The following is a 56,247-nucleotide window of genomic DNA, read 5'->3' on the forward strand; positions in this document are numbered from 1 at the left end:
GGAGGTTCTATGGCGGTCATAGTGATTACCGGCGGGACGGCGGGCGTGGGAAAAGCCACGGCGCTGCACTTTGCAAAGGCAGGTTAAAAGGTGGGGATTATCGCCCGCGATGAAGCCAGCCTGCACTCAACCCAGGAAGAGCTGTGCCGCTTTGGTGTTAATGCCCATGCGGTGCAGGCGGACGTCGCCGACAGCCAGGCGGTGGTGGATGCGGCTAATGAGATCGAGTATCGCCTCGGGGCGATTGATGTCTGGGTCAACAATGCGATGGGGGCCGTGCTGGCACCGTTTCGTACCCTGACGCCGGATGAGTTTCGTCGCGTGACGGATGTTACCTACCTCGGGTTTGTCAACGGCACCCGCGCCGCGCTGGAGCTGATGGTGCCTCGCGACAGGGGCGTGATTATTCAGGTGGGTTCCGCGCTGGCCTACCGTTCCATCCCTTTGCAGTCGGCCTACTGCGGAGCCAAAGCGGCGATCCGCGGGTTCACCGATGCGGTGCGAACCGAGCTAATGCACGAGAACAGCCGGGTACAGCTTTCGATGGTTCAAATGCCGGGCCTCAATACGCCGCAGTTCGAATGGGCGAGGAATAAGTTTGCCTGGGCTATGCGCCCGGTGCCGCCGGTCTTTGAGCCCGAAGTCGCCGCCAGGGCCATCTTTAAGGTTGCACAGAAACCGGTGCGCGAGCTGTGGGTGGGCAGCAGCACCATCCAGACCATCGTCGGGCAATTCTTCTTTCCGGGCTACCTTGACCGGCTAATGGTGAAAAAGGCCTGGGAAGGCCAGATGACCGACGATCTGAACGCAGCGGATCGCCGGGACTATCTCGACCAGCCGGTTAACGACCTGCACAAAATCCATGGGCGTTTTACGGACGAAGCAAAAGACCGCGCCCCGTCCGTCACCTCCGGTATGCCGGGTAAGGTGGCGCTGGGGGCGCTCGCGGTGGCGGGGATTATGCTGACCCGTCTGATCGCCCGGCGGAAACGCTAATCAGCGCAGCGCGCTGCGGTGCGTCCAGAACCATCGGTAGCCGTAGCCACTAATACTGAGCTCGACGGTTTTTCCGCAAACCAGCGCGTCGTCGTAGCGTTTGTCCTCAAGGCAGGCGGTCCAGGTGGCGTGGCGGATCCCCTTTGCGGTGAACTGAACGGGCTGGTCGCTGAAGTTAACGAAGGTCAGGATGCTGCGCTCGTCGGTCTCGTAATAGATCCCCAGCACCGCGTCATGATCGAGGGTGATGAGGCGAAAGGGCGCCACGGCAATTTCGGGGAACTCCGAGCGGGTATTGGCAATATCGATTATCCGGTGCAGGAGCGAGTTGCGGTGAAGCAGCGAATCGGCGACGTTGATTTTCTGATAGCGATAGGGTCCGTGGTCGATTATCGGCGCAATAAATTTTTCAGGATCGGCCGCCGAAAAACCGCCGCCCTGCGAACCTGCCCACTGCATCGGGGTGCGAACGGCGTAGCGTTCCTCCAGCTCCAGGTCATCACCCATGCCGATCTCATCTCCGTAGCGCATCACCGGCACGCCCGGCAGGGAGAAGAGCACCGCGTGGCAGAACGCCAGCCGCTTTTGATCGCCATTCAGCATCGGCGCCAGGCGTCTGCGGATCCCGCGCTGATAGACGTTCATCTCCTCGTCAGGGGCGAAGGTGTCGAGGACAAACTGTTTATCTTTCTGACTAATCCCTTCCAGATCCAGCTCGTCATGGTTGCGCAGCCAGTTGGCAAAGCAGCATGAGTCGGGCGGGACGATCATTTTCTTCACCGCGTTGCGCAGTGGGCGGGCGCTTTTCCTGGCCAGGCTGACGTAGAAATACTTGTTGAGCCAGAAATTAAGCACCAGATGCAGGCGGTCGTTATTGCCGAAGTAGTCTTTATAGGTCTCAACGTCCACGTCCACTTCACCGAGCAGGATGGCGTCCGGATTACGCTGCTCGATAAGACGGCGCATATGCTCCAGGATCCACAGGCCCTTCTTTTCGTCACCGTTTCCCGCCTGCGTGGTGAGGTGGGACGCGGCATCGAGGCGAAACCCGGACACCCCCAGCTTGAGCCAGAAGAGGATAATATTCTCAATTTCCTTAAGCACGGCGGGCGAGGTCAGGTTCAGATCCGGCTCGTGACGATAAAACATATGCCGGTAATACTGTCCCGCCTCGTCATCCCAGCTCCAGATGCTCTTTTCCACGCCGGGGAACATGGGTGGCGTGTCGTCGTCGCTATCCGACCAGATATAGTAGTCGCGATACGGCGAGTTGGGGCTGCGGCGAGCCTGCTGGAACCAGGGATGGGCGTCGGAGGTGTGCTGGATCAGCAGCTCAATAATGACCTGCATGCCCAGCTCCCGGGCTTGTTCGATAAAGGCGATAATATCGGCCAGTTTTCCGAAGCGGGGATCCACCTGCAGATGGTCGCTGACGTCGTAGCCTTCATCCAGAAAGGGCGTGAGGTAAAACGGGGTGATCCAGATAACCGTCGCCCCCATGCGGCGAATATAGCGCAGCTTGGCCGCTATCCCGGCGATATCCCCGCAGCCATCGCCGTTTATATCGTAAAAAAGCGCGGTATCAATCTGGTAGATAATGGCTCGTGTATGCCAGTCCGTCATAGCGTTCCTCAGTGATAGCCTTCAGTATCCGACACTTTTCCCCGGAAAACATAGTAGCTCCAGGCGGTGTACACCAGAATCACCGGAATGATCAGCAGGGTCCCGACCAGCATAAACAGCTGGCTGGCGGGGGGCGCCGCGGCTTCCCACAGAGTGATGCGCGGCGGAATAATGTTCGGCCACAGGCTGATACCGAGCCCGCTAAACCCGAGGAAAATCAGCCCCAGCGTAAGCAGGAAGGGACGCGAGTGGCTGGCCGGGTTGCGGGTCAGGCGCCAGATCAGCACGCTGAAAAGCCCGACCAGCAGCGGAACCGGCAGGAACCAGAAGAAGTTGGGCAGGGTAAACCAGCGGTCGGCTACGTACTGCCAGCCGAGCGGCGTCCAGACGCTGACGACCGCGATGACCACCACCAGGGCCAGCAGCACGCGGCGGGTCAGCTCGCGCATGCGATGCTGCAATGCGCCTTCACTTTTCATGATAAGCCAGGTGGTGCCCAGCAGCGTGTAGGCGACGACCAGTCCGATACCGCAGAAGAGGTTAAAGGGCGTCAGCCAGTCGAGCGGCGAGCCCACAAATCGTCTGCCCTCAACCTCAAAGCCGTTGATCACCGCCCCCACGACGATCCCCTGGCTGAAGGTGGCGAGCAGGGAGCCACCGGCGAAAGAGTAGTCCCAGAATTTGCGGTGCGAAGGCGTCGCTTTAAAGCGAAACTCAAAGGCTACCCCACGAAAGATGAGGCCGATCAGCATCGCGGTAAGGGGGATGGTGAGCGCATCAATAATGACCGCATAAGCCAGCGGGAACGCGCCGAACAGCCCGGCGCCGCCGAGCACCAGCCAGGTCTCGTTGCCGTCCCACACGGGTGCGACGCTGTTGACCATCACATCCCGCTCTTTCGCATCGCCCACGAAGTTAAACAGCAGGCCGATGCCCAAATCAAAGCCATCCATAATGATGTACATCAGCGTGGCAAAGACGATGATGGCAAACCAGATAACAGAGATATCGACGCCCATCAGTTTCTCTCCTGTTCCGGAACAGACTCCACGGCAGACAGCGGACGGGCGGGGGTGCCCGACGTGTTTGAGGTCAGCGTATCGACAGGCTGCGGGCCTTTCTTAATCAACCGGATGAGGTAAACATAGCCCACGCCAAACACCGACGAGTAGACAACGAAGAACGCCAGCAGGCTGATGCTCATCTGGAGGGTGCTGTGCAGGGAGACCGCGTCAATCGTGCGCAGATAACCGTAGACGACCCACGGCTGGCGGCCCACTTCGGTGGTTACCCAGCCGGCGAGTAGCGCCACCAGACCCGCGGGCCCCATGCAGAGGGCAAACCACTGGAACGGGCGCGAGTGATAGAGCCTGTGGCGATAGCGTAGCCAGAGGCTGACCAGGCCGAGGGTAATCATCAGCAGGCCCATCCCGACCATGATGCGGAACGACCAGAAGACGATGGTTGAGTTTGGGCGATCCTCTTTCGGGAAGTCTTTCAGCGCCGGCACCTGCTTATCCAGGCTGTGCGTCAGGATAAGGCTGCCGAGGGCGGGGATCTCCAGACCGTATTTGGTGCGCTCCTCGTCCATATCCGGCAGGCCAAACAGCAGCAGCGGCGTGGCCTCGCCGGGCGGATTTTCCCAGTGCCCCTCGATGGCGGCAATTTTGGCAGGCTGATGCTCAAGCGTATTCAGGCCGTGCATATCGCCCACCACGGCCTGGATGGGGGCGACCAGCAGCGCCATCCACATCGCCATGGAGAACATAGTGCGTATGGCAGGGGTATCATTTCCGCGCAGCAGGTGCCATGCGCCCGACGCGCCGACGAACAGCGCGCTGCTCAGAAACGCGGCGATGGCCATATGGATAAGGCGGTAAGGGAAGGAGGGGTTAAAGATAATCGCCAGCCAGTCCTGCGGAATAACCTGTCCGTTTTCGATAGTAAAACCCTGCGGGGTGTGCATCCAGCTGTTGGAGGCGAGGATCCAGAAGGTCGACATCAGCGTGCCGAGCGCCACCATGCAGGTTGAAAAGAAGTGCAGCCCGGGGCCGACCTTGTTCCAGCCGAACATCATAACGCCCAGGAAGCCGGCTTCCAGGAAGAAGGCGGTTAACACCTCGTAGGTCAGCAGGGGGCCGGTAATGCTGCCCGCGAACTGGGAGAACCCGCTCCAGTTGGTACCGAACTGATACGCCATGACCAGCCCGGAAACCACCCCCATCCCGAAGTTAACGGCAAATATCTTGAGCCAGAAGTGGTAAAGCGAACGCCAGACGTCGTTTTTGGTGCGCAGCCACATGCCCTCCAGCACGACAAGATAGCTGGCAAGACCAATGGTAATCGCCGGGAAAAGAATGTGAAACGAGACGGTAAAAGCGAACTGAATTCTGGCGAGATGGAATGCATCAAGTTCGAACATTGTCCGTACCTCTGAAGCGATGGGGCACGAGAATTACCGGTAGCGCAGGGCTACCGGCAAAACCGATTACGGTTTAGTCTTTCCGGCGCCCAGCTCGGCACCGGTCAGCGGGTCGGAATGTGGATCGGACTTCGTGCGGGCAGACATCGCCTTAACCAGGGTTGCCTGTTCGGTTGTGAGCGTCACACTGGCGCTGCCGTCACCGCCATCCACCGCAGGCTGGGGGGACTCAACGTAATCAAAGTGCTTATCGCTGTTCCAGCTTCCGCGAACCTCTCCACCTTCTGACATATTGTAGTACTTGTTGGTGAATTCCTCGATTGGCGGCAGTTTCCCCGGCGGGAAATTATTACGAATGGACTGTAACGCTTTTTCAAAGGAGAGCTGATGCGCCGCCTCACGCGTCATCAAAAACGCCAGCGCATCTTTTACTCCGGGATCGTCAGTGACGTTGATCAGCCGTTCGTAGATGATCTTCGCCCTGGCCTCTGCCGCCACGTTCGAGCGCAGATCTGCAGTTGGCTCGCCGATGGTATCGACGTAGGCCGCCGTCCAGGGCACGCCCGCCGAGTTAGTGAGCGGTGTGCCGCCGCCGTAGAGCAGGGAAGTGATGTGGCTGTCGTTCCCGTTTTCGGTCATGGACCGATAGAGCTCAGCCTCATTTTCCACCCCTTCCGCCAGCGCGCCTTTGGCACCTTTGTTCAGCATGCCGACCAACGTACCGATGATTTCGAGGTGGCTTAACTCCTCGGTTGCAATGTCCATCAGCATATCCTTACGGCCAGGATCGTCATCGCTCAACCCTTGCGTAAAGTAGCGGCAGGCGGCCGCCAGTTCGCCCTGCGGCCCGCCAAACTGTTCCAGGAGTAGATTGGCGAGACCCGGGTTCGGTTCAGCAACGCGAACCGTGTATTGCAGCTGTTTAACGTGTCGAAACATATAGACTCTCCTGAGTTATTTTTTCGCTTCGACACCCGATGCGTCTGAACGCAGCAGGAACTGTTCCGTCGTTTGCGGGATGTGGCGAATCAGCCAGTCGGCCATCTCGCGCTCTTCCGCCAGGATCGTCTCAATGGCGGGCACGGAGGCAGTATCGCCCGCTTTTTTTGCGGCGGCGAGCAGGGAGGTGTAGCAGGCGATTTCAAACTGTTCGAAAACATAGCCGCTGATTGAGCCCTTAACGATTTCATCAGACGGGAACATGCCGCCGATGGACTGACCCAGCGCCGCCATTTTGCTCATCGAGTCTTTTAAAACCGAACGAGAAATATCATTACGGTCGAGGATTTCCTCCAGCAATGTAATTTGCCGTTTTGTCTCATTAATATGCTGTTCAATTCTGGCGCGAACATCGGGATAATTATCGATGCGGCTGGCCATGGATTCCAGCATTGACTCGGCTTGCTTTTCCATCGCATGGGCATCGCGTAGCCAGTCATGGTAGTGTTCTACGTGATTCATCATTGTATCCTCATTAGGGGTTCGCTTATTTGGTCTCACTCTCAGCAGCCTGATCGGCACGCGCGGCACTGTAGCCAGATAAATGGCCAACAATATTGGCGTAAATACTGATGATAATGACCCATAGCACGCTGTTCTTCCACCATATTACGGAAGGGATAGCGAGAATGAACCATATTATAGCTGCCGTTAAATGGCACCGTTTAATTGTCCTGGGACTGATGCTCATTTTATTTAACCTGTGTTATTGCGTCATTTCTGAGCTTTTTGGTTAATATTTCCAACGGCCAGATCGGTGAGTTTAAGGTCGGTCTCTTTTTCTTCTTCCAGCGTTTCGGCAAGAAGCTTAACGGCTTTTTTATAGCCAAGTTGTTCTGCAAGCGTTGCTAGAGTACCGTAACTGGCAATTTCGTAATGCTCTACTTTTTGCGCAGCGGCAATTAGGGCAGCATCACGGACTTCATTTTTTTCCGTGCTTTCGATGACTTCGTTGGCTTCTTCAATTAAGCCTTCCATCGCCACGCATTTCATGCGTTTGAGTTTGATACCGTCTTCTTGTTCGACGATCTGGTCGATACGCTCGATCTGGCCCTGCGTCTCTTCAAGGTGTGCGGTAAAGGCCGCGCTCAGTTTCTCGCTGGATGCGGCGCGGGCAAGCTTACTCAGCGCGCGGGTAAGCTGTTTTTCCGCACTGTAGGTATCCGAGAGAAGATGAATAAATACATCCTCAACACTTTTCATATTCATAATTATTACGCTCCGGTAAAATAAGGAGAGGGTACTGCGAGCTTTTCAGCCCGCAGCATGCTCTCTGGTTTTATTAAAAGAGTACTAAATAAGATCAGGAGTTATCAGATTTACGGCCTCCGCCGTGACTGTTCTGTCCCCCTTTCTTACCCGCTTCAGATGCGCGTTGCGGATCGTTTTTAAAATTACCACCGCTGTGCTGGCCACCTTTACGTCCAGCTTCTGATGCTTTTTCACGGTCTTCAGCGAAATTACCGGAACCACCACGATGCTCTGCCATATTAAACCTCATATTCATATATTGGTTATGTCAGTACGATACGAAAATATTCCGTATCACTCGTCGTTCGATTAATAACTTTAGTCGCTATGGGGCATTCGTCAAATGCGTCTTGCTATTTGCGGTTGCGTTATTTTTGAATATTGAACGCTTTGCGCTTCGCCTGACGGGAAAATATTGAGAAGTGGGAGGGACTTGTAAACGCTAGCTAAGATTAGTCCTAAGTTTCGACTAAAAAGTTGAAAGGTGAAGATAAAATAAAGGGCGTGCCATGACTGATTATTTTGCAATCGGCACCGTGCGAAAAATTAATACTTTATAGCTAGAAAACTGAGCCATAAATAATTATAAGGAAAATCCTGGAAAAAGATGACGAGGCGAAAAGCGCGTTTCGGCAGGGAGCGTCAGCGACCGGTAGCACACGGTTTGACCACTGTCGTCTTAAGATCACAAATCAGAAATTCTTCCCCCCGGAAGGAACGGGTTTCTCTACACTCCAGGTAATATTCACTGGAGGCATGACATCATGGCGAACACCATCACGGCTGATGATATTCGGGAACATTTTTCGCAGGCTATGTCGGCGATGTACCAGCAGGAAGTTCCGCAGTACGGCACGTTGCTTGAACTGGTTGCGGACGTAAACCTGGCGGTTCTGGAAAATAACCCACTCTTACATGAACAACTGGCGAATGCCGACGAGCTGACGCGCCTTAACGTGGAGCGTCACGGGGCGATCCGCGTCGGGACGGCACAAGAGCTTTCCACCCTGCGCCGTATGTTTGCCATTATGGGCATGTATCCGGTCAGCTATTACGATCTCTCCCAGGCGGGGGTGCCGGTCCACTCGACGGCGTTTCGTCCGGTTGATGATGCGGCGCTGTGCCGCAATCCGTTTCGTATCTTTACCTCTCTGCTGCGCCTTGAGCTGATTGAAAACCTGGCGTTACGCGAGCGGGCGGCAGAAATTCTCTCTCACCGAAACATCTTTACGCCACGCTGTCTGGAACTTATTGATCTCCACGAGTTGGAAGGGGGCTTTACCGAAACGCAGGCGCACGAGTTTGTACAGGAAGCGTTAGAAACCTTCCGCTGGCACCGTCATGCAACGGTCGACCAGGAGACCTACCTGGCGTTGAATCACGAGCACCGTCTTATTGCCGACGTGGTCTGCTTCCCCGGGTGCCATATCAACCACCTCACGCCGCGCACGCTGGACATTGACCGTGTGCAGGAGCTGATGCCGAAGTATGGCATTGAGCCAAAAATTCTGATCGAAGGGCCGCCGCGTCGTGAAGTGCCGATCCTGCTGCGTCAGACCAGCTTCAAGGCGCTGGAAGAGCCGGTGCTTTTCGCCGGTGAACACAAAGGCACCCACACCGCGCGCTTCGGTGAAATTGAACAGCGCGGCGTGGCGCTGACTCCGAAAGGCCGGGAACTGTACGATAGCCTGCTGGCCCAGGCCGGAACCGGTAAAGATAACCTCACGCACCAGCTGCATTTGCAGGAGATTTTCAGCGCCTTCCCGGACAGCGAAATGTTCCTGCGCCGTCAGGAGCTTGCCTATTTTCGCTATCGCCTGACCCCGGCGGGAGAAGCCCATCGCCACGCGTTTCGTCCGGGAGACGATCCGCAACCGCTGATCGAGCGCGGGTGGGTGGTTGCTCAGCCGATCACCTACGAGGATTTCCTCCCGGTCAGCGCGGCGGGGATTTTCCAGTCTAATCTCGGGAACGAAACCCAGGCCCGCAGCCACGGTAATGCCAGCCGCAATGCGTTTGAAGCCGCGCTCGGCTGCCCGGTGTATGACGAGTTTACGCTCTACGAGGAGGCGGAAACGCGCAGCAAACAGCGTTGCGGTTTGCTCTGAAATCGTTACTCTTCAGGGGTGTGATGGAAAAAAATAAGGTTGTTATGCAATATCCTTCCGCCCCTGTGGTTGAAACGCGCCAGGGCGCACTGTCTGGTTTAACCGATGAAAACGTTCACCGCTGGTGCGGTATTCCCTATGCCGCACCGCCCGTTGGCGAGTGGCGCTGGCGCTCGCCGCGGCCTCCGGAACGCTGGGAAGGCGTGCGTGAAGCCACCGCCTTTTCGCCCTCAAGCTGGCAAAGCAGTGAATATTGTCAGGAGCTGGGCGGGGGCGATCCCGGCCAGTTTTCTGAAGACTGCCTCTATCTTAACGTCTGGTCCCCCGTTGACCGTACCGGGCCGCTCCCGGTCATGGTCTGGCTGCACGGGGGCGGGTTTACGATCGGCGCCGGTGGCCTGCCGCCGTACAACGGCAAAGCCCTGACATCACGCGGGGTGGTTGTCGTCACGATTAACTACCGTCTCGGCCATCTCGGCTTTTTCGCCCATCCCGCGCTGGAGGGGGAAGAAGAGCGGGTGGTGCATAATTTTGCCCTGCTGGACCAGATCGCCGCGCTCGAATGGGTGAGGGAGAATATCGCCGCGTTTGGCGGCGACCCCAATAACGTCACCCTGTTTGGCGAATCCGCCGGCGCGCGCAGCGTGCTTTCTCTGCTGGCCTCGCCGCTGGCAGCAGGATTGTTCCATAAGGCGATAGTGCAAAGCGGATACACCTTGCCGGACACGCCGCGCGAGCAGGCCCTGCAAAAAGGGGAAGCGCTGGCCGCCCATTTTGGTCTGGAGAACGCGACGGCAGAGCAGCTGCGCGCTATTCCGCCCGAGGCGTTCTGGCCGCTGACCGCGCCGCTGAACGTCGCCCCGGCGCCCATCGTCGGGGATTGCGTTCTGCCGGAGGCGATGCTGGACGTCTTTTTCGCCGCCCGCCAGCATCCCGTGCCGGTGATGATTGGCTCCAACAGCGATGAAGCCAGCGTGATGGCGGTGTTTGGGGTCGACCTCGCAGGGCAAATCCAGAAGCTTCGCCGGGAGCGCCGCTTCGGGCTGGGGCTCATCAAGCTGCTTTATCCGGGCGTGAAGGGCGATGAGGAGCTCGGCAGGCAGGTATGCCGCGACATGGCCTTCACCACCATGGGCTACGTGGTGATGCAGGCCCAGCAGCGCGTCGGCGGGCTTTGCTGGCGTTACTGGTTTGACTATGTGGCCGAAGCGGAACATGGCACGTATATCAACGGCGCCTGGCACGGCAACGAAGTTCCCTATGTCTTCGATACCCTCGGCCAGGTGGAGCCTTCACGTCAGTATGTCAATGAGCGGGATCTACAGTTTGCCGCCCAGGTGGCTGATTACTGGGTAAGCTTTGCGCGCGATGCCGGAACGCATGACTGCCTTCACGGGCCGACGCGCTGGCCAGCCTGCCGCAAAGGGCGGGACGTGCTGTTACGTATTGGCGTGAATAAATATGCGGGTTTCAGGCTTGAAAACCGCTTTATGCGCGCCCGCATGAGTCTCTTCAAACGCGTGATGAAGCACCATGTCAGCCTCGATTAAGCAAACAGGCGCGAAACGCTGACAGACCATTTTCCTGACAAGGCGTTTCGCGCAGCACCAGCCGGTAGCTCGCGCCGGTTTTTACACTTGCTTCATAGGGGCGCATCAGCCTTCCGGCGCGGACATCTTCTGCCACCAGCGTTTCGTCGGCGATGGCAACACCAAGCCCCTGAATGGCGGCGGTGATGGCGAGATCCATCGTATCGAAGTGTTGATTTTTGTGCATAGCAAAGCCCGGACCTTCCTGATTCGCCAGCCACAGTGACCAGTCTGTCTTATCCCTTGTCGGGTGCAGAAACGTCAGCGAACCCAGTGCGGCACCCGCCCTGACGGGGCTGAATACCGGGGTTAGCGCCTCTTCGAACAGCAGATCGCCTGCGCTCATGTGCGTGCCGAAGACGATGGCCGCATCGTAAGATTCGGTTTTGAAATTGACGTTATGATCGGTGGTGGTGGTGAGCGCGATCTGCAGGTCCGGCTGCTCGCGCTCTACCTCCAGCAGACGCGGCACCAGCCAGCGCATGGCGCAGGTAGGCGCCTTAAGCCGGATCACCGTGTGCAGGCTGCGAGCCTGGTCGGCTACGGTCAGCAGCTGCCCGAAAGCGGACTGCAGCTCAGGCAGCAGTGCGCTGCCATGGGGCGAGAGGCGCAGCCCGCGCGCGTGGCGCTCAAAGAGCGGAAAACCAAACCACGTCTCAAGAGAAGAAATCTTGCGGCTCACGGCCCCCTGCGTCAGACACAACTCTGCGGCGGCGTGGGTCAGATTCAGGTGACGCGCGGTGACTAAAAATGCGTCGATGGCATTGAGCGGGAGCGAACGGCGCGACATGAAAACACCTCAGCTATGAATTTTTCTCATGGTTATTATGACAACAATTCGATTGTCCCGGCAACGCACTTGTTGTTTGAATAGTTATGCAATGTCCATGAGAAGGGAAAGAGGATGACTTTACGTACGCCAGTGCAAACGCGCTCCAAGCTGCCAGACGTGGGAACCACCATTTTTACCGTTATTGGCCAGCTTTCGGCCCAGCATAATGCCATTAACCTTTCTCAGGGCGCGCCGAATTTTTCCTGCGACCCGAAGCTGATCGCCGGCGTCACCCGCGCGATGGAGGCAGGGCATAACCAGTATGCGGCAATGACCGGCTTGCAGCCGCTCAAGGAACGTATTGTTGATAAAATTGCCGCCCTCTACGGCACGCAGTATGACCCTGCCAGCGAGGTGCTGGTGACCGCCAGTGCCAGCGAAGGGCTCTATTCAGCGATAAGCGGGCTGGTGCACCCGGGCGATGAGGTGATCTACTTTGAGCCGTCGTTTGACAGCTATGCGCCCATTGTTCGCCTGCAGGGGGCAACGCCTGTCGCCATCAAGCTCACGGTCCCGGATTTTGCCGTCAACTGGGACGAGGTCCGTGCCGCCATCACCCCGCGCACGCGCATGATCATCATCAATACGCCGCACAACCCGAGCGGCCAGGTCTTCACGGCCAATGACCTGCAGCAGCTGGCGGCGCTGACGCGCAATACCGACATCATTATTTTGTCTGACGAAGTGTACGAACACGTCGTGTTCGATGGGGAACCGCACCACGGGATGGCCACGCACCCGCAGCTGGCGGAGCGCAGCGTGATTATTTCTTCTTTCGGAAAAACCTATCACGTCACCGGCTGGCGCGTGGGTTATTGTGTGGCACCCGCAGAGCTGATGGACGAGATATGTAAAGTCCATCAATTTTTGATGTTCTCTGCCGATACGCCAATGCAGCACGCGTTTGCAGAACACATGACCGATCCGCAAACCTGGCTGTCGCTGTCGGCGTTTTACCAGCGCAAGCGCGATCTGCTGCACGGCCTGCTGGCCGATTCGCCGTTTACCCTGCTGCCGAGCGCCGGATCGTTCTTTATGCTGGCGGACTACAGCCGGTTCAGCGACGAGCGGGACAGCGAGCTGGTGAAACGGCTGATCGTTGAGTACGGTGTTGCCACCATTCCGCTGTCGGCGTTTTATGCGGACGGCACGGATAATAAATTGATTCGTCTCTCTTTTGCGAAAGATGAGGCGACGTTACGGGCAGGTGCTCAAGCCCTGTGTCGGGTTAAACCACGCTGAGCCTATCCCATTAGGCTATTTTATTCGCCATTTTGGCACCGGGCAGTGCTCGAAATCCTCACGTACTACATGTACGTTCCGGTTTCTGTGCGCTGTCCGGTACCAAACTGTCTTCAACAATTACGCCTCCTGGGATAGGCTCTGAGGAGTTTGAAATGAAATTACGCGCGTTAGTTGTCGGCATGGGATTGCTGTGTACCTTTTCGTCCTTCGCGGCCACCGAGCTGCGCTACGGTCTGGAAGCGGAGTACCCGCCGTTTGAGAGCCGCAATGCCTCAGGCGAGCTGGAAGGGTTTGACGTTGAGCTGGGTAACGCCATCTGCAAAGCGGCAGCGATGAAGTGCAGTTGGGTGGAAACCTCGTTTGACGCGCTGATCTCGGGGCTGGTGGCGAAGAAGTTTGACGCCATCAACTCGGCGATGAATATCACCGAACAGCGCCGCAAGAGCATTGATTTCACCCAGCCGATCTACCGTATTCCGTCGCAGCTGGTCGGCAAGGCCGGGACGGCGGTTGAGGCGACGCCTGAAGGGCTGAAGGGGAAAACCATCGGCGTGCTGCAGGGCTCCATTCAGGAAACCTATGCCAAAGAGCACTGGGAAAAGCAGGGTGTCACCGTGGTGTCTTATAAAGATCAGAATATGGCCTGGGGCGATCTGCTGAATGGCCGTATCGACGCCTCGCTGGTCATGTCCGCGGCCGGGCAGGCAGGTTTCCTCAGCAAGCCGCAGGGGAAAGGGTTTGGCTTCATCGGCAAACCGGTGTCTGACGACACTATCCTCGGCAGTGGGATCGGTTTTGGGCTGCGTAAAGGGGACGAGGCCACCAAAAAGCAGCTTGATGCCGCGATTGATAAAGTACGTGCCGACGGCACGATCGCTAAACTCGCTGATAAGTACTTCCCGGGTATCGATGTCAGCGTAAAATAACCGCCTCATTTGCCCCGTCAGCTGATGTCCTGACGGGGCATTTTTATACACATTTTCCAGGCTTTCTTTACACCACTTTCGGGCCGTTCTGGTCGACAGAAAATATTTCTCACTTTGTTCAGATAATCACCGGCCAACAATTGGATTCTTAACCATTTTTGTTTAGGCTGTGCGTTCTTTCTTGCCGTCATTTCGCCGAGCGCGAAACACATTCACACGACCATAAGGACGTTTTTCCAGGCATGAATCGCAGACGTTTTCTAAAAGGCTCGCTGGCAGTGGCAGCCCTGAGCGGTACCTCTGGCCTTGCTTCCCTGTTTTCCAAAGCGGCATACGCGGCCGACTCTGACATTGCTGACGGCCAGAGCCGTCGTTTTGACTTCTCCGTACTGCAATCCATGGCGCATGACCTGGCGAAAACCCCGTGGGGGGGCGCGCCGCGTCCGCTGCCGGAGACGCTGGCGACCATGACGCCGCAGGCGTACAACGCCATCCGCTACGATGAAAAGCAGTCACTGTGGAACAACATTGAAGGGCGTCAGCTGGACGTGCAGTTCTTCCATATGGGAATGGGGTTCCGCCGCCGCGTGCGGATGTTCTCGCTGGACCAGTCGACCTCGATGGCGCGCGAGATCCACTTCCGTCCTGAGCTGTTCAGCTACGGCGAAACGGGTGTGGATACCAAACAGCTGGAAGGGCAAAGCGATCTCGGCTTTGCGGGCTTCCGCGCCTTTAAAGCACCAGAGCTGGCGCGTCGCGATATCGTCTCTTTCCTGGGGGCGAGCTATTTCCGCGCGGTGGATGACACCTACCAGTACGGCCTTTCCGCCCGCGGTCTGGCGGTAGATACCTTTACCGACACGCCGGAAGAGTTCCCGGACTTTACCTCTTTCTGGTTTGAAACCGTTAAGCCGGGTGACACCACCTTTACCGTCTACACGCTGCTGGACAGCCCGAGCATCACCGGTGCCTATAAATTCGTGATCCACTGCGAAAAAAGCCAGGTGATCATGGAGGTGGAAAACCATCTCTACGCGCGTAAGGACATCAAGCAGCTCGGCATCGCGCCAATGACCAGCATGTTCAGCTGCGGCAATAACGAACGCCGCATGTGCGACACCATTCACCCGCAAATCCACGACTCTGACCGCCTTGCCATGTGGCGCGGCAACGGGGAGTGGATCTGCCGTCCGCTCAATAACCCGCAGAAGCTGCAGTTCAATGCCTACCTCGACAAAAACCCGAAAGGGTTCGGGCTGCTGCAGCTCGATCGCGATTTCTCGCACTATCAGGACGTGATGGGCTGGTATAACAAGCGCCCGAGCCTGTGGGTTGAACCGCGCAACGACTGGGGTAAAGGATCCATCGCGCTGATGGAGATCCCGACCACCGGTGAAACGCTGGATAATGTGGTCTGCTTCTGGCAGCCGGAAAAACCGGTGAAAGCGGGCGCCGAGCTGGACTTCAAATATCGTCTGTACTGGAGCGCACAGCCGCCGGTGCGCTCCCCGCTGGCGAACGTCTACGCGACCCGCACCGGCATGGGCGGTTTCCCGGAAGGCTGGGCGCCGGGCGAAAATTACCCGAAAGTGTGGGCCCGTCGCTTTGCTATCGACTTCGTCGGCGGCGACCTGAAGGCCGCCGCACCGAAGGGCATCGAGCCGGTGATTACGCTCTCCAGTGGTGAAGCAAAGCAGGTTGAAATCCTTTACGTTGAACCGTTTGACGGCTATCGCATTCTGTTTGACTGGTACCCAACGTCGGATTCGACGGAGCCGGTGGATATGCGCCTGTTCCTGCGCTGCCAGGGCGATGCCATCAGCGAAACCTGGCTGTATCAGTATTTCCCGCCAGCGCCGGATAAACGTCATTACGTTGATGACCGGGTAATGCGTTAACGATCGATTCCCTCTCCCTCCGGGAGAGGGTTAGGGTGAGGGGCAATGACCGCAACACAATCCGAAACTATTCCCGTATCTGACGCTCTCGAGCTTCGCGCCGTCGAAGAGCGCTATACCACCGAACTGCATAACCTCGTCGTCAAAAACAGAGCCTTTCTGCAAACCGCTTTTGACTGGGCGCAGCACGTGGGCAGCGAGGACGATACCCGACGCAACGTGCAGAGTAACCAGATGCTGCACCAGCGCGGCTACGCCAAAATGTTTTTGATCTTCAGGGAGGATGCGCTGGTCGGCGTACTGTCGTTCAATGCGATTGAGCCAGCCAACAAAGCCGGGTACATCGGCTACTGGCTGGATGAAGCACATCAGGGGCAGGGGATCCTCTCGCAGTCGCTGCAGGCGTTTATGCGCTACTACGCTGAGCGCGGTGAGATCCGCCGTTTTGTGATCAAGTGTCGGGTGGCGAATCAGCAGAGCAACAGCGTGGCCCTGCGCAACGGTTTTACGCTGGAAGGGTGCCTGCGGGAAGCGGAATACCTGAATGGCGCCTATGACGATGTGAACGTCTACGGCAAAATTTATACCCTATAGCGCCCCCAGCAGCGGCGTACGGGTGATGCGCTGGTCGCCGTTGATCACCTTTTCACCGCGCAGGTGAATGCTCTCACCAGCAAAGGCTTCAATCACCGCATCGTCGGTGATTTCAACCCGATGCTCTATCAGCACGTCGCCGCTGATCCGCGCGCGTCCCTGAATCACCACTTTATCATCCAGCATGATTGGCCCGCCGCGCAGCCAGGCCTGGCCGCCGATCAGGACGTGGTGCTTGATGACACAGTTTCCTTCCACCACGGCGTTCTCCGCAATCTGCGAGCTGTAGCGCACCGTCGGGATGGCATCGTCATCAAAGCCGGCAATCACGCGGGCGTTGCCGTACACTTTGGCGCAGTCGCACACCCAGACGTTGTTGAGTTCGTTACCTTCGAGGATCGCGCAGTCGAACACTTCGGCGCGGTGCTCAACAAACGCGTTATTCACCATCGCCTCGCCGTATATTTGTGCCTGATGCACAATGCGCGACCGGCTTACCGTCGCCCTGTCGTATATTTGCAGGATCTGGTCGTGGTCCGGCGTGAGGCCTTTGGCACCTATGATGACGCTGTTGTGCAGGACGCGCGCGTCGCCGAAGAGATGGCATTCGCCACGCACGCAGGAGTGCTGAACGGTGACGTTGTCACTTATTCGCGCCCCGTGGCTGACCTCTGCTGCGTCCAGCCAGCAGTTACCGCCGATATGCGCGTCGTGGCTGACGGTACACGGCAGGGTCAGGCGCGCGTTGCCGGACACGGTTGCACCGGCAAACACCACGCTGTTTTCATCGTAGATCCAGCAGTCTCCCTCCTGGGACAGGGCACGCTCATCGTCAACCCAACCGCCTTTCGTGCCGGCCGTCACGTCGCTAAAATCTACCGTGGCGATAACCTGCCGCAGCGTCGTTGAGTGGGGTGTTTCGCCGTTTTTCCATTGCCAGAGGCGGGTCTCGTCGCTAAGGCGATATTTGTTCATCTTCAAGTCTCTGATAAGCATCTTCACTAAACGTAGCAAATTTTTCGATTTTCGAACGGCTGGCAACCAGACGGTAAACCCCTTAAAATGGCATATAAAATGCACTTTCAATTTATGAGAACGCAGGAAAAACAATGACCGTCGATGAGAATTACTTCACAGAGAAATATGGACTCACCCGCACGCATTCAGAAGTGCTGTACAGCGCGGGGATTGTAAAGCCCGGTAAGACGCTGGATCTGGGCTGCGGTAATGGCCGCAACAGCCTTTACCTGGCGGCCAACGGCCACGAGGTGACCGCCTGGGATAAAAACCCGATGAGCGTTGATAACATCGAGCGCATCAAGGCGGCAGAAGGGATTGAGAATCTTCATACCGCCGTCAAAGATCTTAACAGCCTGAGCTTTGACGGCGAGTACGACTTTATTCTTTCCACCGTGGTGCTGATGTTCCTTGAGGCGAAAACCATCCCGGGCCTTATCGCCAACATGCAGCGTTGCACCAAACCTGGCGGCTATAACCTGATCGTTGCCGCGATGGACACGGCAGATTATCCGTGCACCGTTGGCTTCCCGTTTGCGTTCAAAAGCGGTGAACTGAGCAACTACTATGAAGGCTGGGAGCTGCTCAAATACAACGAAGAGGTTGGCGAGCTGCACCGCACCGATGAAAACGGCAACCGCATCAAGCTGCGCTTTGCCACCATGCTGGCGCGCAAGCCCGCTTAACGGGCGGCCAGCAGGCAGATCTGCAGGGCAGTGTTATAAGACGCCTCGAACGACGACAGTGGCAGAAATTCAAACTTCGAGTGGAAGTTATGCGCGCCGGTGAAGAAGTTCGGGGTGAGTAACCCTTTTGCCGAGAGTGCCGCGCCGTCGGTGCCGCCGCGCATAGGGATCGGTTTTGGGGTGATGCCGAGCGATTCCATCGCCTCAAACATCAGGTCGATGGCGCGCCGGTCTTCGCCAATCGCATTGCTGATGTTGCTGTAGGTATCTTCAATGCTAAAGTCGACCTTCGCCGTCGGGTGCTGGGCGGCAATCAGCGCGGCGACGTCCGCAATCTGCTGCTTGCGGGCGGCAAAGCCGGCTTTATCAAAATCACGAATGTTGGCCTTTAGCACGGCGTCGTTCTGTCCGGCCTGAATGCCGTTAAACCAGATGTAGCCCTCGCGACCCTCGGTGCACTCTGGCGTTTGCTGGCGGTCGAAATGGCTGATGAAATCGGTCGCCATCAACAACGGGTTCACCAGTACTCCTTTGGCGGACATCGGATGCGCCGTCACGCCGGTGAAGCGGATCTCAGCGGCTGCCGCATTAAAGTTCTCGTAGACAATTTCCCCCAGCTCGCAGCAGTCGATGGTCCAGGCAAAGTCGACGTCGAAGCGCTTAAGATCCAGCGCCTTTGCACCGTTCAGGCCGATCTCTTCATCAGGCACAAATGCCACGACGATGTCCCCATGCTGATGCTCTGCCGTCAAGTTTTCCAGCACCGTCATAACGACCGTGACCGCCGATTTATTATCTGCGCCCAATACGCTGGTACCGTCGCTGAAAATAATCTCTTCATTTGGGTAAGCCAGAATTTCCGGGTGCTCGTTCACCCGCAGCCAGATCTCTTTTTCTTTATTCAGACAGAGATCTTCACCGGTAAAGGTTAATATTTGCGGATGAATATTCGGTGATAATCCCACGTCCACGGTATCAATATGGGTAATAAAGCCAATGCGCGGCGCGCCGGGCACGTTGCCTTTTTTTACCGCCGTCACGGTAGCGAACTCGTCAATCACGATGTCGTCTAAACCCAGCTGCGCCAGCTCCTGCGCCAGTTCTCGCGCCATGTCGTGCTGGCCCGGGGTTGAGGGCAGAGTTTTTACTTTCGGATCGCTCTGGCTGGTAATCGCAAGATAGCGGAAAAAACGGTGCGTTAATTGTCTGGAAAGCGGCGAGCCCATAGTGTTTTCTTCCTTATTTATTTTTCAGGTGTTTGCCACTTCACTTTAATGTTATTTATGAAATGGCAAAAGAATTAATTAGCCGTCGAATTAAAAAGACAGGAATAAATGATGACAAGCAAACGCACAATGTTAACGCTGGCACTCGCTGCGCTCACGGTCAGTTCTACCGTAGCCGCGAAAACGCTGGTGTATTGCTCCGAAGGGTCACCGGAAAACTTTAATCCTCAGTTATACACCTCGGGCACCAGCGTGGACGCCAGCGCCGTGCCGGTCTATAACCGGCTGGTCGATTTCAAACCCGGCACCACGGAGCTGGTGCCGAGCCTGGCTGAGCGCTGGGAGGTGAGCGACGACGGCAAGGTTTACACCTTCCATCTGCGTCAGGGCGTGAAGTTCCAGAGCAATAAATTCTTCACGCCGACCCGTGACTTTAACGCCGATGACGTGATCTTCTCGTTTATGCGCCAGAAGGACGCGAATCATCCGTATCACAATGTCTCTAACGGCAGCTATTCCAACTTCGAAAGCCTGGAGTTTGGTAGTCTGATTACCGCCATTGACAAAGTTGATGACCATACCGTGCGCTTTACCCTGGCACACCCGGAAGCGCCGTTTGTCGCCGACCTGGCATGGTATTTTGCCTCGATCCTCTCCGCGGAATATGCCGATGCGATGCTGAAAGCGGGCACGCCGGAGAAGGTGGATATGCAGCCGATCGGCACCGGGCCGTTTAAGCTGGCGCAGTATCAGAAGGATTCCCGCATTCTGTTCACGGCATTTGCCGACTACTGGCAGGGAAAATCGAAGCTGGACAGGCTGGTCTTCACCATCACCCCGGATCCCTCCGTGCGTTTTGCCAAAATTGAGAAAAACGAATGTCAGGTGATGCCGTTCCCGAACCCGGCGGACCTGCCGCGCATGAAGGCGAACAAGGATATCAACCTGATGAGCAAAGCCGGGCTGAACACCGGTTTTCTGGCGTTTAACACCCAAAAGCCGCCGCTGGATAACGTGAAGGTTCGCCAGGCGCTGGCGATGGCGATCAATAAACCGGCCATTATCGACGCGGTGTTCCACGGCACCGGAACCGCCGCGAAAAACCTGCTGCCGCCGGGCGTCTGGAGCGCTGACAGCGAACTGAAGGATTACGATTACGATCCTGAAAAAGCGAAAGCGTTGCTGAAAGAGGCCGGCCTGGCCAGCGGCATGAGTATCGACCTGTGGGCGATGCCCGTCCAGCGGCCCTATAACCCGAACGCCAGACGGATGGCGGAGATGATTCAGGCCGACTGGGCGAAGGTGGGGGTGCAGACCAAAATTGTCACCTACGAATGGGGCGAATATCTCAAGCGCGTGAAGGGCGGTGAACATCAGGCCGCGCTGATGGGCTGGACGACCGCAACGGGCGACCCGGATAACTTCTTTGGTCCGCTCTTTACCTGCACCTCGGCAAACGGCGGTTCGAATTCGGCGAAGTGGTGCTACAAGCCGTTTGATAAGATCATCGCCGAGGCAAAATCGATAACCGATCGCGATAAACGCGTGGCGCTGTACAAAGAGGCGCAGCAAATCATGCATGACCAGATGCCGGCGGTCATGATTGCGCATTCAACGATCTTCGAACCGGTGCGCAAAGAGGTGACAGGCTACGAAATCGATCCGTTTGGCAAGCATTTATTCTGGCAGGTGGATATTAATCAGTAATTTTTCACTGCCCGGTACGCTGCCGGGCACTCTTTTCGCAATTTGTGCTGTCCGCATCATTTTTTGTCACAACAAACCCACCAGACTTTTGCTATAACTTCAAATGCATACTTGCAGATAACATGGAAAACTATCATGCGTCCTCAAACTTTTATTAAAGTTGCAGTGCTTACGGGTCTGTTGGCACTGGCGGGCTGTTCTTCAAAAGTCGCCGCGCCAGAACAATATTCAGGCTTTTTAAAAGATTACTCCGGCCTGCAGCAGACGACCTCTGCGACGGGTAAACCCACGCTGCGTTGGGTCGATCCTTCCTACAACGAAGCCAATTACGACAGTATTATCTGGACGCCGATTACCTATTATCCTGCGCCTAAGCCAACCACGCAGATTGGTAAAAGAACGCTTGATGAGCTGTTGAATTACACCAATAACAAAATGAAAACGGCGATTGGTACCCGTAAGCCGATTGTGAGCACGCCGGGTAAACACAGCCTGATTTTCCGCGGTGCAATCACCGGGGTGAGTTCGCAGAAAGAGGGTCTGCAGTTCTATGAAGTGGTGCCGGTCGCGCTGGTGGTTGCGGGGACGCAGATGGCAACCGGCCATCGCACCATGGATACGCATCTCTTCTTTGAAGGTGAGCTGATCGATGCGGCCACCAACAAACCGGTGATGAAGGTGGTTCGTAAAGGCGAAGGTAAAGAGCTGACCAACGAAAGTACGCCAATGACGTTTGCCACGCTGAAGCAGGTTGTTGATGACATGGCGACGGATGCCACCATGTTCGACGTGCATAAAACAGCGAAATAACAGTAAGCGGCCTGCAGTTTGCAGGCCGTTTTTTTATGCTGTCCGCAAGCGCCTGAACCAGGTCTCTGGTTTTGTGAACATCACCATATTCCCGCCCAGAATCAGCAGTAACCCGACGATACCGTTAATGTGCCAGACGTAGCCTTCATACACCGTTGAGATGGAGAGCGCCACCAGCGGGAAGAGCAGCGTACTGTAAGCCGCTTTACCGGGGCCGATACGTCCCACCAGCGTGAAGTAGGCGCCAAAGGCTATCACCGAGCCGAACAGGGCCAGATAGAGCAGCGCGCCCATGTAGGTGACCGTCCATTCCGGGGTAAAACTGTCGCCTCTGCAAAGCGCAATGCCGCCCATCACCAGCGTGCCGTAAAGCATCGCCCAGGCGTTGGTGGTCATGGTTTCCAGACCTCTGCGCTGATGGCGCATGCTGATCATATTGCCCAGCGAGAACCCATACGTGCCGAGGGCGGAAAGGCCAATGCCCGTCAGAAGCGATACGCTCCAGCCGCTGGCCAGCAGGTCGTCCCAGAAAAGGGTCACGATCCCCACAAGACCCAGCGCCGCCGCCGTCCAGAAACGCGCGGGCGGGCGCTGTCCGAAGAAAATAAAACAGTTAATGGCGTTGTAGAGCACCGCCATGGAGAAGATCACCGATTCCAGCCCGGTGTTGATGTGCGCGGCCGCGGTATAGAAGCACCAGAAGTTAAAGCAGAAGACGCAGCATCCCTGAAGCATGCAGAACAGGTGATCCCGCAGGGCCATCTTGCGCAGGCGGCGCAGGGCAAGTAACACCACCATCATCGTGGCGCTGGCCACCGCGAAGCGCCAGAAAATTGACACCGGGGCCGCCACGGGACCCTGCTGCAGGAAAATGGCAATCCAGGTGGTTCCCCAGATGATCACCACCAGTCCGTATAATAATGCGTTCATATTTTTTCTCTTCTCAAACCACGGAAGCCCGCAGTATGGCGCGGAGAGCGACAGGGGACTTTCACCGGCTTGCGGTAGACTTGCAAAATCTTGCGCTTTTTTCTTTTCCGGGGGCTGGCAACGGGGGACAACAGTTCTTAGACTGACAGTTCATTCAATAACGCGCTAATGGTTATGTCTCACGCTTACGATACCTTTGAAACGCTACGCCAGCAGAATGCGGTCCTGCGGGAAACCGTTTCTCTGAATTCCGGCATTCAGCTGGCGGCGTGGTACAACAAGCGCGATACGATAACGGTTAAGAGCAACCATCACACCCTCAGTCTGTACGTCGCCGACGGTTACGAGAGCTATCAAAAGACGCCGGGCGGCTGGAAGAACGGCGGGGGACCGGATCGTTTCTGTTTAATGCCGAAAGAGAGTGAATCGACGTGGGATATCCGCGACGACCTGTCTTTTGTCCATCTCTACTGCACCGACGAACACCTGCGCGATGTGGGCGAAAAAATCTGGGACAAGCGGCCGCTGTCGCTGACGCTGGACGAGCGCATTTTTGGCAGCGACCCGAAGATCACCGCGCTGTACCGCCAGTTTCTTCTCGGCTGCGACTGGCAGCAGCAGGCCAATCAGCTCACCCTGAGTACGGCCTCCACGCTGCTATTGACCCACCTGCTGCAAAACTACGCTAACGTTCAGTGGAAGCTGCCGGTCGTTACCGGCGGGTTATCGCCGTTTGTTCTGCGCAACGTGCTGGCTTTCATTGAAGAAAACCTCGGGCAGCCCCTGACGCTGGCTGAGCTCGCGACGCAGGCTGCCCTCAGCGAATACCATTTTGCCCGCATGTTCCGCCAGTCGACGGGGCTGGCGCCGCATCAGTACGTCATGCAAAGGCGCATGGAAAAAGCGAAAAACCTGGTACAGCATACCTCGACGCCGCTCACGGATATCGCGCTGGCCTGCGGGTTTAACTCCGCCAGCCACTTCAGTAACCGTTTCCGTAGCGTCATGGGCATCACGCCGTCTCAGCTACGCGCGGCGAGCGCGTGAGAACAGTGCGTAGCACACCCCACCCAGCACCAGCCCCCAGAATGCCGAACCGATGCCGAGGATCGTAACGCCGCTCGCGGTCATCAAAAACGTGACGATGGCCGCGTCGCGCTCCGCTTCATGATTCAGCGCCTGATATAAACTTCCGCTAATGGTACCCAGCAGCGCCAGACCGGCAAGGGTCTGGATCCAGCTGAGCGGCAGTGCTGCCATTATCGCGGTGATAGATCCGCCGAACACCCCCGCCAGCAGATAAAACCCGCCAGCCGCGATGGCCGCCAGCCAGCGCTTAGCGGCATCCGGGTGGGCATCCGGGCTTTGACAGATAGCGGCGGTAATGGCGGCTATGCAGATGGAAAAGACGCCGAAGGGGGACAGCAGCAGCGCGAGCCCGCCCGTAAAAATAATGATCGGTGAGACCGCCAGCGGATAGCCGGACGCTTTCATCGTCGCGAAACCGGGCGCATTTTGCGAGGCCATGGTCACCAGAAAGAAAGGCAAACCGATACTTACCAGACTGGTGAAGGTAAAGGCGGGGGCAATAAACTCAGGCATCACGGGGGAGAGGGTGATTTTATCGGTGACAACGTCACCTCCGGCCCACGCCACGATCCCGCCCACCAGCAGCGTAACGACGATGGCATACCGCGGTGCCAGCGCTTTCGCTACCAGCCACGCCGCAATCATGCTTCCGCACAGCAGAAAGTGCCCGTCCAGATGGGCAAACGCATGCAGCCCAAACTGCAGGAGTACGCCCGCCAGCATGGCGGCCGCAAGCGAATGGGGGATTAGCTTCATCAGACGGGCAAAAAGCCCGGTAACGCCGCAGAGTAAAATGAGCGCGTTGGCGAAGATGAACACGCCGATCGTCTCAGCCAGCGTTACGCCGTGCAGGCTTGTGGCGAGCAGCGCCGCGCCGGGCGTAGACCAGGCGGTCAGCACCGGGGCTTTATACCACCAGGAAAGCGCCAGGGTGCTGACGCCCATTCCTGTCCCCAGCGCGGTCATCCAGCCCGCGATCTGCTGTGCGCTGGCGCCCGCCGCCGCCGCGGCCTGCCAGATAATGGCTGCAGAACTGGCGTAACCGACCAGGACGGCGACAAATCCAGCCAGTGCGGCTGGAACGAGATGAGAGGAAGGGCGCATGGGAACTCCGTTGTGCGTTATAACGTCCGCGATAAGGTAACACTGTGCGTTATAGCGTACAAGTGGTATGCTCATCGCCATCAGGAGGGAGCATGGACATTACACAACATCTTGCAGCAACGCTGAAAACGCTGCGCCAGGCCCGCGGCTGGAGTTTGTCGAAGCTGGCGGACGAAACCGGCGTGTCGAAAGCGATGCTCGGGCAAATCGAGCGCAATGAGTCCAGCCCGACGGTGTCGACGCTGTGGAAAATTGCCACCGGGCTGAACGTCCCGTTTTCCGCGTTCATCACGCCCGAGGCGGACAGGCCGGCGGTGTTTGATTCGCAGCAGCAGGCGATGGTGATTAAACCGCTCTTTCCCTGGGATGAGACGCTCAGGTTCGATCATTTCTCCATCACGCTGGCACCGGGCGCCCTGAGCGAGTCCACGCCGCACGAGGCGGGGGTGATCGAACACGTGGTGGTGATTGACGGCGAGCTGGAGATGAACATCAACGGGGAGTGGCAGACGGTTTATGCCGATTCTGGCGTTCGTTTTGCCGGCGATAAAGCACACGCCTACCGCAACAGCACCGACCGGCCGGTGCATTTTCACTCTCTGATCCATTATCCCCGCTGAGGCTACGCAAAACTGTTTCGCTGTCGCATACTTCTGACTACAATAGCCGCCATTTTGACCATAACGGATAACGACGAAGTATGCGCCTGCAATCCCATCATCTTGAACTTTTAAGCCCGGCCCGCGACGCCGCCATTGCCCGTGAAGCAATCCTTCACGGCGCTGACGCCGTCTACATCGGCGGCCCTGGCTTCGGTGCCCGCCATAACGCCAGCAACAGCCTGAGCGATATCGCCGAGCTGGTGCCGTTCGCCCACCGTTTCGGGGCGAAAGTGTTCGTGACCCTGAACACCATTCTTCATGATGATGAGCTGGAGCCCGCGCAGCGTCTGATTACCGATCTCTACCAGACCGGCGTTGATGCCCTGATCGTTCAGGACATGGGCGTCCTGGAGCTGGATATTCCGCCCATTGAGCTGCACGCCAGTACCCAGTGCGATATCCGTACGGTAGAAAAGGCGAAGTTTCTCTCCGACGTCGGCTTTTCGCAGATTGTTCTGGCGCGCGAGCTGAACCTTAATCAGATCCGCGATATTCACCAGGCGACGGACGCGACGATTGAATTCTTTATCCACGGGGCGCTGTGCGTGGCCTATTCCGGCCAGTGCAACATTTCCCACGCCCAGACCGGCCGCAGCGCCAACCGCGGCGACTGCTCTCAGGCCTGCCGTCTGCCGTATACCCTGAAAGACGATCAGGGCCGCGTCGTGGCGTTCGAAAAACACCTGCTCTCCATGAAGGATAACGATCAGACGGCTAACCTGGGCGCGCTGATCGACGCGGGCGTGCGTTCCTTCAAGATTGAAGGGCGCTACAAAGATATGAGCTACGTAAAGAACATCACCGCGCACTATCGCCAGATGCTCGACGCCATCATTGAAGATCGCGGCGACCTGGCGCGCGCGTCAGCCGGGCGTACCGAGCATTTCTTTGTTCCGTCGACGGACAAAACCTTCCACCGCGGCAGCACGGACTATTTCGTGAATGCCCGTAAAGGGGATATCGGCGCGTTTGACTCACCGAAGTTTATCGGCTTACCCGTTGGTGAAGTGCTGAAAGTGGCGAAAGATCACCTTGACGTTGAAGTGACGGAACCGCTGGCGAACGGTGATGGCCTTAACGTGATGATTAAGCGTGAGGTCGTGGGCTTCCGCGCCAACACGGTCGAGAAAACCGGCGAGAACCGCTACCGCGTATGGCCGAATGAAATGCCTGCCGATCTCTACAAGGCAAGGCCGAACGCGGCGCTTAACCGTAACCTGGATCATAACTGGCAGCAGGCGCTGCTTAAAACCTCCAGCGAGCGTCGCATCGCGGTGGATATTGAGCTGGGCGGCTGGGAAGAGCAGCTGATTCTGACCATGACCTGTGAAGACGGCATCAGCGTGACGCATACGCTCGACGGCCTGTTCGAGGTGGCAAACAACGCGGAAAAAGCGCTTAACAGCCTGAAGGATGGCGTGGCGAAGCTGGGCCAGACAATTTACTACGCACGCGCGATAGAGGTTAATCTGCCGGACGCGCTGTTCGTACCGAACAGCCTGCTTAACCAGTTCCGCCGTGAAACGGCAGAGATGCTGGATGCAACGCGTCTGGCCCAGTATCCGCGCGGCAGCCGTAAGGCCGAATCTGTTCCTGCGCCCGTGTATCCGGACACCCATCTATCCTTCCTCGCGAACGTTTACAACCATAAAGCGCGTGAATTCTATCATCGTCACGGCGTGCAGCTGATCGACGCGGCCTATGAAGCGCACGAAGAGAAGGGCGATGTGCCGGTGATGATCACCAAGCACTGCCTCCGCTTTGCTTTTAACCTGTGTCCTAAGCAGGCGAAAGGGAATATCAAGAGCTGGAAGGCGACCCCCATGCAGCTGGTTAACGGCGACGAAGTTCTGACCCTGAAGTTTGACTGCCGTCCGTGCGAAATGCACGTTATTGGTAAGATGAAAAACCACATCTTCAAAATGCCGCCGCCGGGCAGCATCGTCGCGTCCGTCAGCCCTGACGATCTGATGAAAACCCTGCCGAAGCGTAAAGGCAGTTAACTACCTTACGTGCGTGTCCGGTTTGCGCGATTTCTGCCACTGGTGGTGTTCGCGCAAACCCTCCGCCGACTCTTCTGCCACACTGCGTAACTCGTCGCTGTCGGCCTCATGCCGCAGCTGATGTTCAACATTTTTTACCCATACGTATTCATGGCCCTTGTGCCCGGCCATAAGCTGGCCTGAAAACAGAGCGCAAATAAGCAGGACGACAGATAACCCTTTTTTTAGCATGGTGTTCACCGCTGAATAACATTGCGGAATAAGCATGCCGATCGTTTCTTCGTGTTATTATTCTTTTATTCAAAGTACGGCAAAGAAAATGTCAAATACTGTTGGATCGGAATTCGTCTTAGGAAATTTCCTAAATATGATTGTGGCGTTGTAAACTACCTGTTCTGGTACTGAAAGAGACGTTTGCTTTAAGGATAATCCTATATAATAGAGGTTCTCTGGCTAAGGAATGGGTCTTAATTAATGAAAAAAATAATCGCGCTTGCGCTCCTTGTGGCGGCCGTAGGGGCTACCGCAGGGTTCCGCTATATCGAGAATGGCGAACCAGAATATATTCAGTCCGCAGAAACCCGCGTTGGTTCCTATTTAACCAGCGACTACGGACGCGTAGCCTGTAATAGCAAAAAAGTAAATGAACAACGCTGGGAATTAGACTGCACGCATCAGTCTGGGGGAAAAACATTCCAGTTCGCAGTGTATCCCTCTGAAAAAGCACCCTATGGTGTCTCGCGATCGTTTTATCTCGAAGCCCTTAACGACGATGCAAAACAGAGCGCTGAGCAGGGTCTGATGCGCTATTTGCAAATCAACACCAGGGCGAGTTAATCGTTAATAAGGCTGTTGAGCTTTCGTTGAGGAAGTCGGTGTTAGTTTGTTCGAGATCCGCTGCCCGACCATGGAGTGTCGGGGACGTAGAGACCAAAATACAAATCTATCCATGCAAGCATTTACCGCCAGAAAATGGCGGTTTTTTTTGCCAACTCGCTTGTGCCATGCCCCTATGATCTCACCTGATAGTGTGACTGTACCAGTCCCGAAGGGAAGCTGCGGCTTGATACCAGGGTTAAATCAATATCCCGGGACAGCGTGCCAAAAAGCGGTTTTCCTGAGCCGAGCAGCACGGGTACGGTAGTGATAACAATATCGGCGACCAGCCCTTCGCGCAGGAAGGACTGTATCACCTGCCCGCCATCGATATAGACGCGATTTACGTTTTGTGCCGCCAGATCGCCGAGAATCTCTTTTGGCGTGCTGCGTGAGAACTGCACTTTGCCCTTCAGCGCCTCGGGCACGGGCGTTCCGGCCAGCTGTCGGGAGAGCACCAGCACGGGCCGGTCATAAGGCCATGCGTCAAAGGTCAGCACCTTTTCGTAGCTACCCCGGCCCATCACGATCCACTCTTTATCGGCGATGAACGCGTTATAGCCATGATCTTCTGTCGGGTCATCGCGCTGCAGCAGCCAGTCGATATCGTCATTCTCTCTGGCGATGTAGCCATCAAGACTGACAGCGATAAAAACGTGTGTGGTGACCATCAGGAGCTCCGTATTAAAACGTAATCGAAAAGACTGACCGTTCAGCGGCCAGCATCAGGGGGCGAAAACTGTTTACGATACTGGGCAGGCGAAAGCGCATACTGCTGGCGAAAATGATGGCGCAGCGTCGAGGCCTGACCGAACCCGGTCTGTTCAGCAATGCTGTCGATGCTCAACCGGCTGCTTTCCAGATAATCTTTCGCTCTCAGCAGGCGTTCATTGATCAGCCAGCGTGCGGGCGTCATCCCCGTCGCCGCCTCGAAGCGGCGCAGGAAGGTGCGCTGGCTCATACCGACCCGACGCGCCAGCGAGTCGAGGCTGTGCGGCTCGATAAGATTCTGGTGCAGATAGTCAAACAGCTGGCCCAGGCGCTGGCTCTCACGCAGCTGCGCCACCGGGCGGCTCAGCTGCTGCGGCTGCGAGCCGTCACGGTGAGGAGGGATCACCAGCCGCCGCGCCACGCTGTTGGCGGTTTCCAAACCGTAATCCCGCCGGACGACGTGCAGACAGAGATCGATCCCTGCCGCGCTGCCCGCAGAGGTCAGGATGTCTCCCTCGTCCTGGTAGAGCACGTCCTCAACCACTTCGATTTCAGGGTAGCGGGCCTTAAGCGCGTCAATATAGCGCCAGTGCGTTGTGGCCTTGCGGCCGTTCAGTAGCCCCGTAGCGGCCAGCACGAACACGCCCGAACAGATGGACAGCAGCTGGGATCCGCGCGCGCTGGCCTGGCGCAATGCCTCGCAGAGCGCGTCCGGAACCGGTGCATCCAGCCCGCGCCAGCCGGGAACCACGATCAGATCTGCCGACGCAAGCAGGCTCAAATCGCCATCAGTAACCATGCGGATCCCGCCGGTCGCCCGCAGTTCTCCGCTATCCACGCTCGCCACCGCAAAACGATACCAGTCGTCGCCCAGTTCCGGACGCGGCAGGCCAAAAATCTCCACCGCGACGCCAAACTCGAAGGTACACAGTCCGTCATAAGCCAGCACCACCACCTGCGGGCGGGAAATCTGCCTTAAATTTGTCATCTTTTTGCTGTTTTCTGGCATAAGCAAGCGCATTCATGAGCTGAATTTGTGGATAGAGTAGTGTTAACACAAACGCCAAAGATGAGGAAGGATCATGAGCTATGTTACTGAATTTCCGGCTGCCGAGCCGCAGGAAGCCGTTACCCATTTTCTGCGTCGCCTGAGCGTCGAAACCGACTGCGCCGACGTGCATCATGCCATCGCCAATAATGAGCAGGACTTTGTGCTGCTGCACGTGGTGGGGAGCCCGGAACAGTTTGCCCGTCGCCATGTGCCGGGGGCACTGCATATGCCCTGGAGCCAGATTACCGCTGAGCGGATGTCCCAATGGCCGGAAGGGACGCTGTTTGTCGTCTACTGCGCGGGGCCGCACTGCAACGGCGCAGACAGAGCCGCGCTGAAGCTGGCGCGTCTCGGGCTGCCGGTCAAAATCATGCTTGGCGGCATTACCGGCTGGGAAGATGAGCGCTACGCGTTTGCCAGCCTGGCGTCCGTCGCCGCGCTGTGAATATGAATTTTTTTCAACACCCATGAAATTTTCTCGTTTGCCGGAAGCGGTGACGTATGACATCTTTTTTGGACATTTAGACATCCAGAAGTCTAAATATTCAAATGATGAATTATCACTGCCGGCAATTATCGCCGGCAGACTGAGGAGATTTCCATGCAACGACAGCACGCCCCATACCGCGCCGACGTAGTCGGCAGCTTTTTACGTCCGGATGCCGTTAAACAGGCGCGCCTGAAGTTCGCCAGCGGCGAAATTGATGCCGGACAGCTTCGTGCGGTGGAGGACGAGGCCATTCGCCACGTCGTCGAGCAGCAGTGTGCGTGCGGCCTGCATGTCGTGACCGACGGTGAATTTCGCCGTGCCTGGTGGCACTTCGACTTCTTTGACGGTCTGCAGGGCGTTGAGCGTTACGATTCGCAGCAGGGCATTCAGTTCAACGGAGTACAAACCAAGGCCCACGGCGTGCGCGTGACCGGCAAGCTGGGCTTTGGCGACCACCCGATGCTGGAAGATTTCCGCTATCTGAAAAGCATCAGCGGCAATGCCCAGCCGAAGATGACCATTCCCAGCCCAAGCGTGCTCCATTTCCGCGGCGGGCGCAAAGACATCGACGCGACGGTTTACCCGGATCTGAACGACTATTTCGAGGACCTGGCGACCACCTGGCGCGACGCCATCCGCGCATTCTACGACGCGGGCTGCCGTTACCTGCAGCTGGACGACACCGTCTGGGCCTATCTCTGTTCGGACGATCAGCGCCGTCAGATCCGCGAGCGCGGCGATGATGCCGATGAGTTGGCGCAAATCTATGCCCGCGTGCTGAACAAGGCGCTGGAAGGCAAGCCGGAGGATCTGACCATCGGGCTGCACGTCTGCCGCGGCAACTTCCGTTCCACCTGGATTTCCGAAGGCGGCTACGAGCCGGTGGCGGAAGTGCTGTTCGGAACGGTTAACGTTGACGCCTTTTTCCTCGAATACGATAACGACCGCAGCGGGGATTTCGCGCCGCTGCGCTTCGTTCGTCCGGGCAAGCAGCAGGTGGTGCTGGGGCTGATCACCACGAAAAACGGTGAGCTGGAGAACCCGGAAGGCGTCAAGGCGCGTCTGGAAGAGGCAGCGAAGTACGTGGCGAAAGATCAGATTTGCCTCAGCCCGCAGTGCGGTTTTGCCTCGACAGAAGAGGGCAACAGCCTGAGCGAAACCCAGCAGTGGGATAAAGTCCGTCTGGTCACGCAGATTGCCAGCGAAGTCTGGTAAACCTTCCGGCACAGCGCTGCATTATAAAAGTGCAGCGCTGTGCCATTCTGAGTCGTTCTCTTTACATCCTGCACTCTGTTTCCTGCAATAGCGCATTTTTCATTCTGGCATCCTTTTTGCTCCTGCTTCGCTGACACCTTTATTTCCGCGTCCATACCGTAACGGACGTTTTCGCACAGCGTTCTTTTTCAGGAGTGAAAATATGCAGCGTCGTACCTTATTAAAAGCCTTTGCGTTATCCGCGTCCGTCGCGGCGATGGGAATGAGTTTTGGCGTGCAGGCGGCCGATACCATCAAAGTGGGGATCATGCATTCTCTGTCCGGCACGATGGCCATCTCCGAAACCCCGCTGAAAGACGTCGCGCTGATGACCATCGATGAGATCAACGCCAAAGGCGGCGTGCTGGGTAAGAAACTGGAGCCGGTGGTGGTGGATCCGGCCTCAAACTGGCCGCTGTTTGCCGAGAAGGCGCGTCAGCTGTTGAGTCAGGATAAAGTGGCGGTGGTGTTCGGCTGCTGGACGTCGGTTTCGCGTAAATCGGTGCTGCCGGTCTTCGAAGAGCTGAACGGCCTGCTGTTCTATCCGGTGCAGTATGAGGGCGAAGAGATGTCGCCAAACGTCTTCTATACCGGCGCGGCGCCGAATCAGCAAGCCATTCCGGCGGTGGAATACCTGATGAGCGAAGACGGCGGCGGGGCGAAACGCTTCTTCCTGCTGGGCACCGACTACGTTTACCCGCGCACCACCAACAAGATCCTGCGCGCGTTCCTGCATTCGAAAGGGGTGGCGGATAAGGACATCGAAGAGGTTTACACCCCGTTTGGTCATAGCGACTACCAGACCATCGTCGCCAACATCAAGAAATTCTCCGCAGGCGGCAAAACCGCCGTGGTCTCGACCATCAACGGCGATTCCAACGTGCCGTTCTACAAAGAGCTGGCTAACCAGGGGCTGAAGGCGACCGACGTCCCGGTGGTGGCGTTCTCCGTAGGCGAAGAAGAGCTGCGCGGGATCGACACCAAACCGCTGGTCGGCAACCTCGCGGCGTGGAACTACTTTGAATCCGTGGATAACCCGACCAACCAGGCCTTCGTCGCGGATTACAAAGCCTATGCCAAAGCGCACAAGCTGCCGAACGCCGATACCGTGGTGACCAACGACCCGATGGAAGCTACTTACGTGGGGATTCATATGTGGGCGCAGGCGGTGGAAAAAGCGGGCACCACCGACGTGGATAAGGTGCGTGCGGCGATGGCCGGTCAGTCGTTTAAGGCGCCTTCAGGCTTTACGCTCACCATGGATGCCACCAACCATCATCTGCATAAGCCGGTCATGATCGGTGAAATCGAAGGCAACGGCCAGTTCAACGTGGTCTGGCAGACGGAGCAGCCGGTACGCGCCCAGCCGTGGAGCCCGTTCATCGACGGGAATGACAAAAAGCCCGACCAGCCGATGAAAACCGCCAGCAACTAAGCCATCACCGCAGGGAGAAACGTCATGAACGCCATGCGCATGTTCATCGCTCTTGTATGGCTTTCCGGACTGCTGCCAGGGATGGCGCAGGCATCGGATGCCGATCGTTTTGTTGCCGCCACCCGCAGCCAGCAGGCGGATTTACTCACGCAGTGGGCCGCCGCGCCGGATGCCGCACGGCTGCCGCTGCTTCAGTCTCTGCAAAAGGAAAACCTGTATACCGACAGCCAAAAGCACGCCTTTGCGCAGCGCAATGGTCAAATGGTTTCGCTCGGTGAAGCCCGTGTGACCGAAGGGCAAACCAAAGCCGTTCGTCTGACCAACCGGCTGCGCGTGCTGGCCGCTACGGCCATCGCTACACATCAGCTGGTGAGTGACAGTGTCACTGAAAGACGAGCAGCGGCGCGTCAGCTTCAGCGGGATGCCCAGCCGGGGATGCTCGCTTTTCTCGAAAAGCGGGTAAACGATGAAACGGACGCTGTCGCACGCCAGGCGCTTTTACTGGCGGTGGCGAATCTCCAGCTGGCCAGCCCGCAGGCAGAGGTGCGCCACAAGGCTGTCGAATTATTAGGCCAGTCAGACGATCCGGACGTGCAGTCCAGACTCACCCCGTTCACTCAGGCGCAGACCGAGCCGGACGCCAGCGTGCGCGCGGCCGCGCAGGAGAGTCTTAGCCAGATCCAGCATCGACTGATGTGGGGCGACCTGCTGGGCCAGGCGTTTATGGGGCTGTCCCTGGGATCGGTGCTGTTGCTGGCCGCGCTGGGGCTCGCTATCACCTACGGCCTGCTGGGCGTCATTAATATGGCGCACGGCGAGATGCTGATGCTGGGCGCGTACGCCACGTGGATGGTGCAGCAGGTGATGGCCGGGCTTGCTCCCCAGTGGCTGGCGCTCTATCCCGTTATCGCGCTGCCGGTGGCGTTCTGCCTGACGGCGGGCATCGGGATGGTGCTGGAGCGCACCGTGATCCGTCACCTGTATGGTCGCCCGCTGGAAACGCTGCTGGCAACGTGGGGGATCAGCCTGATGATTATCCAGCTGGTGCGCATGACGTTTGGCGCCCAGAACCTGGAGGTCGCCAACCCGGCATGGCTGTCCGGTGGGGTGCAGGTTTTTGCCAACCTGACGCTGCCGTGGAACCGCATCGTGGTGCTGGGCTTTGTGCTGATGGTGCTGTTCTTTACCTGGCTCATTCTGAATAAAACCCGTCTGGGGCTCAACGTGCGGGCGGTAACGCAGAACCGCAGCATGGCCGCCTGCTGCGGGGTACCGACCGGGCGCGTCGATATGCTGGCGTTTGGGCTGGGCTCAGGGATCGCCGGGCTAGGCGGCGTGGCGTTATCCCAGCTTGGGAACGTCGGGCCGGAGCTCGGTCAGGGTTACATCATCGACTCGTTCCTCGTGGTCGTTCTCGGTGGCGTGGGCCAGATGGCAGGCAGCGTAGCCGCCGCATTTGGGCTGGGTATTTTCAATAAAATTCTTGAGCCCCAGATGGGGGCCGTACTGGGCAAGATTGTGATTCTGGTGGCGATCGTGCTGTTTATTCAGAAGCGTCCTCAGGGGCTGTTTGCGCTGAAAGGGAGGGTGATTGACTGATGAGCCAGCCGCTAACCTTAACGCTGGCGCGTAAAGCGCCGCGCGTCACGCAGATTGCAGGCAGCCTCCTGGTGGCATGTCTGCTGATATTACCGTTTTTCGCCTTGCTGCCTGCGACGCATCCGCTGGCGCTGTCGACCTGGATGCTGACGCTCATCGGCAAGATCCTCTGCTATGCCATCGTTGCGGTGGCGCTGGATCTGGTGTGGGGCTATGCCGGCATGCTCTCTCTTGGGCACGGCATCTTCTTCGCCCTGGGCGGCTATGCGATGGGGATGTACCTGATGCGTCAGGCGTCAGGCGACGGCCTGCCCGCGTTTATGTCGTTTCTCTCCTGGAGCGAGCTGCCGTGGTTCTGGTGGGGCACCCAGCACTTTGCCTGGGCGCTGGTGCTGATTGTGATGGTGCCGGGCCTGCTGGCGCTGGTGTTTGGCTGGTTTGCCTTCCGCTCAAAGATCAAAGGTGTCTACTTCTCGATTATGACCCAGGCGCTGACCTACGCGGGCATGCTGCTGTTCTTTCGCAACGAAACCGGATTTGGCGGCAATAACGGCTTTACCGGCTTCACTACGCTGCTCGGGTTTTCGGTGACGGAAACGGCCACCCGTATCGCGCTGTTCCTGGCAACCGTGCTGCTGCTGCTCATGGCGTTGGGTACCGGATTTGCGCTGGCGAAGAGCAAGTTTGGCCGCATCCTGACCGCCGTGCGCGACGCCGAAAACCGCCTGACGTTTTGCGGCTACGACCCGCGCGGGTTCAAGCTGCTGGTATGGACGCTCTCTGCCGTGCTGTGCGGCCTGGCGGGGGCGCTGTACGTCCCGCAGGTGGGCATTATCAACCCCGGAGAGATGTCGCCGACCAACTCGATAGAAGCCGCCATCTGGGTGGCGCTGGGCGGGCGCGGCACGCTGGTGGGGCCGGTGATTGGCGCGGCGCTGGTCAACGGAGCGAAGAGCTTTTTCACCGTCGCCATGCCAGAGTACTGGCAGCTTTTTCTGGGACTGATTTTTATTGCCGTCACGCTGTTCCTGCCGCGCGGCGTCTACGGTCTGTTGCGTAAGGGAGAGAAATAATGCAGCCAACGGAAGGATTATTTACCCGCCAGCTGCCCGGCGATCGCTACCGGGAGCAGACTGACCCGGTGCTTCAGCTTGAGGCCATTAACGTCAGTTTCGACGGCTTTCAGGCCCTGACCGATCTCTCGCTGAATATCGGCGTGGGCGAGCTTCGCTGCGTGATTGGTCCCAACGGGGCCGGTAAAACCACGCTGATGGACGTCATTACCGGCAAAACGCGGCCAAAGAGCGGCAGGGCGATTTACGATCAGTCCATCGACCTGACCGCGCTTGAGCCTGCGGCCATTGCCCGTCAGGGGATTGGTCGAAAATTCCAGAAGCCCACGGTCTTTGAAGCGCTGACGGTGTGGGAAAACCTCGAGATCGCCATGAAAACCGACAAATCCGTCTGGGCGAGCCTGCGGGCAAAACTCAACGGCGAGCAGCGCGACCGGATCGATGAAATGCTGGTGTTGCTGCGCCTTAGCAGCGAGCGCGATCGCCGCGCCGGGCTGCTTTCGCACGGGCAGAAACAGTTCCTGGAGATCGGCATGCTGCTGGTGCAGGACCCGCACCTGCTGCTGCTGGATGAACCCGCCGCCGGGATGACCGACGCAGAAACGGAATACACCGCCGAGCTGTTCAGAACCCTGGCGGGCAAGCACTCCCTGATGGTGGTGGAGCACGATATGGGCTTTGTTGAAACGATTGCCGACCACGTCACGGTGCTGCATCAGGGGCGGGTGCTGGCGGAGGGCTCGCTTCGCGAGGTGCAGGCCAACGAGCAGGTGATTGAGGTCTATCTGGGGCGCTAAGGAGCGATGATGTTACAGGTTAACGAACTGAATCAGTATTACGGCGGCAGCCATATCCTGCGCGGCGTGAGCTTTGAAGCCATCACCGGCGAAGTCACCTGCCTGCTGGGGCGCAACGGCGTCGGGAAAACCACGCTGCTGAAGTGTCTTATGGGGCTGATCCCGGTGAAAACCGGGGAGGTCATCTGGCAGGGTAAAACGATCACCCACAGCAGGCCGCACCAGCGGGTGCAGTCTGGCGTGGCGTATGTCCCGCAGGGGCGCGAGATTTTTCCGCGCTTAACTGTGGAAGAGAACCTTCTGCTGGGGCTGTCGCGATTTCCCGCCCGCGAGGCGAAGCAGGTGCCTGACGAAATCTGGCAGCTGTTCCCGGTACTTAAAGAGATGAAGCATCGTCGCGGGGGCGATCTCTCGGGTGGGCAACAGCAGCAGCTGGCGATTGGACGCGCGCTGGCGAGCCGTCCGCAACTGCTGATCCTGGATGAACCCACCGAAGGCATACAGCCATCCGTCATCAAAGAGATTGGCCATGTGATCCGCACCCTGGCAAACAGAGGCGACATGGCGATCCTGCTCGTTGAGCAGTTTTACGACTTTGCCGCAGAGCTGGCCGACAGCTATCTGCTGATGTCCCGTGGCACCATTATTCAGCGCGGGCGGGGTGAAAATATGGAGCAGGAGGGCGTTCGCGGGCTGGTTGCGATCTGAAATGTTATAATATAACATTCTCGTTCTTATAAAACGGAACGAGGGCGTTACTTTGGCTGCACATATTGGAAAATTTGCCATGACTCTGGGGGCGCTGCTGGTCAGCGGCCAGCTGTTTGCTCACTCGCACGGTCATCAGATGACCGAAGCGGAACAGAAGGCGGCAAACGGCGTGTTTGAGGATAAGGACGTGAAGGACAGAGCACTGTCAGACTGGGACGGGACCTGGCAGTCGGTTTATCCGTTCCTGCTGGACGGCTCGCTGGATCCGGTCTTCAGGCAGAAAGCGCAGAAGGATAAAAGCAAAACCTTTGACGAGGTGAAAGCGTACTACCGCAAGGGATATGCGACGGACGTGGATGCCATCGGCATCGAAAATAACGTGATGGAATTTCATAAAGGCAAAGCGGTCAGCCGCTGTCAGTATGGTTACAGCGGCTACAAAATTCTGACCTATGCGTCAGGTAAGAAAGGCGTTCGCTATCTGTTTGAGTGTAAAGATGCCGACAGCAAGGCGCCGAAGTTCGTGCAGTTCAGCGACCACACCATCGGACCGAAGGCCTCTTCGCACTTCCATATTTTCATGGGCAACACCTCCCACGAGGCGCTGCTGAAAGAGATGGATAACTGGCCGACCTATTATCCAAACGAGATGTACAAAGAGCAGGTGGTGGAGGAGATGCTGCACCACTGATGCTTTATTGCCGGGTGGCGGCTGCGCCTTACCCGGCCTACATGGTTACGCGACTTTGGGCACTTCGCACCACGCCTTCACGCTCATCCCGCGCAAAATCATCAGCCACGCAATGACGATGGCGACCATCATGATGACAAACAGCGACCAGTGCGGCAGGTTGGTCAGGATAATACCGGTGATCATCGGGTTTGCCGCCGCGCCGAGCCAGCCCAGCGCCTGGGCTGAGAAATAGCTCGCCTTCATCCCCGGCGGGGCAATGTTGTCGATCAGCATGTATTCACCCGGTGCGTAGATAATCTCACCCAGCGTAAAGACGGCGGCGGCGATGCCCCAGTAAATCAGGTTCTCCCCGGAGAGCATAAAGCCCCCCAGCCCCAGGATAAAAAACAGCGTTGCGGCGGTCATTAAAGGCCGAATATTGCTGGCGGAGATCTTGCGCCCCAGCGCGTATTGCAGCGTCACCACCACGGCGGCGTTCACGGGCAGCACCACGGCGACCACCTTCTGGGCAAAATCGCTGTCGGCATTGGCGGCCAGAACATACTGCGAAATGCAGCTGGCGAACGATCCGCCCACGTAAGACGCGAGCAGGCCGGAGAGGGTGAACCAGAACAGGGCGCGGTCCTTCAGCAGCACCGACGGCTGCCAGGGCATCTTCTCCTCGGCGGTATCCAGCGCGACGCTTTTCTGCACGAAGAAATGAATAAACCCGAGCGGCAGCGCGGCGCAGAAGGCGGCCAGCCAGAACGGCAGCTGCAGGCTGTACATCACCAGCAGGGTGCCAATGGGCGGCCCGATCGTCCAGCCAATGTTCAGGAAGCTGTAGTTCAGCGAGAAGACGCGCGCTTTCTGGCTTGCGGTGAGCACGTCGGAGAACCAGGCCTTCAGCACCGTCGAAAAGACGGAATAGGCGCAGTTGATCAGGGAAAAGAACAGCACCACCAGCGTGACGTTATCCACCAGCGGGATCGCGACAAAACCGGCGATAAAGGCCACGATCGCGATCAGCATGTAGCGCTTTTTATCAAACTTATCGGCCAGAATGCCAAATCCCAGGCTGAACACTACGCCGACGGTGAGCGCAATCGTCAGGGCATAACCAATATTCTCGACGCTCATATTAAACACGCGCGTGAGATAAATGGTCATGAACGGCAGCGTTGCCCCCCGACCGATGGTTAATAACAATGACGATGCCAGTAGCGCTGCGGTTGAGCGCCTGAGAGATGGTTTCATATTCCTGCCCGACAATTGCTTATGCTTTTTATGTTGTGTCCTAAAAGGAGTATCACGACATAAGGGGCTTGTATAGCACCCGATTTATCCCTAAGTGCTTCAGCTCCCTGCCAGAAATAATGATCTTCTCGCGACACACTTTTTTCTGTTACCTTGAAGTGTTAACAAATTATTAATAATTCAGGGGCAGGGTATGACGCGTAAAGACGGGCTGCTGGCGTTGCTGGTGGTCGTGGTATGGGGGCTCAATTTTGTGGTCATCAAGCTGGGATTGCACAATATGCCCCCGCTGATGCTGGCCGGTTTGCGTTTTATGCTGGTGGCTTTCCCGGCGCTCTTTTTCGTCGCCCGTCCAAAGATTCCGTTAAAACTGCTTTTGGGCTATGGCCTGACCATCAGCTTTGGCCAGTTCGCGTTTCTCTTCTGCGCCATTAAGTTCGGGATGCCGGCCGGTCTTGCCTCGCTGGTGTTACAGGCGCAGGCGTTCTTTACCATTATTCTCGGCGCCTTCGTGTTTGGCGAACGTTTACAGGGCAAACAGCTGGCGGGGAGCGCGCTCGCGGTGTTTGGCGTGCTGGTGCTGATTGAAGCCAGCCTGAACGGTCAGGACGTGGCGCTGCTCGGGTTTATGCTCACGCTGGCGGCGGGGCTGAGCTGGGCCTGCGGCAATATCTTCAACAAGCTGATTATGCAGCACGAGGCGAGGCCTCAGGTGATGTCCCTGGTGGTCTGGAGCGCGTTGATCCCGATAATCCCGTTTCTGGCGGCGTCGTTTATTCTGGATGGCCCGGAGGTGATGCTGAACAGCCTGGTCGACATCGATCTGACCACGATACTTTCTCTTATCTATCTGGCGTTTGTCGCCACCATCGTGGGCTACGGGATCTGGGGCTCGCTGCTGGGGCGCTATGAGACCTGGCGCGTCGCGCCGCTGTCTTTGCTGGTTCCGGTGGTGGGGCTTGCCAGTGCGGCGATACTGCTGGATGAAACGTTAAGCGTGCTGCAGCTGCTCGGCGCCGTGCTGATCATGGCCGGTCTGTACATCAACGTGTTTGGTCTGCGTGTACGTCGGGCGGCGCGGGTGAGTGGGAAGGCATAAAAAAGCCCCGCGTATGCGGGGCAAAAACGAATCAGAGGCCGTGCCGATTATAATAAGGCACGCCTAATTCGTCGGATTTGTCGCTACCAGCACCCATATGGTTGAAATCAAAAGGTGACTGGTCATGTGCTGACGGCAAAATCATCGTGTCACGATTATTTTGCTGCATTGCACCTGGGGTTTGCTCCGCGAAGGTCTGGCTGGAAAACAGCACCAGCAAGGCGAGGGCGGCGGAGGCGGTAACGTTCATTTTTTCCTCGGTTACGTCTGTTACAGGCGATGTTTAACTACAGTGTTTTAACGGATACAGATAACGGGATTCACCCGGTACGCTGGTGATTCGGTACTTATGAGGCGGCACGTCAAAGTAGTTCTTGAACGTACGCGTCAGGGTTTGCTGTGATTCAAATCCGTAACGCTCCGCCAGATAAAGGATCGGTTCATTGCTTTCTTTCAGTTTCTGGGCAATTTCCGTCAGTTTGCGGCTGCGAATATATTGACCTAATGAATGACCGGTCTCTTTTTTGAACATCCGTTGCAGGTGCCATTTGGAGTAACCTGAACGCTCAGACACTTTTTCAAGGGAGAGCGGCGATTCCAGGTTATCTTCGATCCAGTCCAAAATGCTATGAATAGTGATAGCGTCAGTATTGCGTCTGGACATCGTCATACCTCTTTTTCTGTTTACGGCAGTATTTTCTTAAGCAAAAGCTCAAGGGTTGCCACTTCATCTGCCGTTAAGTTTTTTGTTAGTTCCTGATGCAGTGTTTGTCCTACTAATTGATGACATTGCTCGCACATAGCCGCGCCATCGCTGGTGAGCCTGACCAGTACGCCGCGTTTGTCATTTGGGTTAGGGCTTCGTTCTACCCATCCTTTGCAGACGAGACGATCGAGCATGCGCGTTAACGCACCCAGATCGACAGAGAGCACCTTTTTCAGCTCAACCGGCGTGATACACCCTTCGCAGCGAATGGAGCACAGCACTTTGAACTGTGTTGCGGTGATATCCAGCGGTGACAAATAGTCATTGAGCAGGCGATCTTTTTTCTGGTTAACCATATGAATAAGACGACCCAGTGGAACAACGTCGTTGAAGATATCACTGGTGTTTTTCACAATGGTTGCCCTGGCAAGTAGTTTAGTCACGGCAGATATTATTGCTCAGGCAAGTATAAGTCAACTGAATGAATCGGCCGATGCCACGAATTGCTAAAACGTTTCATGAACTTTATTTGAAAGCTTGTAAATCATATAGATAACTGCTGGTTATCATTACCTTAAGAAAATAATCGTTACGTTGCGCAGATGGCTGAGCGTCACACTTTCACCCTATAATTGCGATGTTAAATGTGGATAAGGACAACGACGCACTATGTTGGATTTGATTAAAGCAATTGGGCTTGGGCTGGTGGTACTGCTGCCGTTGGCTAACCCGTTAACGACGGTGGCGCTTTTCCTCGGGCTGGCAGGGAATATGAACAGCGCCGAGCGCAATCATCAGTCGATGATGGCTGCCGTGTATGTCTTTGCCATTATGATGGTGGCTTACTATGCGGGACAGGTGGTGATGAACACCTTCGGGATTTCCATCCCTGGCTTGCGTATCGCCGGGGGGCTGATCGTGGCCTTTATCGGCTTCCGCATGCTGTTCCCGGCGCAAAAGGCGCACGAGTCGCCCGAGGCGGCCAGTAAATCCGAAGAGCTGGAAACCGAACCGAGTGCCAATATCGCCTTTGTACCGATTGCCATGCCGAGCACGGCGGGGCCGGGTACCATCGCGATGATCATTAGCTCCGCGTCGACGGTGCGCGACAGCGCAACCTTCCCGGACTGGGTGCTGACGGTTGCGCCGCCGCTGATTTTTGCGATTATCGGGCTTATCGTCTGGGCGTCGCTGCGCAGCTCTGGCGCCATTATGCGCTGGGTAGGCAAGGGCGGGATTGAAGCCATTTCGCGGCTGATGGGCTTCTTGCTGGTTTGTATGGGCGTGCAGTTTATTATTAACGGCGTGCTGGAGATTATTAAGACCTACCATTGAGTTTATTGCCGGGTAAGGCGAAACCGCCACCCGGCATAAACAAACCTCACCCGTGCTGCCCTTGTTCCTCCAGCGCCACCGGCCACTTGCGGAAGATGAGTACCGACCAGATCAGCGCCACCAGGGCCGGAATGGCTCCCAGATAGCCAATCGCCGACATCGACACGTGCAGGCTAATCTGATTTCCCACCAGCGCCCCCGCGCCAATCCCCAGATTGAATATCCCCGAGAACAGCGACATCGCCACGTCCGTGGCATCCGGTGCCAGGGCCAGGACTTTCACCTGCATGCCGAGACCAATAATCATAATCGCTACGCCCCAGAACAGGCTCAGGATCGCCAGATGGCTTTCGCTGCCTGACGCAGGCAGCAGCAGCACCAGGCACGCCAGCAGCAGGCCGATGGCGCTGCTCACAAGCAGGGAGGCATGCTGGTTACCCAGTTTGCCAAACAGCACGCTGCCAATAATGCCCGCGCCGCCAAGGATGAGCAGTAAGAGGGTGGCAAAGTTAGCGCTAAAGCCCGCGACCATCTGCACAAACGGCTCAATGTAGCTGTACGCCGTGTAATGCGCGGTGACCACGATAACGGTGAGCAGGTAGATACTCAGCAGCGCCGGGCGACGCATCAACAGCGGCAGACTTTTCAGCGAGCCCGAATGTTCGCTCGGCAGCGCGGGCAGCAGCTTAATCAGACACACCAGCGTCACCAGCGCGCCCATGCCGATGGCGAAGAAGGTGGTACGCCAGCCGAAGTATTGTCCCACGATGCGGCCAATGGGCAGCCCCAGCACCATTGCCAGCGCGGTACCGGTGGCAATCAGGCTCAAGGCCTGGGCGCGTTTACCCGCCGGCGCGAGTCGAATAGCCAGCGACGCGGTAATCGACCAGAAGACCGCGTGGGCAAAAGCGATGCCGATGCGGCTAATGACCAGCACCGTAAAATTCCACGCCATAAACGACAGGACATGGCTGGCAATGAACAAAGTAAACAGACCGATCAACAGCCTGCGCCGCTCCATCTGGCTGGTCAGCAGCATAAACGGCAGCGACATCAGCGCCACGACCCAGGCGTAGATAGTCAACATAATGCCCACCTGCGCCGTTTCCATCTGGAAGCTTTCGGCTATGTCAGACAACAGCCCAACCGGAACAAATTCTGTGGTGTTAAAAATAAACGCGGCAATGGCCAGCGTGACCACGCGTAGCCACGCAACTCTGCGGGAAACTGTGTTCGTTGTCATAGGGATGTGGAGATACGTTGCTGGAAAGAAGAGGAGACGATCTTAAAACGTTGAACGGCGAAAACTCAACCATTATGTGACGCAGATCTCAATATATACTTTATGAAAGCGGTAGCCGGAGGCACTGTTTTCATTGAATATAAAAGTACAACACAACAAAAACAGGCGGTAAGACAATGCAGGAGATTGATTTTTATCTGGTAGATGCGTTCAGCAAAAGCGCTTTTGGCGGCAACCCGGCGGCGGTTTGCCCGCTGAAAGCGTGGTTACCCGATGAGACGCTACTGAAAATGGCGCAGCAGCATAATCAGTCGGAAACCGCATTTTTCGTCTGCACTAAAGGCGGCATTGAGCTACGCTGGTTTACCACGCTCGCCGAAGTCAATCTTTGCGGTCATGCTACCCTTGCCGCCGCGTACGTTCTGTTTAATGAACTGGATTATCCCGACTCACGGATCCATTTTGACACTGCGTCCGGTCGCCTGACGGTCAGCCGGGAGGGAGAGTGGATGACGCTAGACTTCCCGGCGTGTCCGACCAGTGAAGAGACGCCGCCGCCGGAGATGCTTGCGGCGCTAGGTATCCGCGATTACGTTGAAGCCCGTAAGGGCCGCGCCTGGGTGATTGTGCTGGAAAACCGCCAGCAGGTTGAAGCGCTTGAGCCGCGCTTTTCGGCGATGACGCCGGGCGAGCATAAGGTGAGCGTGACGGCACCGGGCGAAGGGGAGTATGACTTTGTCAGCCGCTTCTTCTCGCCGGGCGTTTCCGTTCCGGAAGATCCGGTCACTGGATCCGCGCACACGATGCTGATCCCCTACTGGAGCGAAAAGCTGGGGAAAACGGCGATGTTTGCCCGTCAGGTCTCGGCGCGCGGCGGGGATGTACGCTGCGAGCTGCGAGGGGAGCGCGTATTGATGAGCGGTCAGGCGTCGTGCTACCTGAAAGGCACTGTGTATCTGCGCTAAAACTGATAACAAGAGAGGAAGAGACAATGCGGGAAATTGATTTTTATCTGGTGGATGCCTTCAGCGACAAAACCTTTGGCGGCAACGCCGCGGCGGTATGTCCTCTGGAAGAGTGGCTGCCCGACGAGACCCTTCTCAAGATGGCGCAGCAGCATAACCAGTCTGAGACCGCCTTTTTTGTGCGAACAGACGGTGGGTTTGAACTGCGCTGGTTTACCACGCTGCATGAAATTAACCTCTGCGGCCATGCGACCCTCGCGGCATCGCACGTCATTTTTGAGTATCTGGACTACCCACATACGGAAATTCACTTTACCACGCGCTTCGTGGGCGAGCTGACGGTCAAACGCAGCGGTGACTGGCTGACGCTGAACTTCCCCGCGTGGTCGACGGAAGCCGTCGATAACCCGCCGCCGGCGCTGTTTAGCGCGCTGGGCATCCCGGCGGCGAAAGAGGTGCGCGTCGGGCGAGATTATATGGTGGTGCTGGAGAGCCAACAGCAGGTGGAGGCGTTAACGCCTGATATTGGCGCGATGGTACCGCTGGATAAAATGGTCTGCGTGACCGCGCCTGGCGAGGGAGAATATGACTTCGTCAGCCGCTTCTTCTGCCCGGGCGAAGGGGTACCGGAAGATCCGGTTACCGGGTCCACGCACAGCATGCTGATCCCTTACTGGAGCGAAAGGCTGGGTAAGACGTCGCTGAACGCCCGCCAGGTGTCGTACCGCGGCGGGGATCTTCGCTGTGAACTGAAGGGCGACCGCGTGCTGATTGGCGGCCAGGCAACGCTGTATCTGAAAGGGCGTGTCTTTTTGCGCTAGCCGGACGGCGTATAAGTTAATACTATGATGCACCCTGGCAGGCCTGCGCTATGTTGAAATAAAAACAACAAGGAGCCTGCCATGTATTCCGTTACCTCTGAATCTGCCCGCCATCCGGACATTACCAGACTGATCGCGGCGCTTGACCGCTATCAAAGCGAACTCTATCCCGCCGAAAGCAATCATCTGCTCGATCTGGCTGCGCTGCCGGAAACGTCGCTGATCCTGATGATCGTCCGCGACCAGCAGCTTCAGGCCGTCGGCTGCGGCGCCATCGTGCTCAACGGGGACGGAACGGGAGAGATGAAGCGGGTCTATATCGATCCTGCCCATCGGGGCCAGCATCTCGGTGAGACGCTGCTGGCCGCCCTGGAAGACGAGGCCCTGAGCCGTCATTGCCACACGGTGCGGCTGGAAACGGGCATTAAGCAACGCGCTGCGGTTCGTCTCTATGAACAGTGCGGATACGAACTGCGTCCGGCCTTTGCCCCCTACGTTGACGACCCGCTCAGCCTGTTTATGGAGAAGGCGCTGGTTGAAGACGTTCGTTTAGCAGCGCTATAAACGCCTCCAGCTGGCGGGTCATCGCCCCGCGACGCCACACCAGCCAGGTGGTGAGCCAGCGCCAGTTTTCCGCCAGTGGCCAGGCTTCAACCTGATGATGGCCCGGCATACTTTCCAGCATTGAGCGCGGCATCAGGGCAATGCCTGCACCCGCAATGACGCAGGCGAGCATGCCGTGGTAGGACTCCATCTCATGAATGCGGCCGGGCGTGGCTCTGTCCGCATGAAACCAGCTTTCAAGGTGTCGGCGATACGAGCAGTTCGCGCGAAAGGCATAAACGTCGCTGCCGCTCACCTGCGCGGCGCGCGTGACCTCCGCCTGCCCGGCAGGTGTGACCAGCATCATCTCTTCCCTGTAGACCGGCATCCCCTCCAGCTCCGGGTGCGACAGCGGTCCGTCGACAAAAGCGGCGCTCAGGGTTCCCTCCAGTACGCCGTCAATCATCGTCCCGGATGGCCCGGTAGAAAGGGCAAACTGGATGCGCGGGTAGCGCTGGTTAAACTGCGCCAGCGTCTCAGGGATGCGCACGGCAGCGGTGCTCTCCAGCGCGCCGAGGGCAAACAGCCCCTGCGGCTCATCGCCCGCGACGACCATGCGCGCTTCATCCACAAGCGCCAGAATCTGCCTGCTGTAGCGCAGGAAGTTATGCCCGGCGGGAGATAAGCGCAAACGCTGGTTCTCACGAATAAACAGCTCAACGCCAAGATCGGCCTCCAGCTGGCGGATGCGGGTCGTCAGGTTCGAGGGAACGCGATGCACCTTCTGTGCCGCCTGGGTGATGCTGCCCGTCTGCGCGACGGCGTTAAACATTTCAAGCTGGGTTAAATCCATAGCATTCTCGTTTCGTGAATAAGGTGGTCAGTATTATTCATTTTTAAGAAATAGCAGAGTGAGCCACACTTAATCAACCGTAATGCGTGGAGAACATCATGAAATATTCATCTGCTACACATGCCCTGTCAGTTAACCCGGCAACGGGCGAAACGCTCGCCGCCTGTCCGTGGGCGACGCAGGAAGAGGTTGAACGTGCCATCGTGCTGGCTGATGCGGGCTTTCGTCAGTGGCGGTGCGAAAGCGTTGCCCACCGGGCGCAGAAGCTGCGCGATCTCGGCGCCGCGCTGCGCGGCCGTGCGGAAGAGATGGCCCTGATGATGTCCCGCGAGATGGGAAAACCCATTCAGCAGGCGCGGGCGGAAGTGGCGAAATCAGCGGGTCTGTGCGACTGGTATGCCGATCATGGCCCGGCGATGCTGCATGCGGAACCTACGCTTGTGGAAAACCACAACGCGGTCATTGAATACCGTCCGCTGGGACCGATTCTGGCGGTAATGCCGTGGAACTTCCCGCTCTGGCAGGTTCTGCGCGGCGCGGTGCCGATCCTGCTGGCAGGTAATAGCTATCTGCTCAAACACGCGCCGAACGTGCTCGGCTCGGCGGGACTTATCGCGCAGATTTTTGCAGATGCCGGTTTTCCTGAAGGGGTGTTCGGCTGGGTGAATGCCACCAATGACGGCGTAAGCCAGGCGATTAACGATCGCCGCATTGCGGCGGTGACCGTCACCGGCAGCGTGCGCGCCGGGGCCGCCATTGGCGCGCAGGCGGGGGCGGCGCTGAAAAAATGCGTACTTGAGCTGGGTGGCTCCGACCCGTTCATCGTACTCAACGATGCCGATCTGGACCTTGCCGTGAAGGCGGCGGTAGCAGGGCGCTACCAGAATACCGGGCAGGTGTGTGCGGCGGCCAAACGCTTCATTGTGGAAGCGGGTATTGCGGATGCCTTTACCCGACGCTTCGTTGACGCCGTCGCCGCGTTAAAGATGGGCGCGCCGGATGAAGAAGAGAACTACCTTGGCCCGATGGCGCGCTATGACCTGCGCGATGAACTGCATCAGCAGGTGCAGGCGAGCCTGGCAGAAGGGGCAACGCTGCTGCTGGGCGGTGAGAAAATCAGCGGCGACGGGAATTATTACGCGCCCACCGTGCTGGCAAACGTCACCCCGTCGATGACAGCCTTCCGCCAGGAGCTGTTTGGTCCGGTTGCGGCCATTACGGTCGCGAAAGATGCGGATCACGCCCTCACGCTTGCCAACGACAGCGACTTTGGTTTGTCTGCGACGGTCTTTACCGCTGACGCAGCGCTTGCGGATAAATTCTCTCGCGAGCTGGAGTGCGGCGGGGTGTTTATCAACGGTTACAGCGCCAGCGACGCGCGCGTGGCCTTTGGTGGCGTGAAGAAGAGCGGTTTTGGCCGCGAGCTTTCTCATTTCGGGCTGCATGAATTCTGTAATGTGCAGACGGTGTGGAAGAACAGAGTGTAATTTATCGCCCGGCGGCGCCGCGCTTGCACCTCTGGCAAGACGGCGTCGCCTGTCATTTTTCTGCAATGGTTCTGTCATTTTCGTTTCGTAGACTCGCACGCGTCTAACGTCTTGTTACTGAAGAAAATTATGAACCTAACGCAAATTTTTCGTCGTATTGCGCAGCGTATTATCCCTCGCCAGTTTGGCCTGCTGACGGGTATCTTCTGCATCATTGGCCTTTTCTCCGCGCTGCAGCTCTCCTCATCCTTTCTGCTTAACGCCTCCCTGAAGGAAGCTCAGCGCAACGAACAGCAAAATCTGCTGGCGTACCAGCAGCAGAACAAGCTGGATCTGGCGCGCGTCTCCCTGCTGGCAGCAAGCGATCTGCTCAACCGCTCCGGCGTCTGGTTTATGCAGGATAAAGAGACAGGCTCGGAAGGAAGCTGGCACAGCCTGATGGAGGAGGCGCAAAAGTCGCTGGCGGTTTCACAGCAGGCGTGGAAGGCCTGGCTGGCGCTCAGCCCGCAAAAAGATGAGGCGCTGATTAACAGCTACCAGCTTTTCTACGATGCCATTAAAGAGCAATCGGAAGCACTTGTCAGAACCAACTCGATTGATGCCTTCTTTGCCGTGCCGGCGCAGGCGTTTCAGACCGACTTTAACGACAACTACGCACGCTACCAGCAGGCCAGCGAGAAGCAGGCGATGCAGGGGCGTCAGGCCCTGATGGCGCAGCTCTCCGGTCTGCAAACGCTGTTCCTGCTGGCGCCTGTTCTGCTGCTCGCCATCGCCGTAGCGGTCTGGTTCGGCATGTCCCGTTGGGTGATTACGCCGCTGCGTCGCCTGATTGCGCATATTAACCGGCTGGCGGCCGGGGATCTCTCCGGCACGCCGCCCGACGTTATGCGTTTTAACCGGGAGACCGGGCAGCTCAGCGAAAGCGTTGCCACCATGCAGCGTGGCCTGCAGCAGCTGGTGACCCAGGTCAGCCACGCCACAGCCACGATGGTGGAGAACATTGGCTCCCTCGCAGAGGGAAACCAGAAGCTGTATCAGCAGTCGGCGCGTCAGGCAAAGGAGCTGGAGGAGGTGACAACGCATATCGCGGCGCTGGAAACCCACGTGGAAGGCAATACCGGCTATGCCCGGCTCGCCAGCTCGCGTGCGGATGAAGCGCGTCAGGCCGCGGTGGGCGGCGACCAGATGATGTCGACCGTGAATGCGTCCATGCAGGCGATCGTCGAGCGATCTTCAGAGATGCGCGGGATCGTGGCGATGATAGACAGCGTGGCGTTTCAGACTAACATTCTGGCGCTGAACGCCGCCATTGAGGCCGCCCATGCCGGAAACCAGGGGCGAGGGTTTGCCGTTGTCGCGCGGGAAGTCGGGCTTTTGGCCAGAAAAAGCAGCCATTCGACGCAGACCATTCAGGAGCTTATTAACCGCTCGCTGCAGGGCATTGAAGACGGTTCTCGTGCCGTTAACCTGATGGAAGAGAATCTGCAGCAGGTCACTGGGCTTGTGGGGAATTTAAGCAGTTTGCTGAATGAGATCTCAACCGCCACGTTCAGCCAGGGAGAGAGTATTCACCAGATGACGCGCCAGCTTCAGGCGCTGAATCAGGTCTCCCGCCAGACGGATTTGCTGGTTTCTGACGCCTCGGAAGCCTCAGAACGCCTGCAAAAGCAGTCCGATCTTTTATTGCAGGCCGTTTCGCGTTTTCGTCTTAGCGCCTGACGCAATACATTAGCCTCTGTTATACTCGCAGCCCGTTTTAGCCTGAGGGCAAGGAGCAATAAGAGTGGCTGCGGTCATCCATAATGAGATGCTGGACGAGATTCTGGCGCAGGTTCGTCCGTTATTGGGAAAGGGTAAGGTTGCCGACTATATACCGGCCCTTGCCTCGGTGAGCGGGAATAAGCTGGGCATCGCTATCTGTACCATAGACGGACAGCGATACCAGGCCGGCGATGCGACTGAACGTTTCTCCATTCAGTCCATTTCTAAAGTGCTGAGTCTGGTCGCGGCGATGCGCCAGTACGAGGAAGAGGAGATCTGGCAGCGCGTGGGGAAAGATCCGTCCGGCCAGCCTTTTAACTCACTGCTTCAGCTCGAAATCGAGCAGGGTAAACCGCGCAACCCCTTTATCAATGCCGGGGCGCTGGTGGTCTGCGATATGCTGCAAAGCCGCCTCAGCGCACCGCGTCAGCGAATGCTTGAGATCGTGCGTCAGCTCTCGGGCGTGGATGACATTGCCTACGATTCAGTGGTGGCGCGCTCGGAGTTTGAACACTCCGCCCGCAACGCGGCTATTGCCTGGCTGATGAAATCCTTCGGCAATTTCCACAACGATGTGGCGACCGTGCTGCAAAACTACTTCCATTACTGCGCCCTGAAGATGAGCTGCGTTGAGCTGGCCCAGACGTTTCTGTTCCTTGCGTACCAGGGACACGCGCCGCATCTCGATCAGGAGGTGGTTTCCCCGCTTCAGGCGCGTCAGGTCAATGCTCTGATGGCAACCAGCGGCATGTATCAGAACGCCGGCGAGTTTGCCTGGCGGGTTGGCCTTCCGGCCAAATCGGGCGTTGGCGGCGGAGTGGTGGCGATTGTGCCGCATGAAATGGCGATTGCCGTCTGGAGCCCGGAACTGGACGAAACGGGAAATTCACTTGCCGGCGTGGCAGTTCTGGAGAAGCTGACTCAACGTCTTGGACGTTCCGTATACTGATGTCTGACCTGGATCCTCTCTTTTCCCGTCTGGCGCGATCGACGTTTCGCTCGCGCTTTCGCCTGGGCAATAAGGAACGGCAGTACTGCTGGGACAAAGGCCCCGAAACCATTGACCAGCATGCCGCCGATTTTGTCGCTAAACGCCTTGCACCGGCGCAGCCCGCAAACGACGGTAAGCAGACGCCCATGCGCGGCCATCCGGTGTTTATCGCCCAGCATGCCACTGCGACCTGCTGTCGGGGTTGTCTGGCAAAATGGCATAACATTCCCCAGGGCGTGCAGCTGAGCGCGCAGCAGCAGCACTATATCGTCAACGTTATCCACCACTGGCTGGTGATACAGATGAACGCCCAAAAATGATATTTAATGCGTTCTGCTCTTAACGCCATCGGGCATTCCAGCCTCGCGCCCGGCTGGCGGACGAGCAAATCGTCATAACGCATTGACGTAAAAATGGATAGCGGCTTAACAGGATGTCGAACACTGACAATGCCTCTGTTTAAGCTACGCTTTGAGTAACGCTTTACGTCAGGAGACATTATGAAAGCACCTGCAACACCTGAAAATGAAATGGACAGACTTAACGCGCTGCGCGAATCGGGTCTGCTTGAGATTGACAGTTCCCCGGCGTTTGACCGCTTAACGCGTCTGGCAAAGCGCTTTTTCCAGGTACCGCTGGCAATGGTCAACCTTATTGATGAGCATACGCTGATCGTTAAGTCGGCTGATGGGCAGGCACCCGGTTCCGTTCCGCGTAATATCTCATTTTGTGGTCATACCATTCTCACCGAAGCACCGCTAATTGTGGGGGATATGCTTCAGGACGATCGTTTTGCAGATAACCCGCTGGTGGCCGGCGAACCTCGCGTGCGGTTTTACGCAGGCTTTCCGCTGCGCCTGCGCAACGGCGCAAGCGTTGGCTCGCTTTGCCTGATTGACTACGCACCGCGGGAGTTCTCAGCGGCCGATCTTGCCGTGCTGGGGGATTTGGGCGCGCTTGCTGAAGACGAGTTTGCGGCAATCAGCGCGGCGACCACCGATGAATTGACCGGATTATTCAACCGACGGGGCTTTAACCAGCTCGTGCGCTTCACGCTCTCCATAGCCCGACGCCGGGCTGAGCCGTTAACGCTCGGCTGGCTGGATCTGGATCGGTTTAAGGAAATTAACGATCGCTACGGGCACGAAGAGGGGGATAAGGCGTTAAAAACCATGGCGCAGTTGATGCGCGCCTCTTTCCGCGAAGCGGATCTGCTGGTTCGTTTCGGCGGCGATGAGTTTGCCGTGCTGTTTGCCGATACGGATGAGAAGGGCGCGTGGATTGCCATGCAGTATCTCGCCGAGCAGGTTGAAAACTACAATGCGCGCAAGCTACATCCGTGGTCGCTCATGTTCTCCTGGGGGCTCAGCGAATTCGATCATAACAGCAACGACCTGCAGCAGTGGCTCAAAGATGCCGATGAAAAAATGTATGCCATGAAGCAGCAGCGGCAGCGGGCCAGGTAACATAACAAAACCGTATGGCCGTTTCGTTTGCGTTAATAAAATGTTAAATGCAAAGTGAGGGTATTCTACGTAAGGACTCAACAATGAATACCCCACTGCAAATTAAAATCCTCACCCGGGACGATATTCTTACCCATCTTGATGCGCTGTCCGGAATCCTCGAAAACTGCGTTAACGGCGGCGCATCCGTCAGCTTCATGCTGCCTTTTAGCCCGGAAAAGGCCCGTTCATTCTGGCTCGGCATAGCTGACAGCGTAGGGCGCAACGAGCGCGTTGTGCTGGCCAGTATCGATCCGCAGGAGGGGGTTATCGGCACAGTGCAATTGATTACCGACCAGCCGGAAAACCAGCCGCACCGTGCGGATGTGGCAAAGCTGCTGGTTCATGAAAAGGCGCGGCGTAAAGGAGCCGCAATGGCGCTGATGGAAGCGCTGGAGGCTGAGGCCCGGTCAAGAGACATTTCGGTTCTGGTGCTCGATACCTCCACCGGCAGCGGCGCGGAAACCTTCTACCAGCGTGCCGGCTGGCAAAAGGTCGGTGAGATCCCACGCTACGCCCTGATGCCGGACGGCGCCATGACGGCCACGTCGGTGTTCTATAAATTCCTGTAATTATTTCACAACCACGCCCGGGATTGATCGAAACAGGGTTTCTGGTCGTAAAGTTTTGATAAGTTATTGTACCAATCTTATCAGGCTGTATGACTAATCATAAAAGGAACCCCCTTGTGAACACGCTCAACCGTCGTGATTTTCCCGGTGCGCAGTACCCCGAACGCATCATTCAGTTTGGTGAAGGCAATTTCCTGCGTGCGTTTGTCGACTGGCAAATTGACCTCTTGAATGAACATACCGATCTCAACGCCGGTGTGGTTATCGTTCGTCCTATTCAGAGCGACTTCCCGCCTTCGCTAAGCACACAGGATGGGTTGTACACCACCATCATTCGTGGCCTGAATGAGCAGGGCGAAGAGGTGAGCGACGCTCGACTTATCCGCTCCGTTAACCGTGAAATCAGCGTCTACGACGGATACGACGCATTTCTTAAGCTGGCCCACAACCCGGATATGCGCTTTGTTTTCTCGAACACCACCGAAGCCGGCATCAGCTACCACGCGGGGGATAAGTTCGACGATGCCCCTGCGGTGAGCTATCCGGCGAAGCTGACGCGGCTGCTGTTTGAGCGCTTTAGCCACTTCAATGGCGCGCCTGACAAAGGCTGGGTCATCATTCCGTGTGAACTGATTGACTACAACGGTGACGCATTGCGTGAACTCGTGTTGCGCTATGCGCAGGAGTGGACGCTGCCTGCCGCCTTTATCCAGTGGCTGAACGAGGCGAACAGCTTCTGCTCAACGCTGGTTGACCGCATCGTGACCGGTTATCCGCGCGACGAAGCGGCCACGCTGGAGGCTGAGTTGGGGTATCACGACGGGTTCCTGGATACGGCTGAACATTTCTATCTGTTTGTCATTCAGGGGCCTGAATCTCTTGCCCGCGAGCTGCGCCTGGATCAGTATCCGCTAAACGTGCTAATCGTGGACGACATCAAGCCCTACAAAGAGCGCAAAGTCGCCATCCTGAACGGTGCGCACACGGCGCTGGTGCCGGTGGCATTCCAGGCCGGGCTGGATACGGTGGGCGAGGCGATGAACGATGCAGCGATCTGCGCATTTGTCGAAAAAGCGATTTATCACGAGATAGTCCCGGTCCTCGATCTGCCCCGTGACGAGCTGGAATCTTTCGCCAGCGCGGTGACAGGGCGCTTCCGGAACCCCTACATCAGACACCAGCTGCTTTCCATTGCGCTCAATGGCATGACCAAGTATCGCACGCGTATTCTTCCGCAGCTGCTGGCGGGGCAGAAGGCAGTGGGAAAATTACCCGCACGTTTGACGTTTGCCCTGGCTGCACTGATCGCATTTTATCGCGCGGAGCGTAACGGGGAGAGCTACCCGGTGCAGGATGATGCGTTCTGGCTGGAACGGTATCAACAGCTATGGGCGCAGCATCGCGATAATCAGATCGCTACCCGTGAACTGGTGCACGCCGTGCTGAGCGAGGAAGCGCACTGGGGGCAGGACCTGACGAAGTTGGATGGTCTCGTCGACCAGGTAACGCTCGATCTTGATGCCATTCTGCTGAAGGGTATGCGCGCGGCGGTGAAGCCGCTTTGCTAATCACGTGACCCGGCTTCGGCCGGGTTTAAATAGGCATTATTTTAGTTACAACATACTATTTGCCATTACTTAAAAAACAGATGCAGCACCGTGCGGTTTACGTTCTTCAGATGAGAAAATGCAATGTTCCGTTAACATGCTTGCAACCGTGACGGGGATCACGTTTAATAGCCACGCTCTTTTCTTGCCTGAAACTCACTATGATCGTTCGTCCTAAACAGCACTGGCTACAACTGATTTTTGTCTGGCATGGTTCGGTACTTCCTAAAATCTATACCCGACTGCTGCTCAACTTCCTGCTTTCTATCGCCGTTATTCTGATGCTGCCGTGGTATACCTCACTCGGCATCAAATTTACCGTGGCACCGTTTAGCATTCTCGGCGTGGCAATTGCTATTTTTTTGGGTTTCAGAAACAACGCCTGTTATTCGCGCTACGTTGAGGCTCGCCTGCTCTGGGGGCAACTGATGATAGCGGCACGCTCGCTGTTTCGCGAGGTAAAAAACACCTTGCCTGACGATAAGCACCTGGGGGAGTTTGTCCGCCTGCAGATCGCCTTTGCCAACTGCCTGCGCATGACCCTGCGCCGGGATATGGATGCTGAGCAGCTCTCTCGCTATCTGGCTCCGGACGCTTTACATCAGGTAATGGGCGCCAACTCGCCGGCGAACCGTATTTTACTGATCATGGGGGAGTGGCTGGCCGTACGGCGGCGTAACGGGCAACTCTCAGACATCCTGTTTCACAGCCTGAACAACCGTCTGAACGATATGTCCATCGTCCTTTCCGGGTGCGAGCGCATTGCGACAACGCCAGTGCCGTTTGCCTATACGCTGATTTTGCACCGCACGGTGTATCTCTTCTGCATCATGCTGCCGTTCGCGCTGGTTGTGGACTTGCACTACATGACGCCGTTTGTCTCGGCGCTGATCTCCTACACCTTTATCTCGCTGGATACCCTGGCGGAAGAGCTGGAAGACCCGTTTGGCACAGAAGATAACGACCTGCCGCTGGACGCCATCTGCAACATGATGGAACGCGATCTGCTGCAGATGAACGATGAAGAGAACATTCCGGAAAGGCTGATGCCGGATAAGCACTATCAGTTAACCTGACGGTCGTTCCACTCGTCGCGGGTGATCTCCCACAGTTCA

The 56,247-nt window shown here is 57.1% G+C and carries 57 protein-coding genes and 1 pseudogene (1 of these 58 running past the window's edge); 35 read left to right on the top strand and 23 right to left on the bottom strand.

Annotated elements, in window-relative coordinates; translation table 11 throughout:
- The first annotated feature begins 9 nt into the window (after positions 1-9).
- A pseudogene (locus tag AB8818_RS02195) lies at positions 10-996 on the top strand (SDR family oxidoreductase).
- Here AB8818_RS02195 and AB8818_RS02200 read toward each other — a convergent pair.
- From AB8818_RS02200 to AB8818_RS02235, 8 genes are all read right to left on the bottom strand, one after another.
- Complete coding sequence (locus tag AB8818_RS02200; protein ID WP_371199737.1) at positions 997-2,619, bottom strand: alpha-amylase family protein; 1,623 nt, start codon at positions 2,617-2,619, stop codon at positions 997-999. It abuts the pseudogene before it with no gap.
- Between the two features lie 8 nt (positions 2,620-2,627).
- Positions 2,628-3,638, bottom strand: a complete 1,011-nt coding sequence (gene cydB / locus AB8818_RS02205) for a cytochrome d ubiquinol oxidase subunit II (protein WP_192982392.1) — start codon at positions 3,636-3,638, stop codon at positions 2,628-2,630.
- Positions 3,638-5,041, bottom strand: coding sequence for a cytochrome ubiquinol oxidase subunit I (locus AB8818_RS02210; RefSeq protein ID WP_192982389.1), 1,404 nt, complete (start codon positions 5,039-5,041; stop codon positions 3,638-3,640). The genes cydB and AB8818_RS02210 overlap by 1 nt, the downstream gene beginning before the upstream one ends.
- A gap of 66 nt (positions 5,042-5,107) precedes the next feature.
- Positions 5,108-5,980, bottom strand: coding sequence for a manganese catalase family protein (locus AB8818_RS02215; protein WP_008502274.1), 873 nt, complete (start codon positions 5,978-5,980; stop codon positions 5,108-5,110).
- A gap of 15 nt (positions 5,981-5,995) precedes the next feature.
- Positions 5,996-6,502, bottom strand: coding sequence for a ferritin-like domain-containing protein (locus tag AB8818_RS02220; protein WP_014831871.1), 507 nt, complete (start codon positions 6,500-6,502; stop codon positions 5,996-5,998).
- Positions 6,503-6,527: 25 nt separating this feature from the next.
- On the bottom strand, positions 6,528-6,731 hold the full coding sequence (locus AB8818_RS02225; protein WP_013096662.1) for a hypothetical protein: 204 nt from the start codon (positions 6,729-6,731) through the stop codon (positions 6,528-6,530).
- A gap of 23 nt (positions 6,732-6,754) precedes the next feature.
- Complete coding sequence (locus AB8818_RS02230; protein ID WP_008502272.1) at positions 6,755-7,249, bottom strand: ferritin-like domain-containing protein; 495 nt, start codon at positions 7,247-7,249, stop codon at positions 6,755-6,757.
- Between the two features lie 94 nt (positions 7,250-7,343).
- Positions 7,344-7,529, bottom strand: a complete 186-nt coding sequence (locus AB8818_RS02235) for a general stress protein (RefSeq protein ID WP_004150795.1) — start codon at positions 7,527-7,529, stop codon at positions 7,344-7,346.
- Between the two features lie 526 nt (positions 7,530-8,055).
- Here AB8818_RS02235 and AB8818_RS02240 point away from each other — a divergent pair.
- Positions 8,056-9,399: a VOC family protein gene (locus tag AB8818_RS02240; protein ID WP_192982387.1), complete on the top strand. Its 1,344-nt coding sequence runs from the start codon at positions 8,056-8,058 to the stop codon at positions 9,397-9,399.
- Between the two features lie 44 nt (positions 9,400-9,443).
- Complete coding sequence (locus AB8818_RS02245) at positions 9,444-10,949, top strand: carboxylesterase/lipase family protein (RefSeq protein ID WP_192982384.1); 1,506 nt, start codon at positions 9,444-9,446, stop codon at positions 10,947-10,949.
- Here AB8818_RS02245 and AB8818_RS02250 read toward each other — a convergent pair.
- Positions 10,936-11,778: a LysR family transcriptional regulator gene (locus tag AB8818_RS02250; protein ID WP_316387202.1), complete on the bottom strand. Its 843-nt coding sequence runs from the start codon at positions 11,776-11,778 to the stop codon at positions 10,936-10,938. The genes AB8818_RS02245 and AB8818_RS02250 overlap by 14 nt on opposite strands.
- A gap of 114 nt (positions 11,779-11,892) precedes the next feature.
- Between AB8818_RS02250 and AB8818_RS02255 the strand changes: the two genes are divergently transcribed.
- From AB8818_RS02255 to rimL, 4 genes are all read left to right on the top strand, one after another.
- Positions 11,893-13,062, top strand: a complete 1,170-nt coding sequence (locus AB8818_RS02255; RefSeq protein ID WP_163329325.1) for a pyridoxal phosphate-dependent aminotransferase — start codon at positions 11,893-11,895, stop codon at positions 13,060-13,062.
- A gap of 155 nt (positions 13,063-13,217) precedes the next feature.
- A complete protein-coding gene (locus AB8818_RS02260) occupies positions 13,218-13,991 on the top strand; it encodes a transporter substrate-binding domain-containing protein (RefSeq protein WP_192982379.1) in 774 nt (257 codons plus the stop codon).
- A 242-nt stretch (positions 13,992-14,233) separates the two neighbouring features.
- Positions 14,234-15,889: a glucan biosynthesis protein D gene (locus tag AB8818_RS02265; RefSeq protein WP_116339984.1), complete on the top strand. Its 1,656-nt coding sequence runs from the start codon at positions 14,234-14,236 to the stop codon at positions 15,887-15,889.
- Between the two features lie 45 nt (positions 15,890-15,934).
- A complete protein-coding gene (gene rimL / locus AB8818_RS02270; RefSeq protein WP_192982376.1) occupies positions 15,935-16,483 on the top strand; it encodes a 50S ribosomal protein L7/L12-serine acetyltransferase in 549 nt (182 codons plus the stop codon).
- Here rimL and ydcK read toward each other — a convergent pair.
- Positions 16,478-17,458, bottom strand: coding sequence for a YdcK family protein (ydcK, locus tag AB8818_RS02275; protein ID WP_116339979.1), 981 nt, complete (start codon positions 17,456-17,458; stop codon positions 16,478-16,480). The genes rimL and ydcK overlap by 6 nt on opposite strands.
- A gap of 134 nt (positions 17,459-17,592) precedes the next feature.
- On the opposite strand from ydcK, the gene tehB reads away from it, so the two are divergent.
- Positions 17,593-18,186 (top strand): tellurite resistance methyltransferase TehB, encoded by a 594-nt coding sequence (gene tehB, locus AB8818_RS02280; RefSeq protein WP_163329331.1) that lies wholly within the window; start codon positions 17,593-17,595, stop codon positions 18,184-18,186.
- On the opposite strand, the gene pepT is transcribed toward tehB, so the two are convergent.
- Positions 18,183-19,412 (bottom strand): peptidase T, encoded by a 1,230-nt coding sequence (gene pepT, locus AB8818_RS02285; RefSeq protein ID WP_192982374.1) that lies wholly within the window; start codon positions 19,410-19,412, stop codon positions 18,183-18,185. The two genes, tehB and pepT, sit on opposite strands and share 4 nt — an antisense overlap.
- Positions 19,413-19,523: 111 nt before the next feature.
- Between pepT and AB8818_RS02290 the strand changes: the two genes are divergently transcribed.
- Together AB8818_RS02290 and AB8818_RS02295 are read left to right on the top strand one after the other, a co-directional pair.
- Positions 19,524-21,119: an ABC transporter substrate-binding protein gene (locus AB8818_RS02290; RefSeq protein ID WP_192982519.1), complete on the top strand. Its 1,596-nt coding sequence runs from the start codon at positions 19,524-19,526 to the stop codon at positions 21,117-21,119.
- 135 nt (positions 21,120-21,254) lie between these two features.
- The gene (locus AB8818_RS02295; protein WP_116339970.1) at positions 21,255-21,929 is read left to right on the top strand and encodes a DUF3313 domain-containing protein; all 675 of its coding nucleotides are present in this window, start codon (positions 21,255-21,257) and stop codon (positions 21,927-21,929) included.
- A 33-nt stretch (positions 21,930-21,962) separates the two neighbouring features.
- On the opposite strand, the gene AB8818_RS02300 is transcribed toward AB8818_RS02295, so the two are convergent.
- Positions 21,963-22,859 (bottom strand): DMT family transporter, encoded by an 897-nt coding sequence (locus tag AB8818_RS02300; RefSeq protein WP_192982372.1) that lies wholly within the window; start codon positions 22,857-22,859, stop codon positions 21,963-21,965.
- Between the two features lie 174 nt (positions 22,860-23,033).
- Between AB8818_RS02300 and AB8818_RS02305 the strand changes: the two genes are divergently transcribed.
- The gene (locus tag AB8818_RS02305) at positions 23,034-23,906 is read left to right on the top strand and encodes a helix-turn-helix domain-containing protein (RefSeq protein WP_192982370.1); all 873 of its coding nucleotides are present in this window, start codon (positions 23,034-23,036) and stop codon (positions 23,904-23,906) included.
- On the opposite strand, the gene AB8818_RS02310 is transcribed toward AB8818_RS02305, so the two are convergent.
- Positions 23,886-25,052, bottom strand: coding sequence for a benzoate/H(+) symporter BenE family transporter (locus tag AB8818_RS02310; RefSeq protein WP_163329339.1), 1,167 nt, complete (start codon positions 25,050-25,052; stop codon positions 23,886-23,888). The two genes, AB8818_RS02305 and AB8818_RS02310, sit on opposite strands and share 21 nt — an antisense overlap.
- A gap of 92 nt (positions 25,053-25,144) precedes the next feature.
- On the opposite strand from AB8818_RS02310, the gene AB8818_RS02315 reads away from it, so the two are divergent.
- Positions 25,145-25,672, top strand: coding sequence for a helix-turn-helix domain-containing protein (locus AB8818_RS02315; protein WP_192982368.1), 528 nt, complete (start codon positions 25,145-25,147; stop codon positions 25,670-25,672).
- An 80-nt stretch (positions 25,673-25,752) separates the two neighbouring features.
- Complete coding sequence (locus tag AB8818_RS02320; protein ID WP_371199738.1) at positions 25,753-27,717, top strand: U32 family peptidase; 1,965 nt, start codon at positions 25,753-25,755, stop codon at positions 27,715-27,717.
- On the opposite strand, the gene AB8818_RS02325 is transcribed toward AB8818_RS02320, so the two are convergent.
- On the bottom strand, positions 27,718-27,948 hold the full coding sequence (locus AB8818_RS02325) for a DUF2554 family protein (protein ID WP_192982517.1): 231 nt from the start codon (positions 27,946-27,948) through the stop codon (positions 27,718-27,720).
- Positions 27,949-28,191: 243 nt separating this feature from the next.
- Here AB8818_RS02325 and AB8818_RS02330 point away from each other — a divergent pair, with 243 nt between their 5' ends.
- A complete protein-coding gene (locus AB8818_RS02330; protein ID WP_163329345.1) occupies positions 28,192-28,554 on the top strand; it encodes a hypothetical protein in 363 nt (120 codons plus the stop codon).
- A gap of 173 nt (positions 28,555-28,727) precedes the next feature.
- On the opposite strand, the gene AB8818_RS02335 is transcribed toward AB8818_RS02330, so the two are convergent.
- Both AB8818_RS02335 and ftrA read right to left on the bottom strand, forming a co-directional pair.
- Entirely contained in the window at positions 28,728-29,264 is a 537-nt protein-coding gene (locus AB8818_RS02335; RefSeq protein WP_192982366.1) for a dihydrofolate reductase family protein, read from the bottom strand.
- 41 nt (positions 29,265-29,305) lie between these two features.
- Positions 29,306-30,313, bottom strand: coding sequence for a transcriptional regulator FtrA (gene ftrA / locus AB8818_RS02340; RefSeq protein ID WP_192982364.1), 1,008 nt, complete (start codon positions 30,311-30,313; stop codon positions 29,306-29,308).
- A gap of 73 nt (positions 30,314-30,386) precedes the next feature.
- On the opposite strand from ftrA, the gene AB8818_RS02345 reads away from it, so the two are divergent.
- The 8 genes from AB8818_RS02345 to zinT all read left to right on the top strand — a co-directional run bounded on the left by AB8818_RS02345 (position 30,387) and on the right by zinT (position 38,405).
- Positions 30,387-30,800 carry a rhodanese-like domain-containing protein gene (locus tag AB8818_RS02345; RefSeq protein WP_116339954.1) on the top strand — a complete coding sequence of 138 codons (414 nt, stop codon included), beginning with the start codon at positions 30,387-30,389 and terminating at the stop codon, positions 30,798-30,800.
- A gap of 156 nt (positions 30,801-30,956) precedes the next feature.
- Complete coding sequence (locus AB8818_RS02350) at positions 30,957-32,060, top strand: cobalamin-independent methionine synthase II family protein (RefSeq protein WP_192982362.1); 1,104 nt, start codon at positions 30,957-30,959, stop codon at positions 32,058-32,060.
- Positions 32,061-32,262: 202 nt separating this feature from the next.
- Positions 32,263-33,534, top strand: coding sequence for an urea ABC transporter substrate-binding protein (urtA, locus tag AB8818_RS02355; RefSeq protein WP_116339951.1), 1,272 nt, complete (start codon positions 32,263-32,265; stop codon positions 33,532-33,534).
- A gap of 24 nt (positions 33,535-33,558) precedes the next feature.
- Positions 33,559-35,133 carry an urea ABC transporter permease subunit UrtB gene (gene urtB / locus AB8818_RS02360; protein ID WP_192982360.1) on the top strand — a complete coding sequence of 525 codons (1,575 nt, stop codon included), beginning with the start codon at positions 33,559-33,561 and terminating at the stop codon, positions 35,131-35,133.
- Positions 35,133-36,206, top strand: a complete 1,074-nt coding sequence (gene urtC, locus AB8818_RS02365; protein ID WP_316387201.1) for an urea ABC transporter permease subunit UrtC — start codon at positions 35,133-35,135, stop codon at positions 36,204-36,206. Before urtB ends, urtC begins: the two co-directional genes overlap by 1 nt.
- On the top strand, positions 36,206-37,003 hold the full coding sequence (urtD, locus tag AB8818_RS02370; protein ID WP_116339945.1) for an urea ABC transporter ATP-binding protein UrtD: 798 nt from the start codon (positions 36,206-36,208) through the stop codon (positions 37,001-37,003). The genes urtC and urtD overlap by 1 nt, the downstream gene beginning before the upstream one ends.
- 9 nt (positions 37,004-37,012) lie before the next feature.
- Entirely contained in the window at positions 37,013-37,711 is a 699-nt protein-coding gene (gene urtE / locus AB8818_RS02375) for an urea ABC transporter ATP-binding subunit UrtE (RefSeq protein ID WP_192982515.1), read from the top strand.
- A gap of 52 nt (positions 37,712-37,763) precedes the next feature.
- Positions 37,764-38,405, top strand: a complete 642-nt coding sequence (zinT, locus tag AB8818_RS02380; RefSeq protein ID WP_116339941.1) for a metal-binding protein ZinT — start codon at positions 37,764-37,766, stop codon at positions 38,403-38,405.
- Positions 38,406-38,450: 45 nt separating this feature from the next.
- Here zinT and ydeE read toward each other — a convergent pair whose 3' ends face one another.
- Complete coding sequence (gene ydeE, locus AB8818_RS02385) at positions 38,451-39,644, bottom strand: efflux MFS transporter YdeE (RefSeq protein WP_116339939.1); 1,194 nt, start codon at positions 39,642-39,644, stop codon at positions 38,451-38,453.
- A gap of 193 nt (positions 39,645-39,837) precedes the next feature.
- On the opposite strand from ydeE, the gene eamA reads away from it, so the two are divergent.
- Positions 39,838-40,743, top strand: coding sequence for an O-acetylserine/cysteine exporter (gene eamA, locus AB8818_RS02390; protein ID WP_192982355.1), 906 nt, complete (start codon positions 39,838-39,840; stop codon positions 40,741-40,743).
- A 31-nt stretch (positions 40,744-40,774) separates the two neighbouring features.
- Here the strand turns inward: eamA and marB are convergent, their stop codons facing one another.
- Genes marB through marR form a run of 3 tightly spaced genes read right to left on the bottom strand, consistent with a single transcriptional unit; the run spans position 40,775 to position 41,862 of the window.
- Positions 40,775-40,993 (bottom strand): multiple antibiotic resistance protein MarB, encoded by a 219-nt coding sequence (gene marB / locus AB8818_RS02395; RefSeq protein ID WP_192982353.1) that lies wholly within the window; start codon positions 40,991-40,993, stop codon positions 40,775-40,777.
- A 33-nt stretch (positions 40,994-41,026) separates the two neighbouring features.
- Entirely contained in the window at positions 41,027-41,407 is a 381-nt protein-coding gene (gene marA / locus AB8818_RS02400) for an MDR efflux pump AcrAB transcriptional activator MarA (RefSeq protein ID WP_008502237.1), read from the bottom strand.
- Between the two features lie 20 nt (positions 41,408-41,427).
- Positions 41,428-41,862: a multiple antibiotic resistance transcriptional regulator MarR gene (marR, locus tag AB8818_RS02405; RefSeq protein ID WP_116339933.1), complete on the bottom strand. Its 435-nt coding sequence runs from the start codon at positions 41,860-41,862 to the stop codon at positions 41,428-41,430.
- A 256-nt stretch (positions 41,863-42,118) separates the two neighbouring features.
- Here marR and AB8818_RS02410 point away from each other — a divergent pair, with 256 nt between their 5' ends.
- On the top strand, positions 42,119-42,784 hold the full coding sequence (locus AB8818_RS02410) for a MarC family NAAT transporter (RefSeq protein WP_116339931.1): 666 nt from the start codon (positions 42,119-42,121) through the stop codon (positions 42,782-42,784).
- 46 nt (positions 42,785-42,830) lie between these two features.
- On the opposite strand, the gene AB8818_RS02415 is transcribed toward AB8818_RS02410, so the two are convergent.
- The gene (locus AB8818_RS02415; protein WP_116339929.1) at positions 42,831-44,027 is read right to left on the bottom strand and encodes a sugar transporter; all 1,197 of its coding nucleotides are present in this window, start codon (positions 44,025-44,027) and stop codon (positions 42,831-42,833) included.
- A 176-nt stretch (positions 44,028-44,203) separates the two neighbouring features.
- On the opposite strand from AB8818_RS02415, the gene AB8818_RS02420 reads away from it, so the two are divergent.
- The 3 genes from AB8818_RS02420 (at position 44,204) to AB8818_RS02430 (ending at position 46,377) form a co-directional block, all read left to right on the top strand.
- The gene (locus tag AB8818_RS02420; RefSeq protein WP_192982351.1) at positions 44,204-44,992 is read left to right on the top strand and encodes a PhzF family phenazine biosynthesis protein; all 789 of its coding nucleotides are present in this window, start codon (positions 44,204-44,206) and stop codon (positions 44,990-44,992) included.
- A gap of 26 nt (positions 44,993-45,018) precedes the next feature.
- Positions 45,019-45,813 (top strand): PhzF family phenazine biosynthesis protein, encoded by a 795-nt coding sequence (locus AB8818_RS02425; RefSeq protein WP_116339925.1) that lies wholly within the window; start codon positions 45,019-45,021, stop codon positions 45,811-45,813.
- A gap of 81 nt (positions 45,814-45,894) precedes the next feature.
- A complete protein-coding gene (locus tag AB8818_RS02430; RefSeq protein ID WP_371199740.1) occupies positions 45,895-46,377 on the top strand; it encodes a GNAT family N-acetyltransferase in 483 nt (160 codons plus the stop codon).
- Here the strand turns inward: AB8818_RS02430 and AB8818_RS02435 are convergent.
- A complete protein-coding gene (locus AB8818_RS02435) occupies positions 46,331-47,209 on the bottom strand; it encodes a LysR family transcriptional regulator (RefSeq protein WP_116339922.1) in 879 nt (292 codons plus the stop codon). The genes AB8818_RS02430 and AB8818_RS02435 overlap by 47 nt on opposite strands.
- Before the next feature lie 98 nt (positions 47,210-47,307).
- Here AB8818_RS02435 and sad point away from each other — a divergent pair, with 98 nt between their 5' ends.
- The 8 genes from sad to AB8818_RS02475 all read left to right on the top strand — a co-directional run bounded on the left by sad (position 47,308) and on the right by AB8818_RS02475 (position 56,208).
- Positions 47,308-48,696 (top strand): succinate-semialdehyde dehydrogenase, encoded by a 1,389-nt coding sequence (sad, locus tag AB8818_RS02440; protein ID WP_371199741.1) that lies wholly within the window; start codon positions 47,308-47,310, stop codon positions 48,694-48,696.
- Between the two features lie 129 nt (positions 48,697-48,825).
- Complete coding sequence (locus tag AB8818_RS02445; protein WP_302218433.1) at positions 48,826-50,415, top strand: methyl-accepting chemotaxis protein; 1,590 nt, start codon at positions 48,826-48,828, stop codon at positions 50,413-50,415.
- Positions 50,416-50,479: 64 nt separating this feature from the next.
- Positions 50,480-51,406 carry a glutaminase B gene (gene glsB, locus AB8818_RS02450; RefSeq protein ID WP_163329378.1) on the top strand — a complete coding sequence of 309 codons (927 nt, stop codon included), beginning with the start codon at positions 50,480-50,482 and terminating at the stop codon, positions 51,404-51,406.
- On the top strand, positions 51,406-51,768 hold the full coding sequence (locus AB8818_RS02455) for a DUF4186 domain-containing protein (RefSeq protein ID WP_163329380.1): 363 nt from the start codon (positions 51,406-51,408) through the stop codon (positions 51,766-51,768). The genes glsB and AB8818_RS02455 overlap by 1 nt, the downstream gene beginning before the upstream one ends.
- Positions 51,769-51,948: 180 nt before the next feature.
- Positions 51,949-52,914 carry a sensor domain-containing diguanylate cyclase gene (locus tag AB8818_RS02460; RefSeq protein WP_116339911.1) on the top strand — a complete coding sequence of 322 codons (966 nt, stop codon included), beginning with the start codon at positions 51,949-51,951 and terminating at the stop codon, positions 52,912-52,914.
- A gap of 83 nt (positions 52,915-52,997) precedes the next feature.
- Positions 52,998-53,525 carry a GNAT family N-acetyltransferase gene (locus tag AB8818_RS02465; RefSeq protein ID WP_116339908.1) on the top strand — a complete coding sequence of 176 codons (528 nt, stop codon included), beginning with the start codon at positions 52,998-53,000 and terminating at the stop codon, positions 53,523-53,525.
- Between the two features lie 116 nt (positions 53,526-53,641).
- Positions 53,642-55,093, top strand: a complete 1,452-nt coding sequence (locus AB8818_RS02470) for a tagaturonate reductase (protein ID WP_371199742.1) — start codon at positions 53,642-53,644, stop codon at positions 55,091-55,093.
- A gap of 200 nt (positions 55,094-55,293) precedes the next feature.
- Positions 55,294-56,208, top strand: a complete 915-nt coding sequence (locus AB8818_RS02475; protein ID WP_116339904.1) for a bestrophin family protein — start codon at positions 55,294-55,296, stop codon at positions 56,206-56,208.
- Here AB8818_RS02475 and AB8818_RS02480 read toward each other — a convergent pair.
- Positions 56,196-56,247, bottom strand: partial view of a GNAT family N-acetyltransferase gene (locus AB8818_RS02480; RefSeq protein WP_192982334.1) — the 3' end only. It continues 497 nt past the right edge of the window; only the last 52 of its 549 coding nucleotides appear in the window; its start codon lies off the right edge, out of view; it ends in the stop codon at positions 56,196-56,198. The two genes, AB8818_RS02475 and AB8818_RS02480, sit on opposite strands and share 13 nt — an antisense overlap.

Source organism: Enterobacter sp. KB-280D8, assembly GCF_041399405.1.
Lineage (GTDB): Bacteria > Pseudomonadota > Gammaproteobacteria > Enterobacterales > Enterobacteriaceae > Enterobacter > Enterobacter cloacae_N.

Coding starts and splice junctions, on each gene's coding strand:
- AB8818_RS02200 (WP_371199737.1), bottom strand. CDS start 2,619: ATGACGGACTGGCATACACGAGCCATTATCTACCAGATTGATACCGCG.
- cydB (WP_192982392.1), bottom strand. CDS start 3,638: ATGGGCGTCGATATCTCTGTTATCTGGTTTGCCATCATCGTCTTTGCC.
- AB8818_RS02210 (WP_192982389.1), bottom strand. CDS start 5,041: ATGTTCGAACTTGATGCATTCCATCTCGCCAGAATTCAGTTCGCTTTT.
- AB8818_RS02215 (WP_008502274.1), bottom strand. CDS start 5,980: ATGTTTCGACACGTTAAACAGCTGCAATACACGGTTCGCGTTGCTGAA.
- AB8818_RS02220 (WP_014831871.1), bottom strand. CDS start 6,502: ATGAATCACGTAGAACACTACCATGACTGGCTACGCGATGCCCATGCG.
- AB8818_RS02225 (WP_013096662.1), bottom strand. CDS start 6,731: ATGAGCATCAGTCCCAGGACAATTAAACGGTGCCATTTAACGGCAGCT.
- AB8818_RS02230 (WP_008502272.1), bottom strand. CDS start 7,249: ATGAATATGAAAAGTGTTGAGGATGTATTTATTCATCTTCTCTCGGAT.
- AB8818_RS02235 (WP_004150795.1), bottom strand. CDS start 7,529: ATGGCAGAGCATCGTGGTGGTTCCGGTAATTTCGCTGAAGACCGTGAA.
- AB8818_RS02240 (WP_192982387.1), top strand. CDS start 8,056: ATGGCGAACACCATCACGGCTGATGATATTCGGGAACATTTTTCGCAG.
- AB8818_RS02245 (WP_192982384.1), top strand. CDS start 9,444: ATGCAATATCCTTCCGCCCCTGTGGTTGAAACGCGCCAGGGCGCACTG.
- AB8818_RS02250 (WP_316387202.1), bottom strand. CDS start 11,778: ATGTCGCGCCGTTCGCTCCCGCTCAATGCCATCGACGCATTTTTAGTC.
- AB8818_RS02255 (WP_163329325.1), top strand. CDS start 11,893: ATGACTTTACGTACGCCAGTGCAAACGCGCTCCAAGCTGCCAGACGTG.
- AB8818_RS02260 (WP_192982379.1), top strand. CDS start 13,218: ATGAAATTACGCGCGTTAGTTGTCGGCATGGGATTGCTGTGTACCTTT.
- AB8818_RS02265 (WP_116339984.1), top strand. CDS start 14,234: ATGAATCGCAGACGTTTTCTAAAAGGCTCGCTGGCAGTGGCAGCCCTG.
- rimL (WP_192982376.1), top strand. CDS start 15,935: ATGACCGCAACACAATCCGAAACTATTCCCGTATCTGACGCTCTCGAG.
- ydcK (WP_116339979.1), bottom strand. CDS start 17,458: ATGAACAAATATCGCCTTAGCGACGAGACCCGCCTCTGGCAATGGAAA.
- tehB (WP_163329331.1), top strand. CDS start 17,593: ATGACCGTCGATGAGAATTACTTCACAGAGAAATATGGACTCACCCGC.
- pepT (WP_192982374.1), bottom strand. CDS start 19,412: ATGGGCTCGCCGCTTTCCAGACAATTAACGCACCGTTTTTTCCGCTAT.
- AB8818_RS02290 (WP_192982519.1), top strand. CDS start 19,524: ATGACAAGCAAACGCACAATGTTAACGCTGGCACTCGCTGCGCTCACG.
- AB8818_RS02295 (WP_116339970.1), top strand. CDS start 21,255: ATGCGTCCTCAAACTTTTATTAAAGTTGCAGTGCTTACGGGTCTGTTG.
- AB8818_RS02300 (WP_192982372.1), bottom strand. CDS start 22,859: ATGAACGCATTATTATACGGACTGGTGGTGATCATCTGGGGAACCACC.
- AB8818_RS02305 (WP_192982370.1), top strand. CDS start 23,034: ATGTCTCACGCTTACGATACCTTTGAAACGCTACGCCAGCAGAATGCG.
- AB8818_RS02310 (WP_163329339.1), bottom strand. CDS start 25,052: ATGCGCCCTTCCTCTCATCTCGTTCCAGCCGCACTGGCTGGATTTGTC.
- AB8818_RS02315 (WP_192982368.1), top strand. CDS start 25,145: ATGGACATTACACAACATCTTGCAGCAACGCTGAAAACGCTGCGCCAG.
- AB8818_RS02320 (WP_371199738.1), top strand. CDS start 25,753: ATGCGCCTGCAATCCCATCATCTTGAACTTTTAAGCCCGGCCCGCGAC.
- AB8818_RS02325 (WP_192982517.1), bottom strand. CDS start 27,948: ATGCTAAAAAAAGGGTTATCTGTCGTCCTGCTTATTTGCGCTCTGTTT.
- AB8818_RS02330 (WP_163329345.1), top strand. CDS start 28,192: ATGAAAAAAATAATCGCGCTTGCGCTCCTTGTGGCGGCCGTAGGGGCT.
- AB8818_RS02335 (WP_192982366.1), bottom strand. CDS start 29,264: ATGGTCACCACACACGTTTTTATCGCTGTCAGTCTTGATGGCTACATC.
- ftrA (WP_192982364.1), bottom strand. CDS start 30,313: ATGCCAGAAAACAGCAAAAAGATGACAAATTTAAGGCAGATTTCCCGC.
- AB8818_RS02345 (WP_116339954.1), top strand. CDS start 30,387: ATGAGCTATGTTACTGAATTTCCGGCTGCCGAGCCGCAGGAAGCCGTT.
- AB8818_RS02350 (WP_192982362.1), top strand. CDS start 30,957: ATGCAACGACAGCACGCCCCATACCGCGCCGACGTAGTCGGCAGCTTT.
- urtA (WP_116339951.1), top strand. CDS start 32,263: ATGCAGCGTCGTACCTTATTAAAAGCCTTTGCGTTATCCGCGTCCGTC.
- urtB (WP_192982360.1), top strand. CDS start 33,559: ATGAACGCCATGCGCATGTTCATCGCTCTTGTATGGCTTTCCGGACTG.
- urtC (WP_316387201.1), top strand. CDS start 35,133: ATGAGCCAGCCGCTAACCTTAACGCTGGCGCGTAAAGCGCCGCGCGTC.
- urtD (WP_116339945.1), top strand. CDS start 36,206: ATGCAGCCAACGGAAGGATTATTTACCCGCCAGCTGCCCGGCGATCGC.
- urtE (WP_192982515.1), top strand. CDS start 37,013: ATGTTACAGGTTAACGAACTGAATCAGTATTACGGCGGCAGCCATATC.
- ydeE (WP_116339939.1), bottom strand. CDS start 39,644: ATGAAACCATCTCTCAGGCGCTCAACCGCAGCGCTACTGGCATCGTCA.
- eamA (WP_192982355.1), top strand. CDS start 39,838: ATGACGCGTAAAGACGGGCTGCTGGCGTTGCTGGTGGTCGTGGTATGG.
- marB (WP_192982353.1), bottom strand. CDS start 40,993: ATGAACGTTACCGCCTCCGCCGCCCTCGCCTTGCTGGTGCTGTTTTCC.
- marA (WP_008502237.1), bottom strand. CDS start 41,407: ATGTCCAGACGCAATACTGACGCTATCACTATTCATAGCATTTTGGAC.
- AB8818_RS02410 (WP_116339931.1), top strand. CDS start 42,119: ATGTTGGATTTGATTAAAGCAATTGGGCTTGGGCTGGTGGTACTGCTG.
- AB8818_RS02415 (WP_116339929.1), bottom strand. CDS start 44,027: ATGACAACGAACACAGTTTCCCGCAGAGTTGCGTGGCTACGCGTGGTC.
- AB8818_RS02420 (WP_192982351.1), top strand. CDS start 44,204: ATGCAGGAGATTGATTTTTATCTGGTAGATGCGTTCAGCAAAAGCGCT.
- AB8818_RS02425 (WP_116339925.1), top strand. CDS start 45,019: ATGCGGGAAATTGATTTTTATCTGGTGGATGCCTTCAGCGACAAAACC.
- AB8818_RS02430 (WP_371199740.1), top strand. CDS start 45,895: ATGTATTCCGTTACCTCTGAATCTGCCCGCCATCCGGACATTACCAGA.
- AB8818_RS02435 (WP_116339922.1), bottom strand. CDS start 47,209: ATGGATTTAACCCAGCTTGAAATGTTTAACGCCGTCGCGCAGACGGGC.
- sad (WP_371199741.1), top strand. CDS start 47,308: ATGAAATATTCATCTGCTACACATGCCCTGTCAGTTAACCCGGCAACG.
- AB8818_RS02445 (WP_302218433.1), top strand. CDS start 48,826: ATGAACCTAACGCAAATTTTTCGTCGTATTGCGCAGCGTATTATCCCT.
- AB8818_RS02455 (WP_163329380.1), top strand. CDS start 51,406: ATGTCTGACCTGGATCCTCTCTTTTCCCGTCTGGCGCGATCGACGTTT.
- AB8818_RS02460 (WP_116339911.1), top strand. CDS start 51,949: ATGAAAGCACCTGCAACACCTGAAAATGAAATGGACAGACTTAACGCG.
- AB8818_RS02465 (WP_116339908.1), top strand. CDS start 52,998: ATGAATACCCCACTGCAAATTAAAATCCTCACCCGGGACGATATTCTT.
- AB8818_RS02475 (WP_116339904.1), top strand. CDS start 55,294: ATGATCGTTCGTCCTAAACAGCACTGGCTACAACTGATTTTTGTCTGG.